This is a genomic window from Microvirga sp. (assembly GCF_014699075.1).
In the GTDB taxonomy this organism is placed as follows: domain Bacteria; phylum Pseudomonadota; class Alphaproteobacteria; order Rhizobiales; family Beijerinckiaceae; genus Microvirga.
The window spans coordinates 113774-171444 of sequence record NZ_JACXAB010000004.1 but is presented as its reverse complement, the minus strand read 5'-3'; the positions used below and the strand labels follow the sequence as shown (position 1 = coordinate 171444).

Annotated in this window: 33 protein-coding genes and 2 pseudogenes (2 of these 35 running past the window's edge); 19 read left to right on the top strand and 16 right to left on the bottom strand. The window is 59.0% G+C overall.

The window, feature by feature from the left end; genetic code table 11:
• On the bottom strand, window positions 1–1359 hold the 5' portion of the coding sequence (locus IC232_RS08385) for an extracellular solute-binding protein (RefSeq protein WP_190844475.1). Its footprint begins 138 nt before the window's first position; the window shows 1359 of its 1497 coding nt (coding positions 1–1359); the start codon lies at window positions 1357–1359; the stop codon falls past the left edge of the window.
• 128 nt (window positions 1360–1487) lie between these two features.
• Between IC232_RS08385 and IC232_RS08380 the strand changes: the two genes are divergently transcribed.
• The 3 genes from IC232_RS08380 to IC232_RS08370 all read left to right on the top strand — a co-directional run bounded on the left by IC232_RS08380 (window position 1488) and on the right by IC232_RS08370 (window position 5402).
• Window positions 1488–2882: a PLP-dependent aminotransferase family protein gene (locus IC232_RS08380; RefSeq protein ID WP_312895128.1), complete on the top strand. Its 1395-nt coding sequence runs from the start codon at window positions 1488–1490 to the stop codon at window positions 2880–2882.
• Window positions 2879–3967, top strand: coding sequence for an SDR family oxidoreductase (locus tag IC232_RS08375; RefSeq protein ID WP_190844473.1), 1089 nt, complete (start codon window positions 2879–2881; stop codon window positions 3965–3967). Before IC232_RS08380 ends, IC232_RS08375 begins: the two co-directional genes overlap by 4 nt.
• Window positions 3968–4247: 280 nt before the next feature.
• Entirely contained in the window at window positions 4248–5402 is a 1155-nt protein-coding gene (locus IC232_RS08370; RefSeq protein ID WP_281413367.1) for an epoxide hydrolase family protein, read from the top strand.
• A gap of 358 nt (window positions 5403–5760) precedes the next feature.
• On the opposite strand, the gene IC232_RS08365 is transcribed toward IC232_RS08370, so the two are convergent.
• A complete protein-coding gene (locus tag IC232_RS08365; RefSeq protein ID WP_190844472.1) occupies window positions 5761–6069 on the bottom strand; it encodes a hypothetical protein in 309 nt (102 codons plus the stop codon).
• A 267-nt stretch (window positions 6070–6336) separates the two neighbouring features.
• On the opposite strand from IC232_RS08365, the gene IC232_RS08360 reads away from it, so the two are divergent.
• Together IC232_RS08360 and IC232_RS08355 are read left to right on the top strand one after the other, a co-directional pair.
• Entirely contained in the window at window positions 6337–7053 is a 717-nt protein-coding gene (locus tag IC232_RS08360; RefSeq protein ID WP_190844471.1) for an IS6 family transposase, read from the top strand.
• Between the two features lie 157 nt (window positions 7054–7210).
• Window positions 7211–7524: pseudogene (locus IC232_RS08355) on the top strand (IS3 family transposase); the annotation flags it as partial.
• A 35-nt stretch (window positions 7525–7559) separates the two neighbouring features.
• Here the strand turns inward: IC232_RS08355 and IC232_RS33070 are convergent.
• On the bottom strand, window positions 7560–12542 hold the full coding sequence (locus IC232_RS33070) for a glycosyltransferase family 4 protein (protein ID WP_190844470.1): 4983 nt from the start codon (window positions 12540–12542) through the stop codon (window positions 7560–7562).
• Between the two features lie 218 nt (window positions 12543–12760).
• Between IC232_RS33070 and IC232_RS08345 the strand changes: the two are divergent.
• Window positions 12761–13775 (top strand): annotated as a pseudogene (locus IC232_RS08345) (transposase); the annotation flags it as partial.
• Window positions 13776–14950: 1175 nt separating this feature from the next.
• Here the strand turns inward: IC232_RS08345 and IC232_RS08335 are convergent.
• From IC232_RS08335 to IC232_RS08325, 3 genes are read right to left on the bottom strand one after another with little or no spacing between them, the layout of a single operon-like run.
• Complete coding sequence (locus tag IC232_RS08335; RefSeq protein WP_190844467.1) at window positions 14951–15328, bottom strand: hypothetical protein; 378 nt, start codon at window positions 15326–15328, stop codon at window positions 14951–14953.
• Window positions 15329–15363: 35 nt separating this feature from the next.
• Entirely contained in the window at window positions 15364–15537 is a 174-nt protein-coding gene (locus IC232_RS08330) for a hypothetical protein (protein WP_190844466.1), read from the bottom strand.
• Between the two features lie 9 nt (window positions 15538–15546).
• Window positions 15547–15744, bottom strand: a complete 198-nt coding sequence (locus IC232_RS08325) for a hypothetical protein (RefSeq protein ID WP_190844465.1) — start codon at window positions 15742–15744, stop codon at window positions 15547–15549.
• An 11-nt stretch (window positions 15745–15755) separates the two neighbouring features.
• Between IC232_RS08325 and IC232_RS08320 the strand changes: the two genes are divergently transcribed.
• From IC232_RS08320 to IC232_RS33245, 5 genes are all read left to right on the top strand, one after another.
• Window positions 15756–16082, top strand: a complete 327-nt coding sequence (locus IC232_RS08320) for a hypothetical protein (RefSeq protein ID WP_190844464.1) — start codon at window positions 15756–15758, stop codon at window positions 16080–16082.
• Window positions 16083–16283: 201 nt separating this feature from the next.
• Entirely contained in the window at window positions 16284–16538 is a 255-nt protein-coding gene (locus IC232_RS08315; protein ID WP_190844463.1) for a hypothetical protein, read from the top strand.
• A gap of 941 nt (window positions 16539–17479) precedes the next feature.
• Window positions 17480–25228, top strand: coding sequence for a SpvB/TcaC N-terminal domain-containing protein (locus IC232_RS08310; RefSeq protein ID WP_190844462.1), 7749 nt, complete (start codon window positions 17480–17482; stop codon window positions 25226–25228).
• Window positions 25229–25285: 57 nt separating this feature from the next.
• Window positions 25286–34873: a neuraminidase-like domain-containing protein gene (locus IC232_RS08305; protein ID WP_190844461.1), complete on the top strand. Its 9588-nt coding sequence runs from the start codon at window positions 25286–25288 to the stop codon at window positions 34871–34873.
• A gap of 823 nt (window positions 34874–35696) precedes the next feature.
• Complete coding sequence (locus tag IC232_RS33245; RefSeq protein WP_409564890.1) at window positions 35697–35945, top strand: integrase core domain-containing protein; 249 nt, start codon at window positions 35697–35699, stop codon at window positions 35943–35945.
• A 33-nt stretch (window positions 35946–35978) separates the two neighbouring features.
• Here IC232_RS33245 and IC232_RS08295 read toward each other — a convergent pair whose 3' ends face one another.
• Complete coding sequence (locus tag IC232_RS08295) at window positions 35979–37649, bottom strand: esterase/lipase family protein (RefSeq protein WP_190844459.1); 1671 nt, start codon at window positions 37647–37649, stop codon at window positions 35979–35981.
• Between the two features lie 256 nt (window positions 37650–37905).
• Here IC232_RS08295 and IC232_RS08290 point away from each other — a divergent pair, with 256 nt between their 5' ends.
• Together IC232_RS08290 and IC232_RS32845 are read left to right on the top strand one after the other, a co-directional pair.
• On the top strand, window positions 37906–38955 hold the full coding sequence (locus IC232_RS08290) for an IS4 family transposase (protein ID WP_246812106.1): 1050 nt from the start codon (window positions 37906–37908) through the stop codon (window positions 38953–38955).
• A 44-nt stretch (window positions 38956–38999) separates the two neighbouring features.
• A complete protein-coding gene (locus tag IC232_RS32845; RefSeq protein WP_281413366.1) occupies window positions 39000–39134 on the top strand; it encodes a hypothetical protein in 135 nt (44 codons plus the stop codon).
• 550 nt (window positions 39135–39684) lie between these two features.
• On the opposite strand, the gene IC232_RS33240 is transcribed toward IC232_RS32845, so the two are convergent.
• The 4 genes from IC232_RS33240 to IC232_RS08265 are packed head-to-tail and all read right to left on the bottom strand — an operon-like array spanning window position 39685 to window position 46630.
• Window positions 39685–43440, bottom strand: a complete 3756-nt coding sequence (locus IC232_RS33240) for an SAV_2336 N-terminal domain-related protein (protein ID WP_409564888.1) — start codon at window positions 43438–43440, stop codon at window positions 39685–39687.
• Window positions 43440–44423: an AAA family ATPase gene (locus IC232_RS08275; RefSeq protein WP_190844456.1), complete on the bottom strand. Its 984-nt coding sequence runs from the start codon at window positions 44421–44423 to the stop codon at window positions 43440–43442. Before IC232_RS08275 ends, IC232_RS33240 begins: the two co-directional genes overlap by 1 nt.
• A gap of 11 nt (window positions 44424–44434) precedes the next feature.
• Entirely contained in the window at window positions 44435–46276 is a 1842-nt protein-coding gene (locus tag IC232_RS08270) for a trypsin-like serine protease (protein ID WP_190844455.1), read from the bottom strand.
• Between the two features lie 6 nt (window positions 46277–46282).
• Window positions 46283–46630: a trypco2 family protein gene (locus IC232_RS08265; protein WP_190844454.1), complete on the bottom strand. Its 348-nt coding sequence runs from the start codon at window positions 46628–46630 to the stop codon at window positions 46283–46285.
• Between the two features lie 195 nt (window positions 46631–46825).
• Between IC232_RS08265 and IC232_RS08260 the strand changes: the two genes are divergently transcribed.
• The 3 genes from IC232_RS08260 (at window position 46826) to IC232_RS08250 (ending at window position 50225) form a co-directional block, all read left to right on the top strand.
• A complete protein-coding gene (locus tag IC232_RS08260; RefSeq protein ID WP_246812105.1) occupies window positions 46826–48040 on the top strand; it encodes a transposase in 1215 nt (404 codons plus the stop codon).
• Between the two features lie 54 nt (window positions 48041–48094).
• A complete protein-coding gene (locus IC232_RS32295) occupies window positions 48095–48433 on the top strand; it encodes a transposase (protein WP_312895134.1) in 339 nt (112 codons plus the stop codon).
• Window positions 48434–49052: 619 nt separating this feature from the next.
• A complete protein-coding gene (locus IC232_RS08250) occupies window positions 49053–50225 on the top strand; it encodes a tyrosine-type recombinase/integrase (protein WP_190844453.1) in 1173 nt (390 codons plus the stop codon).
• Window positions 50226–50371: 146 nt separating this feature from the next.
• Here the strand turns inward: IC232_RS08250 and IC232_RS08245 are convergent, their stop codons facing one another.
• From IC232_RS08245 to IC232_RS08225, 5 genes are all read right to left on the bottom strand, one after another.
• Window positions 50372–50629, bottom strand: a complete 258-nt coding sequence (locus tag IC232_RS08245) for a DUF433 domain-containing protein (protein ID WP_190844452.1) — start codon at window positions 50627–50629, stop codon at window positions 50372–50374.
• The gene (locus tag IC232_RS08240; RefSeq protein ID WP_190844451.1) at window positions 50616–51728 is read right to left on the bottom strand and encodes an HAD family hydrolase; all 1113 of its coding nucleotides are present in this window, start codon (window positions 51726–51728) and stop codon (window positions 50616–50618) included. Before IC232_RS08240 ends, IC232_RS08245 begins: the two co-directional genes overlap by 14 nt.
• A 22-nt stretch (window positions 51729–51750) precedes the next feature.
• Window positions 51751–52041 (bottom strand): hypothetical protein, encoded by a 291-nt coding sequence (locus IC232_RS08235; RefSeq protein ID WP_190844450.1) that lies wholly within the window; start codon window positions 52039–52041, stop codon window positions 51751–51753.
• Window positions 52042–52168: 127 nt separating this feature from the next.
• Window positions 52169–52657 (bottom strand): hypothetical protein, encoded by a 489-nt coding sequence (locus IC232_RS08230; protein ID WP_190844449.1) that lies wholly within the window; start codon window positions 52655–52657, stop codon window positions 52169–52171.
• Between the two features lie 26 nt (window positions 52658–52683).
• On the bottom strand, window positions 52684–53376 hold the full coding sequence (locus IC232_RS08225; protein WP_190844448.1) for a hypothetical protein: 693 nt from the start codon (window positions 53374–53376) through the stop codon (window positions 52684–52686).
• Window positions 53377–53832: 456 nt separating this feature from the next.
• Between IC232_RS08225 and IC232_RS33235 the strand changes: the two genes are divergently transcribed.
• The 3 genes from IC232_RS33235 to IC232_RS33060 all read left to right on the top strand — a co-directional run.
• On the top strand, window positions 53833–54261 hold the full coding sequence (locus IC232_RS33235) for a S24 family peptidase (RefSeq protein ID WP_409564887.1): 429 nt from the start codon (window positions 53833–53835) through the stop codon (window positions 54259–54261).
• A gap of 2180 nt (window positions 54262–56441) precedes the next feature.
• A complete protein-coding gene (locus IC232_RS08220) occupies window positions 56442–57302 on the top strand; it encodes a TnsA endonuclease N-terminal domain-containing protein (protein ID WP_190844447.1) in 861 nt (286 codons plus the stop codon).
• On the top strand, window positions 57299–57671 hold the start of the coding sequence (locus IC232_RS33060; protein WP_190844446.1) for a Mu transposase C-terminal domain-containing protein. Its footprint extends 1805 nt past the window's final position; 373 of the gene's 2178 nt are visible here — the first part of the coding sequence; it begins with the start codon at window positions 57299–57301; its stop codon lies off the right edge, out of view. Before IC232_RS08220 ends, IC232_RS33060 begins: the two co-directional genes overlap by 4 nt.

Sequence of the window (57671 nt, the reverse complement as noted above, 5' to 3'; positions counted from 1 at the left end):
CCCGGTGACGGCGCGCTGAACATGCTGGATCATCGACGCGAGGTAACGGTTCGTGCCCGGGATCGAAATATCCAGGTAGGCTTTCGGGTTTGCGAGAAGCTCCTTGCTGACGGATGCGAAGTTCTCGGCGAAACCGGACTCCGCCTGCAGCGGGAAGGTGCTCTTCGGATTGTCGAACATGCTGGTCCGCCACGGATCCATGAGGGACTGCGAGAAAGTTTCCGCAACCCACCGGTTCGCATTAGCCGATTGCTGCAGCCAAGCGATAGCCTGGAACGCCCCGCGCTTGTTCTTGGAATTCTTGGCGATGCCCATGGCGCGCCCATAGGGCAGAATGGTCACCGGTCCCCAGTTGCGCGCGCATTTGATCTTGCCCGCCACCTTGGAGACAGACGGATCCGCCGCGCCCTTCGGCATGTCGGTCCACCAATTGGCCTGCGCGATGCGGCCCTCGAAGAACACCTGCCGGCCCACATCCCACGGCATGGCCTTGGCCAGATCCGCCGGCATGAAATTCGTCATTTCCTTGTAGCGGCGCAAGGCCTCGATAGCAGTATCATTGACGAGCTTGGGCCTCATCTGCTCATCGAAGAGCTCACCGTAACGCTCGCCCTTCTCGGCTCCCGCCTGGACGAGTTGGTTGATGAAGAACGCGTAGACGAAGAAGCTCGTGACCTCTACGGCGCCATAGAGGCTCTTGTCAGGGCGGGTGAAGAACTCAGCAGTATCCCGATATTCCTTGTAGTTCTTTGCGGGCGCGAGGTCGTAGCCGTATTTCTGCCGGAAAGCCGCCTGCTCCTCTGCGCTCTCGAAGAGGTCAGACCGATAGGTGTTGATAAACATGTCGCCATCGATCATGACGCCGACGATCTTGCCCTCATAGATGTTGAGCTGCTGGAACGGCTTCGCGATATCGCTGAAGTTGAGTTCCTGCAGGGTGCCAACCTCTTCCAGCGGCGTGAGGAACGGACCGAAATCGCCGACGAAGTTGGGCCAGAAGTCGAACGCATCAAACCGTGCTGTTCCCTGCCTCAACGCAAGCAGGTTCTGGTCGTACATGTTGCCAAGCGGATAGGACACGAACTCGACATCGATGCCCGTCGCTTGCTTGAACTCGGGCGTGAAGGTCTTGAGGATCGGCGTGAAGGCGCCGCTGTCCACGCCCACCGTCACCTTGCCTCCGCCGGACTGAGCGGCGGCGCCAAGCACACCGCTGAATGTAGCCAGCGTGGCGGCCGCGCCGAAGATTGAGCTTCGTCTTAACAATTCGCGGCGAGAGATGAGACCCGCCGTATCCATGCTTGCAAGCTGATCGAGAGCGAATTCCTCGGTTTTCGGGCGTTTGGGCAGCCGTACCATGTTTCTTCTCCCTGGTGCGGACCAAGCGTCCGCTTGTTTTAACCCGCATCGCTGAGTGTTATTATATTCACTTGCGACAGATTGTTTTATTTTTGTAGACGCTAACTCGCAGATTGTTTTATGACAATATGGAAAATTGTAGCAAAGATATGATCGAACAACTGATACAATCAGGAACAAAAGCCCGTAGGCAGTCTATCGTCAGCGCTGTGATCGATGGCATCGCGCGCCGCAAGCTTGCCCCTGGGGAGAAGCTGCCGCCTCAACGCGATCTTGCCCATCACCTCGGGGTTGCGGTCGGCACTGTAGGCCGCGCTTACGCGGAGTTGGAGACCCAAGGCTTCGTGATCAGCCACGTGGGCCGCGGCACCTTCATTGCGGACATGAGGACGGCACGTACCCAGAACGCGCTACAATTGTCAGAACCCATCGACATGGCGGTTTATCGGGTGCCCGTACCCCCGCTGGACGATGTCTTTGGCGATACCTTGAAGGCTATGGCTGCGGAGCATCGGCCCGACCAGATCCTCGGCAGCGCACCCGCGGCCGGACGCTTCGAGCATCGGGAGGCCTTCGCTCATTGGCTGAAGCGCTTCGGGGTGTTCGCGACACCGGACCAGATCGTCCTCACCAATGGCGGCCAGCACGCTATGATGTCCGCAATCTCGACGATCACTCATCCCGGTGAGGTCATTGCAACCGAGGAGTTCACCGACCCACGGATGAAGATGGTCGTCAGCCACCTCGACAGGCAACTTGTCGGCATTCCGGTCGATCAGCACGGTCTTTTGCCTGAGGCGCTCGATCAAATCTGCAGAACGCAGACCATCGCGGCCATCTACTGCACCACGCGCAGCCAAAATCCCACCAACATCACCTTGCGCCTTGAGCGACGCCAAGCGATCGCGGAAATCGCCCGCCGTTATGATCTGCCTGTAATCGAAAGCGATGTTTACGGGACGATCATGGCGGATGTCGACCCTCCGATTTTCGCCTTAGCTCCCGAGCGTACGCACTTCATCTCCAGTCTCGGCCGTATCGCTGGCCCAGGGATGAAGATTGGCTGTCTCGTGTCGCCCCCCGACAAGGTCGCTCAGACGCAATCGGGGGTCGGCATGTCAACAGGCGCCGCAACCCTAATCATGGCCGAGCTAGGCTCCCGCTGGATTACAGAAGGCCGGATCGACGAGATGATCCGTTGGCAGCAGGCGGAGATGCTGCGCCGAGTATCGCTCATCGCTACGTTTCCGGTACTCGGGCAAGCTCGCGCCATCCCAACCTCCTCCCATGTCTGGCTCACCCTGCCAGAGCCTTGGCGGGCGGAGGAATTCGTCGCGGCAGCCGCCGCTCACGGGGTCACCATCGCGCCATCGCACAGCTTCGTGGTCGGCCGCCGTTCGGTGCCGCATGCGGTACGGTTGGTCATCGCCTCGCCGCCTTCCATGGACCTTTTAGAGACCGCCTGTGAGCGCCTGGAGCGCCTCCTGAATACCCAACCTCGCATCCATGGAGATACTGCATGACGGAGGGGCGGGACCGAGTCGTTCTGATCGTCGGTGCACTGGGCGTAGTCGGGCGCGCCGCTCTCGACCTCTTTACTCAGACGCCGGGCTGGTCCGTCATAGGTCTGTCGCGTCGAAAGCCTGACTTTGAGACGAGCGCTCGCTGGATCAGCGCTAATCTCAAGGATCTCGTCGGACTGCGGGAGCAACTTGCCCAACAAGGCAAAATATCGCACGTGGTCTATGCCGCGCTTCATGAAGAGCAGAGCCTGGTGAAAGGCTGGAACGCGCAAGAGCAGATCCGGTCCAATGTACTGATGCTGAGCAATTTGCTCACAGCGCTCTCCGATTTGAGCATGGGCTTTTCACATCTCACCCTGATGCAGGGCACGAAGGCCTATGGCGTTCATCATGGGCCCTACAAGATGCCCGCCAAAGAGAGCGATCCGCGCTTCATTGCATCCAACTTCTACTACGACCAGGAGGATCTAGTTCGGGAGAGAAGCGGTCGGGAGGGATGGGCCTTCACCGTACTTAGGCCGCAGATCGTCTGCGGCTTCGCGCTCGGTAATCCTATGAATGCCGTTACAGCTATCGGGGTTTATGCATCCATTTGCCGGGAACTGGGGCAGCCTATGCGGTTTCCCGGTGGCGCCCCATGCTTTCAGGAGGCCGTCGATGCTAACCTCTTGGCGCGAGCCATCCTGTGGGCCGGACAGGAGCCGCTCTGCGCGGGCGAGATCTACAATATCGCCAATGGAGATTGCTTCTCCTGGCCTAATCTCTGGCCACGCTTTGCGAAGCGCTTCGGTGTTGAGCCGGGTCTCGCCCATCCATTTTCGCTGGCCGAGGTGATGCTAGACAAGGCACCCGTTTGGGATCGCATTGTCCAGAAGTACAGCCTAGTTCCGTATAGTTATGGGGAGATCGTCTCATCGTGGCAGTTCATGGATTATTTGCTGCGACATGGTCGCAACTATGCGCACCATTCGCTTGTCTCAACGATCAAGGCACGGAAGCACGGCTTCCATGACTGCATGGACACCGAAGAGATGTTCGATGCCATCTTCACGCGGCTACAAGAGGCTAAGATCCTCCCGTGTTGACCGGTAATGCGGCGGCGGTCATCCCAGGGCTATCGACCATCTGCATCGGATTCCCAGGTTTGGCTTCAAAGCTGCCGCCAAGACCACCCAGCATTAGCATCATACTCGGCAATCGATTTATGGCGGGCCAGAGCCGATTCAATCTATCCCGCTTGGGCGAGGATCACTCTCCTGCTCGTGTAGCGGCCCAGCGCATGCGTCTATGCTGCCACTTGGGAACGGCTCCGTACGAATCGGATCAGGCCATGAGTCTCTGCTTTAATGGAGGTATTTGACGGCAATGAACATCCAGCCACAGCCTTTCAAATTGCAAGTCCCGGATGCAGCCATAATTGATCTGCGGGAGCGCTTGTTACGCTCGCGACTTCCTGACCAAGCACCGGGCGAGCCGTGGGCGTACGGCACTGATGTCGCCTACCTGAGCACCCTCGTCGAGTATTGGCGTGATCGCTTCGACTGGCGCGCCCAGGAGGCAAGGCTCAATGCCTTCCCGCAGTACAAGGTCCAGCTCCATGGCATCGATCTGCACTTCCTTCATGTGCCGGGAAAGGGGCCTGATCCCCACCCCCTCCTCCTCTCTCATGGATGGCCGGGCTCTGTGTTCGAGTTTCTCGAGCTGATCCCACGGCTCACCGATCCAGGGCGGTTCGGAGGCGATCCCGCCGATGCATTCACGGTCATTGCCCCCTCTCTGCCCGGCTACGGCCTCTCCTTCACGCCCAATCAGCCGCGGTTCGGGGTTGAGGCCATCGCGGACTGCTTTGCCGCGCTGATGAGCGAGGTGCTGGGCTATCGCCGCTTTGGAGCTCAGGGAGGCGACTGGGGCTCGTTCGTCACTGCTCGGCTCGGCTACGCCTACCCGGAGCGCCTGTCTGCCATTCATCTCAATATGATGCCGGTCCGGCGGGACCCGAAGACGGTGTCAAACCCCACACCTGAGGAGAGCCGCTTCCTGGATGAGCTTCAACTCTGGCTCAAAGAGGAGACCGGCTATCAGTGGATCCAGGGCACCCGGCCCCAGACGCTGGCCTTTGCCCTGACGGACTCCCCCGCCGGGTTGGCAGCCTGGATCGTGGAGAAGTTCCGGGCGTGGTCGGATTGCGGCGGAGACATCGAGGCCGTTTTCTCCCGGGATCACCTGCTGGCGAACATCAGCCTCTATTGGTTCACGGGTGCGATCGGCTCGTCCTTCTGGCCTTATTATGCTCGGATGCATGGTCCTTGGCCGATCCCGGCAGGAGAGACTGTGACGGTCCCGACTGGCTATTGTGAGTTCCCGCGTGAGATGCTGAGGCCGCCGCGCTCTTTGGCCGAGCGAACGTTTACGAACCTTCAGCGCTGGAGCGTGATGGAGCGTGGCGGTCACTTCGCCGCCATGGAACAGCCAGACGCTCTGGCGCACGAGGTACGCGCCCTGTTCAGGACATTACGCTGAAGCAGACGACTCATACCCAAGTGAAGAAGTTCTGACCCGCAGGATTGGTGGCAGAGATAGGCGCGAGTCTGTCCTTGAAGTCAGAACTTTGATGGATGGGTATCACTCAAGGTATCTCTCTTTCTACAAAAATCTTGATTTTGTAGCCTTCAGGATCCTGCCTCCGGCAGCAATGACTCCCCGGCCGCCGGCTATTGCAGCGTGAATGTGAGGCGCGTCTCAGACCGCCTCGGGCAGGCGGTCGATGAGCTTGTCGAGCGTGAGCGGATAGTCGCGCAGATCGGACATGGGTTTGCTCCACGTAGGCTCAAGCTGCATGCTCAGATGCGGCGAGTGTCAACTGACAAAGCTTGCGTCGTCAGTTTCTCAAGGGCTTTCCGACCTTCAGCATGTGCTCCATTCGGGCACGTGTTGTCGGCAGCGCAGCCAATTTGAGCAATGCATCCCGCTCAAGCTCCATCATGTCGGACTCCGTCACAAACCCGGCCTGTTCGTTCTTGGGAGCTCCTGTCAGGACTGAGGCCAGCATAGCTGCGATTGCCTCATCTACCTTGGTGATGCGACCGGCCTGAGCCGCCGCTGTCACCGGAGCTAAGAGGTCGAGCTGACCAGGTGATCCTTCAACGCGAAGAAGCGCGGGCTCAGGCGGCTTGTAGCCCTCAATCATCAACAAAGCTCGCTCCCTCGCTGCTGGCAAAAGCTACCGACGATGCATCACGATCTCATCGCTTTGCCTCAGAATACCCATTGAGCGCGCCTCGAGAGCCGAATTCGAAACGACGGCTGCCTGGATTGTCGCAAATACCGTTGCGGCAGCTGCCTGAGCGCCCTCGGGTTTTCTCGCCTCGAGAGCTCGAAGGAGAAGCGGTTCTGTTGCAGCTTTGAGGCTTCGCCTACCCCAGCTATGAAGTGAGGGCGTAAAGAGGGGCTGGCAGTGAAGCAAGGAAGCAAGAACCCGTTCAAGGGTCGACAATTCACGGCGGAGATCATTCTGTGGGCGGTCCGCTGGTATCTGCAGTTCCCCATCAGCTACCGCGATCTGGAGCGCATGCTCGCCGATCGTGGCATCACGGTGGATCACACGACCCTCTTTCGTTGGATCCAGGCTTATGCACCCGAGCTGGACAAGCGCATCCGTCTGCATCTCCGGATGACAAATGGATCCTGGAGGGTCGACGAGACATACATCCAGGTGAAAGGCAAATGGGTCTATCTGTACCGTGCCGTCGATGCTTTCGGCCAGACGATTGACTTTCTGCTCTCGCCCAAGCGGGATGCAGCTGCCGCCCGACGGTTCTTCCGGAAGGCTTTAGGGCAGCCACATACGGTCAATCCGCGGTCCATCACGGTCGATAAGAACGCCGCCTATCCAGTTGCCACGAAGGCTATGAAACGTACCGGCGAACTCTGGCGGTTTGCCAAACTCCGCCAGGTGAAATTTCTGAACAACATCGTCGAGCAGGATCACCGGCGCATCAAGCGGCTGGTTCGGCCTGGGCTGGGCTTCAAGAGCTTCATGACGGCCTCCCGAACAATTGCGGGCTACGAGATCATGGCAATGGTCCGCAAGGGTCAAGTGGCGAGCGTACCAGCGAACGACATGAGGGCCCAGAGCGACTTCATCGCTGCTCTGTTCAGCGCTGCCGCCTGATTTGAGGCATCATTTGGCTTCCGATCAACCTACCTCGCGGCGTGCAACAGAACCCAAACTCCAGAATGAACGGTCAAGGGTGCGGTGTCGGAGGTCGCAGAGTTCGTGGACAGCTGCATATTCAAGCGCGGTCTTCGGCTCAAAGATCACTTCCCCGCAAGACAAGCGGCTCAAAGATCTGGAGATGGGGAACGCCCGGCTGCGCCGAGGCGTCTCGGACCTCACCTTGGAGAAGCTGATCCTTAAGGAGGCCGCTTCGCGAAACTACTGAGCCTCGCCCGCCGACGCGCCTGTGTGGATCACGTGATCACCAAGTATGGTGTCTCGGAATGGCTGGCCTGCCGGATCCTGGGCCAGCATCGTTCCCCACAGCGCAAGATCCCCAAACTGCCAGAGAGTGAGGTAGCGCTGACGGCCGACCTCATTGCCCTCGCAACCCGGTTTGGCCGCAACGGCTATCGGCGCATCACCCTGCCCTACAATGCTCAAGCTGATCTTTTTAAACGCTAGTCTTTGCTACCTTGGACTACTTGGGATATGTCCTGCGCCAGTTTTCTGGCGGAAGCGTCCCAGGTCATTACTGATTTCAAGCGCTCACGTATTTGATGAGCACGCGCAAACGCTGCATTTAAATCTGAGAAGATGATTGAAACACGCTCCGCCCATTCCGAACATTGGGGTCCATCAGCATCGCCAACTTCTGCGGTGATAGCTTCAAGTGCGGATCGCCCAATCAAGCCCTCATACTCGACAAGCAATTCGGCAAGTCCGCTTGTTGCAGTAAGTATCACTGGCACGCCTGCTGAGATTGCTTCCAGAGCTGCTAAGCCAAATGCCTCGAACTCTGACGGCATTAGTACTACAGAGGTCTGAGTGATATCTTGCTCAATATCATCAGCATTATCCGTATAGGGTCTGTAAGTCACATGTCTTTCTATACCAGCTGACTCCGCGATCGCCCGGACTTCCTCAGCTCTAGTGGATCGATCCAGGCCTCGTAGTATCAAGGATGGGCGGTTAGCCGCAGCACCGCGCCAACTATCATTGGCCTTGCGGATGATCTCGCAGGCCATGCCAACACCTTTCAGCTTGTAATCTTCCAAGCGTCCGAACAGCAGGCACTGATTGATGCGCGGCCTGCTAAGATCGTGGTTGAAATCTACAAGGCGGGTGCTCAATCCTGGAACAAAACGAGCAACGGTTTTACCAGTGAGAGCAAGACGCATCCCTGCCACTCGCTCAATACGAGGCCCCACAGCGACGACTAGCTCGGATCTTTGACAGAGCCAATCCTGCATTTTTGCCCTATCAGCCCCGCCAAAAACCCCCCGGTCTACTCGGGTCTTGAAGGGCTCTATCTCTTCGGGAAGTGTGTGAAGAAAGTGAATGTAGGGAACCTCATCTAAGACACGACTTGCAATATGACGACCGGCGAAGCCGGTCTTATTGTCGTGCCCGACTACAGCGTCAGGCTCAAGATCCCCAAGAGCGGACTTCGTCACGAGGAGTAAGCGCTCAGTATCACTTCCTATTGGATCGTCTGGTGCCGTAATGAGCGTGACACCCATCTTCTTCGCATCTTTGATGTCGGCATCGGAACATGAAACCAGTAAGCAGAAGACTTGATGCCCAAGCTGGGCAAGAGCATTGCAAAGTTCCCGATTGAGTGTTGAGATCCCGCCGTGGCCCGATCTCCACTCTGTGCCAACGAAAAGCAACTTAAGAGGAGGCAAGTTAGTCGGGTCAGACACCTGTATTGAAAGATCTACCGAGAGTTCGGTCTCGTTAGCGTCACCGTCCTGACCTCTTGACTGAAGGATTGGTGCTTCAGCCTCCGCGACAGCGGCACGAGTTGTCTGAATCTCGCTCCTCAGTCCTGGGTTTACGCCGACTGCGGAAACCATCTGTATTATTTCAGCTGGCGTGCGAGCCTGCCACTGCTTCTCGCTAAGGTTCCTACGGGCAAGATGTGCACTCCACCGTAGACCACCAAGTTTCGGTATATTACTAGCAATTTGCTCGAGAGTTCGGACGGCAGCTAGTGTGCCAGCTTCAGTCAACCGCTTGATGATGGCATTTCTGATATCGTCGATCTCATCAGAAATTGTGTAACTATGAACGAGAGACTCCTCGTCACGCTCTGGCATTGGAAATGATTCGTCCAGATACTTGTAAACCCGACCCAGATCGCTTTCTTCAATATTGAGTAACGCTGCGTGATCGTCACAACCTAGGCTTGCATATCTAGCCCAAACAGCTCGGACAGTTTCCGAGTGCGTGTCCCTTCGTTCCAGCAGTTGCGGGATTACACGCTGAGGATCGGACGTTAGAAGATTCGCTAAGCCGCCAACCCGAGCCTTCTGGCTTGCCTCCGTTGTTTCAGTTTCCTGATCAAGAACACTGAGCGAAGCTTGAACGGCTGGCTCGTAGCCTTTTCGAACTAATAAGCTTACGATCTCGAGTTCAGATTCGGTCGACTTGTCGAGAGAGATCCGACTCCACAACAGGTCACCAAGACGCTGGTCATAGCACTCGTCGACCGCTTCGAGAGTGCGTCGAATGACACTGTCACTCTGGTCAGACGTAATAATGCGTTTAAGAGCCAGGATAACGCGATCTGGCGCGTGTTGGTATGCATCGAGAATAATCTGCTGCCAAATATGGTGCTCCTCGCCCCCGTCATTTGACCGGAAGTTGAGCAATGCGGGAATCCACTTACTCCATACTCGTGGCTCAAGCTCAGCATAGATGTCAGGCGCCTCAGCTCGGAGCAGGCGAAACGCTCGATAGGCAGACTGCGCAGGGCGAAAGATCTCGTTTGCACTCCCGAACCAGGGCCGGGACTTGATGAGCGCTTCCTGCAAAAATCGCTGAGCAGTCTTGATAGTCCGAAGCTTCTGATGATCAGGAAGTGAGTGCCAGGATGCGGTGCTACCCAAATGTCCTACATAATCACGGACCGTCCGGCGATCACCTTCCCATCGCAATAGTAAGGAGTCGAGCTGCCACCAGTCTAACGCTTTTCCGGTCTCTATCTTCTGCAGCAGCTGCTCGATCAGGCTCTCAAGCTTTGGCACCTCTTTGTCGGAGCGCTTGGCCTCTTGTTCAGACGTATATTCGTCTCGCCGCCACCTTGCGATAGGGCTGTCGAGATCGATACTGTGAGCTTTGCGGAGAGCAGACGACAGGTCCCTAGATGAAACTGCAGCTTCCCAGATGTACTCAAATGGATTCAGATCCCCGTTTTGCGTGAGTTTGGCGATGAGCGGCGCAAGGAGTCCCTGAACGGCACCATCGCCTGCTTTCAACTCGTCAATCAACCAAGGCAGATCGTCTTGAGAAACAATGGGCCAGGGGACCATAGCAATCAGTTCGATACTCGAGACTTCGGTATCGCCTCGTATTGCACAATCTAGTATTGCCCGAACTAGAAACGTCCTTTTCTCTTTGTTGGTTTCATTTCTGTACTCCCGAATGAAATCGTTGAGATCCGTTTGGCGAAAAAATGAGTAAGGACTATCGAAACATTTTGCAATTATTTGCACAAACTGTCCGATAGATTTGCTCGTGTCCGCAGAACGCCACGCAGCCAGAAGTAGCTTTGGGGCGACCCGTTCGTACTCGATCGCATCAGCGTTAGTGGAATACCGCAGAAGCCACTCAATGACCGAGCCGATATCCCTTTCACTCAAAGCGCCAGGATCGAATTGAAAAAGAAAGCGCCAATAATTTCCGAAGAAGCTTTGTTTTTTCCGGGGCGTAATATGCGATAAAAGCTCCTTGAAGCTAATGCTGGTTGGCCACAAAGCCTCAAGCACAGCGCCCTTTAGTTCATCCTCTATATCGTTGGATTGCTCTTGGTCCAGTATAGGGCGAAGAGCTACTGCATCCTCAGGCGCACCGATTCTAGCTACGGCCCTGGCTGCGCGGGATCTGATAAAAATCTCTACTTTTGGGTCTAGCGCTAATCTCACGAGAAGCGGAATCAGATCGACCACTGCATTTTCGATCGCAATTTGTATCGCGATCCTTTGTGCGAGGATTGGATTGTCCCTATTCTCAAGAACCGAGCCAAGTTGTTGTGACAATCCTGGATGGTTAAGTCGATCGTAGCGAAGAGGATGCTCGGTATCCTCGTCCAACAGCTCACCGCGGCAAAGTCTGTCTAAAAGTTCCTGAACAAGCCTCAGGCGGTCGGCTGGACCAGCACTTGCGACATCGCTCCGGAGCAAGATCGTTGGATCTTTGTCTAACAGCAGACGAAAAAAGTCGGGGCTAAGAGTTGCTGTCCAGGCAGCTACCTCACGCAGCTGAGGAGGCACAGGGCCGGCAGGATCCGAAAAGAAGAATCGTGCAATTTGTTCGGCAGTTAAACCATGCTCAACTAGATAATAAGCCGCGAGAAACTCGCTGAATGTTTGATGAGTCCAAATATACGTGTCATTTTCAACTGGTGTAAAAATGTGACTTAGAATTACTTCGTATATCTCAGCCTCACCAACATGAAACCGCGAACCAAGCGCGATTTCAGATCCTCCGGTAATCTCTGATAAGACTACTGCCCGCGGAGGAGCTATCTCGGCCTGCAGCCCCGTCCAAACCTGCGTACTGCCAGAGAACACAGTCGAAGCAGCGATACGAGCTGCTATCATCAGCTTTGATTGGTTATCCAGTCGTCCAGTTTGCAGACTGGTTCGGCGCAGCTTGTTTGCCTCTTCAATCGTTGCCAGCAAGCCCTTTCGGTACAAATGGGCTTGGAACTGCGGGAGCTCACCGTCATGAACAAAGATGTTCAGAAGCATTAATAGTGTGATCGGACGCGCCGCCAGTGCCTGCACCTCATATCGGCGGATCTGCTGCAGAAATTCGTCTACGTTCTGGGGAAGCAGAACTCTGGCAGCCTCCTCAACGTCGACCTCTCTCAACGGGGCAAGGAAATAAGTTGCGGTCTCCTCATTCCAAATTTGGCCCAATTGAATCTCTAGCTGCTTAGGCCACTCCGCCGAGCGGCATGAAATTCTAAGCCGCAAGTTCCGTAAATCTGGCACCTCAGTTTGGAGAGCTTTGAGAGCGCCCAAAAGGCTATCTTGGATTTGGCTCTCCCTTGCTAGAGCCTCATCTAGGCCATCGAGGAATATGCTCCAGGGCTGAGCGTTACCTCTCCAAGCCGCATAATTGGGGCTCGAGAGAATTGCAGATGCTAATTCTTCTGCGCTTCGAATTCGGCCGAGAGCAATAAGCTGAGCGTTCTCGTTGCGAGCAGTTGCTCTTTCAGCCGCCCTTCGCAGCTCCTCTGTCTTTCCCATTCCTGGCAAGCCGAGGAGAAACAAACAGGGAAGTTGCGACAGGTCATCCAGTGTTTTAGGAGCCTGTCCAAAGTAGGCAGCCACTTCATTCTCTGGATTATCGAGATATCCGTGTCGGATTATAGGATGGTCACCCTCCCGCACCCAAAAACGTTTGATGTCGAAATCGTTATTCTGTGTCACTCTTGATTCTCTATTCGGGCAGACTGCTAGATATTAGACGGGATTCTAGGGAGAATTCTATGACCCTGACTGCCTTCCCATATACAAGCCTCAGCAATCAGTAAGCAGCTTGTAATTACCCACGCTCTTGTCAGGAGGCGCAATTCCTGAATCCATAAAGCGATCGCACTGATTTGCAGCGCCTGACGAAGGAAGAACTGATCGAGGTGGTGCTGCGGATGCAGCGTCCGCACAAGATCTCGCGCCCGTCCTCAAAGCCGTCCTCGACCGGTCGCAAGGGGCGTCGGGATCAGGCCAGGCTCGGCGGTGCCAAGCCGGGGCATGAAGGCCACAGCCGGATCATCAGCGCCACGCCGGATGAGGTGGTCGAGCACCGTCCTGCCCGGTGCTCGGGCTCTTCGGCTATTCTGAAGGCGGACCTGTCGGGGGAGACGATCAGCCTCCACGAGCAGATCGACCTGCCGCGGGTGGTACCCCGCATCACCCAGCATCGGCGCCTGGCGGTGCACTGCCCCGCCTGCGGCACGCGGGCCGTCGCTCCTGTGCCGGATGCCGCCAAGGGGACGCCGTTCGGACCACGCGTCCATGCCGTGGCTACCTATCTCAAGACCTTCCAGGCTCTGTCCTACGAACGGCTGCAAAGCGCATTCGGCGATCTCTTCGACCTGACGCTCAGCCAGGGTGGCCTGATGAACCTGCTGCGCAGGGCGCAGCGTACCTTCGCGGGCGAGCGCGACAGGGCCATCATGGCGTTGCCCCAGGCCCGGGTCGTCGCCTGCGATGAGACCGGCGTGCGGATCGAGGGCAGCAACGCCTTCACTGGTCTTTCGCTGCGCCGAGGCGGTGGTCCATCACGCCTCGCCGACCCAAGGCGCCATCGTGGTTCGGAGTGTAATGAACGGGCACCGGCCCGAGGTCTGGTGCTCCGACCGCTACAGCGCGCAACAGGGCCATGCCGACGCCCATCAGACCTGCCTGGCTTATCTTGCCCGCAACGTCGCCGATGTCGATGAGGCGAGCGCGGATGTCCTGCCCTCGCGTCTCAAGCTGTGGCTGCACCGGGCCTTCGCCCGGACTGACGGGATTGGGCCCCCCGCCGCCTCGACCCTCGCCCGCAAGCGCCGGGCGCTGGAGCGCAGTCTCGATGCCATCCTGGCCACGCCGACATTATTCGACCTCGCCCGCGCCCTTCAGAGCAAGTTCCGACACGCCCGCGATCAGCTCCTGATCTTCGCCCATTGATAGCGGGGACAAACAGGTTGCTGTCTGGAGCAGATTAAGTCTTCGGCCGTTGATGATGCCGGCCTCCGTCTTGGTTGGGCGGCCAATCCACTACATCAACAAGCCTGGAAACAAAGTTCTACAATGTGGAGATGCGACCGGGACGCCGCCACCCGCAAGTTCCGTATGGTTGTCCACGGCAGTAGCGCACACCCGTTGGTGAGCACCAGCAAGATGGGTCGTAGTTGTTATCTGGGTCGTATCCGGACGGCGGATTGGGGTCGCCATTCCTTCGGGTGAAAGGTTTCATGGAAAACCCGTTGCTTTCGCAGTTTACGAGGACCCCTGGCCTAAGACGTTCAACCCACCTATAGCGGATGCCCCCAGAAGCTGTAGAGCCGCCACTATCCAAGGTCGTGTAAGTGTGAGTGCGCACAGTCGCGCCTGATTTGTCGATATTATAGACTGATATCAATGCGTCGCCGGTTAGCTCCACGGGCTCATAACGGTATCCACAGAACTCCAAGCCAGCACGCGGCGGGTTGAGCCGATAGACTCGATTCTGAACAATCGGCCCACCGAAATCCTTCCAATACCAGTCGTTATCGTTCACATACTGGTAAAGCCATGTGGACAGCGAGTAGCCGCGCCTCCGATCCCTTTCTCGCGCCTGCCGCTCCCTTTCTAGCGCTTGCTGCTTACGATCGGCTTCGACTTGCTGGTCATTCATGGCCAGCACTTCTTCCGTCATGAACAAGGGACGGAGCTTCAATGAACGGTAGTGTGTCCGGCATCGTCCCTCAGAGCTCTTCTGAGTGTAAGTCGCCTTGAACGGCCGGAACATGCGGGAGAGACTGTTACCAAGGTTCTCACGAGGTAGCCTCTGAATCTCGCGCTCCGGTATATTAACAGTCTCGCGAATGATGCCATCCGTGTAATTGACTTCGACACAGGTCCACCGCCTGTCTTGTGCCTGAGCGTCCGAAACGAAAATTGCAAGAAGACATCCTAGAACGGCGGTCCGCATTCGTCTCATCCATCCCGCAGGACTCTATGAAAAGAGGGCTGTACCTGCGATCGAGTGATCAACAGACGTCAATGCAGAATGAAGCCGAGGACGCGGCATTCCAATGACTATTTTGCCGTAACACCATTGATCAGCCTCGTTGTCGCGAGGCTGATCAATCTTACAATCGTCTATAAATTGGGGTCTCAAGCCTGCGCCTTGGCGCGCCCGATGACTTCCAGCGGTCGGCGCTGGAAGTACCGTCCGATGTTGCAAAGACCTTTCGAGATCGACATCCCGAGCAGCCCGCACATGAAGGCGGATGCGTGCTCGAGCTGCGGGTGCTCACGGTGGCGAAGTGCGGCGCCACATAGGCGATCGCGAAGGGTGTCAGGTAAATGGATGTGATGCAGCCGTCCACGGTCGTGTCCGTGCGCTGCAGGATGGAACTGCTTGAAAGCATGGCTGAAACGACGCCCCCAAAAAGGGAAGCCACGACGACCGATGCCTTCACACCGACGATTGCCTGTAACGGATCATTGATGATGGGATCGGCCATCGTTGCCCCCGCTAGTTGATTGCCATTGAAGCCGCTTAGGCGACGCTACCGAAATTGAAGGCCGAAGCCTCCGGCTCGATGGTGAGACGCGCGATGATCTTCTTGAGCTTCTCGGCACCGCCTGCCCAGCGCACCAGCGCCGGAGCGTTGTCGACCGCATACTGCAGAACCTCGGCGATCACCTGATTGGCGAGCTCGATGCTCAGCACCTTATCCCGTTACGCGCCAGCCACCACGTTGAAGCCATCCTCGCTGCCACGCTCCAGGAGTTGCTCCAGCCGTAGGGTCTGCAGCACAGCAAAGAGCGAGAGCGGCAGAGAGTAGAGCACCTTCCGGCAAAGGGCGACCTTCACGGCGATGGCGATCTCCTTCGGGTGCTCGCTGGCCGGCCCCGCGAGCCAGTTGCCCCAGGGCACAGCATGCTCAAATGGCGATGCAATCGGCAGTGTATCTTTTGCTCATGAATACAGCCGTGCTGTTTGGTGTTTTGACGCTTGTGAAGGATCATAAGGATACACCGATAGTTCAGGATATTGGCAAGCAATTAATACATTTACCTGTGAGTTCTATGTTCGCTGTATTAGCATATTTCTTTGAGTGTTTTTGTTCCGCGCCTCTTTCAGTTGTAAAAATTACTCAAAACAATTCAACCATTGGCGACCATTCCGGTTCAGTAAAACTGGCTCCGACGGGGACTTGCGCCTCGGCGCAGTTACTTCACTATTCTCGCAAGGTACACCTTCACCTGACCTAGACTGGCAGACTGGTGAGGAGGCTTCGATAACCGCATCGCTCTTGAGTAGCGAGTTCTGGCTCTGGGTTTGGGATACATACAAAACGATCCGCCCGGATATTGCTCCTTTGCCAACGTTCATCGGAGCGAGCATCTTGGCTTGGGCTGCCCTGAGGCAGGCAAGGAACTCTACCCGTCAGGCTGAAATAGCCACACAGCGCCATGCGGAGCAGATCAAGACCGACCGAGAGCGAGCTGACGCCGACCGGCAGCGGCGCATCCGGCTCGATCAACATCGAGTTGATGTGGGCTGACACCAAGGCAGATCAGGCGGGATTGAGTTGCCTGCTCACGTACGACAGTCCGACGAACGAACCTGAGGAACTGCGCATTGCTGCGCAGAGGTCACTGTCGCTGCTAATTTTCACCTTCAACTATGTTTCTTACGTTCCCTGGAAGAATCCTGGGCTGGAGTAATGGCTGTCGCAGACCGAATGACACTATCGCTTATGAAGAACTTGGCTTGAGCGACATCTCAGGGGAAAATCAGGAAACTGGCTGAGAGCGATCATGAGAACAGTGAGCTGTTCCGTCACGTCCTGGATCGTCTCAATGAGCTTGAAGCCATGAAAGCGACCTTAGAGCGATGGCGCACCCACTTGAATTGGTCCAGTTCTCAGCAGGGTCAAGGCAGTGGCTACATATCGTCAGGTTGTGATGGTCCCCTCCTCCCAGCTTGCCTGTTCCGCGGTCACCTGAAACCAGGCGCGAGAGCTGAGGGCCACTTCATCGCAGAAGTCATCGGCCGCAAGCCAGATTGTGAGTTTCCGCATGAGGCAAAGCAGCGCTAAAGCATGGGCAGTGAAAACTCTGCGAACGCTTATAGAGATGCCTTCCTTCTGAAGGGCAACCCAGCGGTCTAAGCGCATTGGAGGTAGGCCGCGAGAGCTTTCAGATTCGCCTCACTGTGGGTACCGAGAACGAGGTCATATCCGCGGTGCGCGAGGCTGTCCGCACAGACCGCTCCGATGCCAGCAGATGCGCCCGCGATGAGTGCGCTGTCCGTATCCGTCATTTGAGACTGGAAATTTCCTTTGATCGGCATTGCTCGGCCGGAGCGTCACAGCAGATTGCTTTCAGTCCAAGAATGATTTATTCTTGTAAGTAACGAAAAGATTTCTACTCTAATTTTTGTTGGTGTTGTCTGTAGCTATCTAATCCGTTGCGCCGTTTAGTCGAGCGTACCAGCGTTTCTATCCCCCGTAGGCAGAACGCGTATGATCACTTCAAGGGCCGTTGGCGCGGCCGCGTAACCACCTTGCATCACTCAAGACGTCAATGTTCACTAGTTCACGAACAGCCCGTGAATTAAACATCGAAATATCCAAGGTTCTGTCACCAAGCACGGCGGAAATGCGATGCACGAGCCGGTTGCAAGCGTTCAGGCGGTCTTCGTGGGCACGGAGTCCGCACGTGGAGATCGATTGTCGCGAACCGAGAGCGCGCCGATTGCTTTGCCAAAGGGTGGCGGAGCTATCCGCGGCATAGACGAGAAGTTCTCAGTCAGCGCCGTCACCGGCACATCGACCCTCAGCATACCGATCGCCGCTAGCCCTGGGCGCGGCGGGTTCGGGCCAGTCCTTTCGATTTCGTATGACAGCGGCGGCGGCAATGGACCGTTTGGCTTCGGCTGGGCGCTCGGCCTCTCCGCCATCACCCGGAAAACTACCCTGGGGCTGCCGCTCTACCGTGACGCGGAAGAATCCGACGTGTTCATGCTCTCCGGTATTGAGGACTTGGTGCCTGAGTTCGCCGAGAACGCAGCGGGCGACTGGGTTCGATCGGGCGGCTCTTATGCGGTAGTCGATACGCAGCACACCGTCTCGGGGCGCATTTACACTGTCAGGCGCTACCGTCCGCGCGTCGAGCAGCAGTTCGCTCGTATCGAACGCTGGACCCGAGACGACGGCGACACGCACTGGCGCGTGCTTGGTCGTGACAACCTGCTGACGATTTTCGGCGCGGACACCGATTCTCGCATCAGCGCCCCAGGCTGCCCGGAGCGCGTATTCAGCTGGCTGATTTCGGAGACGCGTGACGATCGAGGGAATGCGATCATCTACGGCTATCGTCGGGAAGACGCGACCGGCGTGGCCACCAACCTGCCGCACGAGCGGAACCGCGGCGCGCGCGGCGCAAACCTCTATCCGAAGCGCGTTCGCTACGGTAACCGCTTTCCCTTGTTGGATAGCAGCGGCGAACGTCCACTCCAGATCAGCCAGGCGCAGATCGACGGCGCCGGTTGGATGTTCGAGCTCGTGTTCGACTATGGCGACCATGACCCTTCCGATCCGCGCCCGCGAGACAACGAACTGACCGGGCCCGACGGGCGGCCGAAATACCCATGGGCGCACCGGGCCGACGCATTCTCGAACCACCGCGCTGGGTTCGAAGTGCGCACCAGCCGGCTGTGCCGTCGTACGCTGATGTTCCACCACTTTCCCGGCGAGCCCGGCGTCGGCGCCGATTGCCTGGTTGGATCGACGAGCTTCTCCTACTCGTCCGACGCCCTACCGGCCGATCCGCGCAACGCGACCTACAGCTTCCTGCGCTCGGCGACGCAGACCGGATTTAAAAAACTGCCGGCGGGGAAATACAGCTCCAAATCCCTCCCGCCAGTAACGTTCCAGTACTCCGAGCCTATCGTCCAGGACAAGGTTGAGACCGTCGCGCAATCTAGCCTAGAGAACCTGCCCGCCGGCCTCGACGGCAGCCGGGTCAGGCTTATCGATCTGCATGGAGAGGGCCTGCCGGGCCTCCTCTCGGAACAGGGCCGGGGCTGGTATTACAAGCGCAATCTGAGCCCGCTCCCTGTCGCGGGCGGGCCAGGCACCCAGACTGTAGCGGCGCGCTTCGCTCCGCTGGAGCTGGTGCGGGGCAAGCCAAACGTGATGCTCGCGGACGGCGCGGAACTGCTCGACTTCGGCAGCGACGGCGGCACCGATGTATTGGTCGAACGGCGGGGCGTCGCTGGCGTCTACAGGCATGACAGCCAAGACGGATGGCTTGACTTCGAACCGATAGAACAACGCCTGAACCGTGATCTGCGCGACCCGAACATCCGGTTCCTCGATCTCAACGGAGATGGCTTCGCCGACGTCCTGATCACCGAGGATGATGCGCTGGTGTGGCACCCGTCCCACGGCATGAACGGCTTCGGGCCGGCGGCGCGGGTGAGCCTCCCACGCGACGAGGAGCGGGGTCCGCGCGTCGTCTTCTCCGACGGGACGCAATCGATCTACCTCGCCGACCTTTGCGGCGACGGCCTTCCCGACATTGTGCGAATCCGCAACGGTGAGGTCTGCTACTGGCCCAATCTCGGCTACTGCCAGTTCGGCGCAAAGGTCACGATGGATAACGCGCCTCGTTTCGAGCGTGATGACCAGTTCAGCCATGCGCGCATCCGGTTGGCGGACCTCGACGGCAGCGGGACGACGGACATCGTTTACCTGCATCGTGACGGCGTGCGCCTTTATTTCAACCAGAGCGGGAACAGCTGGAGCGAGCCACATGTGCTGAAGGTGTTCCCTGGATTCAGCGATGTGACGGATATCGTCGTCACGGATCTGCTGGGCAATGGTACCGCCTGCCTAGTGTGGTCGTCCGCGCTGCCGCCGGATGAAAGGCGGCCGATGCGCTACGTGAACCTGATGGGCGATCGCAAGCCGCATCTGATGGTTCGCTCGTTCAACAATTGCGGCGGCGAAACCCGGATCGACTATGCGCCGTCGACGAAATTCTATCTCAGCGACCGCCAGGAAGGCAGGCCATGGGCGACGCGCCTGCCATTCCCCGTGCATGTCGTAGAGAGGGTCGAGACGATTGACCATGTGAGCAGGCGCCGCCTAGTGCGCCGCTATGCGTACCATCACGGCTATTTCGACAAGGCAGAGCGCGAGTTCCGCGGTTTCGGAATGGTCGAGCAGTGGGACACAGAAGCCTTCGAGGACTACGTGTTAGGCGTCGCCGCGATCGGCGGGCTGCAGGACCAAGCGCCGGAGCTCAACCAGCCTCCGGTCACGACACGCACATGGTTCCATACTGGCGCGTACTCCGAGTACGATGCGATCCTCGATCATTATCACCGAGAATATTATGACCAAAAGGCGTTCCTCACCGGCATTTCCCTCCCACCTGGGCTTACCGAGGATGAAGCGCGTGAGTGCCTGCGCGCCTTCAAGGGCTTGCCGCTCCGCGAGGAGGTTTACAGTTTCGATGGATCGCTGGCCGCGGCCCATCCCTATAGCATCGCCGAAAACAGCTATTCGGTACGACTCGTGCAGCCGCGCGGCGGCCAGCGTCATGGCGTCTACCTTCCGATCGGCCACGAATCCCTATCCTTGATCCTCGAACGCGATCCTTCCGATCCACGCATCTCACACTCCTTCGGACTCGAACTCGACGATTACGGCAACCTCAAAAAGAGCTGCGCCGTCGTCTACGGTCGGCGAACCGTTGATGCGAGCCTGCCGCCGGAGGTCAGGGCGGAGCAGGCGAAGACACGGATCACCTATTCCGAAACCGATTTCACCAATGACGTCGCGGTTGGCGCGCCGCTCACGGCCTACAGGCTGCGCGTGCCTTACCAGTCGCGCAGCTACGAGATCACAGGTATCACGCCAAGCGGTGCGCTCTTCAGCTTCACGGAGATCGCGCCTGCCGTGGCAGGCACGACGCCTATCGCCTACGAGGCCGACGCCGACGACGTGACCCCGCAGCGCCGGCTCATCGGCAGCAGCCGTGCGCTCTTTGCCAGCAATAGCTTGGCGCCCCTGCCCGCCGGCCAGCAGGATTCGCTTGGCCTTGGCCATGAGAGCTACGGCTTGGCTATTACCGCCACGCACGCGGCGGCGCACTATGCAAGCCAGATCACAGATGCGGAATTCCTTACGGCAGGCTATGTAAAACTTGATGGCGGATCGGACTGGTGGATCCCGTCCGGCACCGCCACCTACCCGGCCAACCCATCCTCCCACTTCTTCCTGCCGTCCGGCTCGCGCGATGCGCTCGGACTGGAGACACGCGTCGTCCGCGATGCGTACCAGCTTCTGGTCCAGAAGACCGAGACAGTTGGCGCTCCATGGAGCACCATCTCCGCGGTCAACGACTACCGAACGCTGGGTGCGACTTCCACTACCGACCCTAATGGCAACCGCTCGGCCGTCGAGGTCGATGAACTGGGTATGGTGGTCAAGACCGCTGTCATGAGCAAGGCCGGAGCAGGCGAAGGCGACACGCTCTCCGACCCCACGACGCGGCTGGAATACACACTGTTCGAGTGGATGAACAATGGTAAGCCGAACTATGTCCGCAGCTTCGTGCGCGAACAGCACGGCGCCGCCAACCCGCGCTGGCAGGAGAGCTTCGTCTACTTCAACGGCGGCGGCGGCGTTGCGCTCGTCAAGGCGCAGGCACGCGCCGGCAAGGCGCTTGCGGTGGCGCCCGACGGCTCGGTAAGCGAAGTCAACGCCGACCCGCGCTGGGTCGGAAACGGCAGGGTCATCAGCAACAACAAGGGAGCGCCGGTCAAGAGTTACCAGCCGTACTTTAGCAAGACGCACGAGTACGAGGACGAGAAGGTCCTGCGCGAGATTGGCACGACGGCGGTGAGTTTCTACGACCCGCCTGGACGGCTGATGAAGGTCGTTTCACCTGAAGGGATCCTCTCCCGTATCGAGTTCACGCCGTGGCTGCAGCGGCTCTTCGATGGCAACGACACGGTCAAACAAAGCCAGTGGTATATCGATCGGGGCAGCCCCAATCCGTCTGTCGAGCCGGAACCGCTGAACAATCCGCAACGCCGCGCGGCATGGCTCGCCGCCAAGCATGACAACACGCCGGGCGTCGTGCATTCCGACGTATCCGGGCGGCCGATCTACACGGTCACAGACTATGGTGGCGGCAAGCGCGCGACGATGCGCTCGGTGGCCGACCTGACTGGGCGTACCGTCAAGGTATTCGACCAACTCGGGCGGGAGGTGTCCCACAGCGTCACCTCGATCGGCGGCATGTCGGTCGTGGCCGGTAGCGCGGAGAAGGGCCGACGCTGGAGCTTCCACGACGCACTCGGCGCGCTAGTGAAGACCTGGGACGAGCATGGCCGGCAGTTCCGCACGCTCTTCGATCCGCTGCACCGGCCTGTCGCCACGGCGGTCAAGGACGGCGCCCAGGCCGAACGGCTGCTCACCTATGTGGTCTATGGCGACCGAGCGCCGCTCGCCGCGCAACAGAACCTGCTCGGCGCACCGCACCAGATATTCGATCCGGCGGGAATGATCTGTATCCCCGGATACGACTTCAAGGGGAACCCGCTTGCGGTAGAGCGAGTGCTCTTACTGGACTACCGCGCTGACCCTGACTGGTCGGCATTGGCAGCGCAAGAGGACTATGCCGCTGTGCAGGTGGCTGCCGCGCCGTTGCTCGACACCGAGACCTTCACCGCAACGGCGCGCCACGACGCGCTTAATCGTCCGGTGCATGTGACGCTGCCGGATGCCACTGAGCTGACGCCCACCTTCGACGAGGCCAACCAGCTGCAGTCGCTGTCAGCAAAGATCATGGGACAAGGCTCGGCGGTCACGCTGCTCCGGGAGCAGGACTATGACGCAAAGGGCCGACGTCTGTCCGCCCACCACGGCAACGATCTGATCGTCCGTTATCTTTACGATCCAAAGTCCTTCCGCTTGACCAACTATGTGACGTTCAGGACTGGTACGGATCCCGCCACGCAGGCCCTGCGGAACGTCACCTATCACTACGATCCAGTAGGCAACGTCACCGATGCGGAGGACGCGGCGCAGTCGACATTCTTCTTCCGCAATGCGGTCGTACCGCCGGGGAACCGCTATGAATACGACGCACTCTATCAGCTGATCCGTGCGACGGGACGAGAGCTCGCCGGGCTTCCAAACAACGCTGTGCGTACACATGTTGATACGGACGCCATTCCGCAGCTTCCACATGTGAACGCCGCGAACGCGGTGCGAGCCTATACAGAAACCTACGACTACGACTTACTCGGCAACCTGACGGAGCTGCGCCATACATTCCCGGCCCAGCCCGGCGCCGGCAATGGCTGGACACGACGCTATCGCTACGCATTCGACGATGTACCCGGCGACCGGACGAACCGGCTGACCTCCGCTAGCATGCCCGGCGACCCGGACGGCGGCCCGTACTCCGGCACGTATACATACGACGCCTACGGCAACATGACTTCGATGCCGCATCTGCCGACGATGGACTGGAACACGCTCGACATGTTGCAGCGGGTAGACCTCGGCGGAGGCGGAACCGCCTTCTACGTCTATGGCAGTGGCGGCCAGCGCATGCGCAAGGTAATCGAGCGGCCGGGCGACCTCAACCTCGACTGGATCTTCCTCGGCCCCGTGATGATCTTCCGTCGTCGCCGACGCAGTACCGGTGCACGCCGCTTCGAGCGGTGGACGCTGCATGTCGGCGACAAGCACGGCAACATCGCTCAATCCGACACCAAGACCCAGGACGACCTTAACGAAGACGCCGCTAATCCGCTTGGCGTTCCGCTAATCCGCTACCAGTATGAGGACCATCTCGGCTCGTCGGCACTGGAAACCGACGCGGGCGGCAATGTGGTCTCTTACGAGTCCTATCATCCATTCGGCACGACGGCGTACCGCTCGGCGACACCCGGCTACGGCATCAGCTTGAAGCGCTTCCGCTTCAGCGGAACCGAGCGCGACAGCGAAACTGGCCTCCAGTATTTCGGCATGCGCTACATGGCGACTTGGCTAGGGCGCTGGATCAACACCGACCCCGCGGGCTTCGCCAGCGGCACCAACCTCTTCCGCTACTGCGCCAACAATCCGGTGATGCGCGTCGATCCGGACGGCATGTACGATACAACAAGGAGTTTCGGCCTACCGCCAAACATCGCGAATGTACCGGCGAACGCATCGGCGGACGATATCGCGCGCCGCGCCCAGCAGCTGCGGGACTATGTTGCCAACCTCGGGTACGGCTGGAGCCGCGGGGGAGAGGTAAATCCGGCTCCTGTTTATACCGGCGGCAACTGGAATTTCGGCGAGTTCGATCCAGATCAGATACCCGCCAGCGATCCCCTGGGCATTCTCGGTCCAAGAGCTCCCCCAGGCAACGAGAGTTCCAACAGCTCCGGCCCCGAGGGAAGCACGGCCAGTTCCGTCGGTGGCACCGTCATTCGCAACAATCCTGCCGGCAATACGATCACGGTTCCCGACTCGGTCGACGACCAGAAGCTCGCGCGGCTGCGTGAGGGCACGCGCCAGCGCACCGTCGGCCGAAACACAGGACCGGCTAACCCAACCCGGGTACGCCGCGCCCTGCCAGCCCAGCAACGGGCCCTCGCCGATTTCAATGCGCGTTCTCCTCGTCCAACGCCCACGTCCGCCGCGGGCCATCGCATCGACATGCAGTACGATCTAACTGGACGCGTTGGTGAACACTGGCGTGACTACATCTGGGAGAATGGCCCCACCAACACCAATGACGGCTTTGAGGGCTACCGTCGGCTCCGGGGCGAGCCGCAGGGGGTGCCCGCCGGCGGCGTCTCACGCGCCTCGGAGACCGGCCGCTTCACCGACACACCTCGCTTCAGAGGCAGCATGCGCGCCGCAGGCGGTGCGCTCGCCGCAGCCGGCGTAGGGCTGTCGGGATACGGGCTCTACAACGACATCAAGGAAGGCGACGTGCCGATGGGCATCGGCGATGCGCTCGGCGTCGCCGGCGGCGGTCTCGAACTTTACGCGCTCGCGAACTCAGGCACGCTGGTCGGGGGCGCGACCGTCGGCGGGGTCGCGGCCCTGCCGCTGGGCATCGCGCTCAGCGGCGCGGCGCTCGCAATCACCTCCGGCGTGAGCGGCTACCGCGCTTACGAGCGTGGCGACACGGCCGGCGCCGTTGCAGGCGCAGTCGGCGTCGTCGCCGGGACGGCGCTTGCAGCGGGCGGCGGGATTGCGATGGCGAGCGCGGCGGGCGTGGCGATGGCGCCTGCCCTCGTCGCAGCCGCGCCCGTTCTGATAGCCGCCGGGGCGATACTCGCCATCGGCGTCGGCATTTTCCACGTCGGCCGCTACTTCGACTGGTGGTAGGCGCAGCGAAAATGAGACCTAACACAAGAACCGCAAGCTTGGATTGGAGGACAAACTGTGGAAAAGATAGTTTTCCCGCTCACCTCGCAGCAGACCGGCAAGGCGGTGACCGCGCTTCAGGACGCGCTGCTCGCGCTTCTCAAGGATCGTGGCATCACATCGGTTAGCAAGCGCAGGGCCGTTGCGCTGATCGCCTCCCTGAGCGAGGAGCGCGCCGCATCGACCTACGGCAGGGCCACCGCTGAAACGGTCAAGGCCTACCAGAAAGATCGCGGCTTGGCGCAGACCGGGAATGTCGACGAGGCGACCGCCGCTGCCCTGAACGCACCAGCCGACGTCAGTAAAGGTGTGATTGGCGAAGCTAGTCCCCTCGATGAGGGCTCGCAGGGCGACGAGGTGGCACATCTTCAAAAGATCCTTCTTGGCCTAGGCTTCACGCTCGGTGATCGGGAGGCGTCTGAGGCATTTTTCGGCGGCACAACACGGCAGGCACTCATCGCCTTTCAGCGCAGTCGCAAGCTGCCGGACACCGGCGTAGCGGATGCGGAAACGTTGAAGCTCCTCGCGGCCCTGGAGCGGACGATTGCGCGCAGCGTTCGCGGCACCGTGCGGACGAGCGAGGGGAGACACGTGCCCGGCCTGCTGGTTCTCGCGTTCGACCGCGATTTCCGCAACGATCAGGAGCTTGGCGAGGCCGTTACCGACCGCCGCGGCAAGTATCGCATCCGCTACGACGCCGAAATGATGGCACGCGTCGAGAAGGGCTCAGCCGACATCGGCCTTCGAATCTTCGGCAAGGAGCGGGACGCCCCGCTGTTCTACACACCCAGCCGCGACCTGATGATGAATGCGCCTTACGACGCCGTCTTCGACGTCAAAATCACCGTGGTGGACGGTGAGCTGCCGAATGAGTTCGAGGATATCGCTCGAGAACTCCGGCCCCTCATCGGCGACGCTGCGTTCGAGGGAATCGCAATCGGTGAAAACCAGGATGAGGGTGTGTTCCTCGCGCGCGAAAGCGGCATCGAAGTCGGCAAGATAGCGCATTTCCTCGTGGCGCACCGCCTGTGGGCGGAGTCGGAGATTCAGCCTGAGTACTTTTACGCGCTCTTACGGGAGGACGGGCTGTTCGGCATCTCGCCCAACCGTACGCACGTCATTCAGGCACCCGTCGGCTTCACGACCTCGACGCGGCTGGCGCTCTACGAAGCGTCGCTGATGTCCTCCAATGAGGCCGTCGCGGCGGTGCAGCGGGCGGCGGCCAAATTCCTGGTACCGCGCGCTACAGCCAAAGAGGCGAGCGAGAGCTGGAGGATATCACAGTCCTTTCGCGAGGACGCGCAGCAATACGTGAAGAACGAATTGCCGCATACGATATTCGATTTCGTTGAGAAGCTCGTCGAGGACGGTCAGGAAGCCAGCGTGCTTGCCCTGCTGCGTCCGCTCGACCTCAACAATCCCGACGTCATTTTCGCTGCGCTGGACCAAGCCGGAGCCTTCTCCACTGCGACCCGGCCGGCGGCGGCCGCCCGTCTGAAGCTCGGCGCTCTGCTGGGCTTCAACTCCGGCTTGGTCAGGGAAGTGAGTGAGAGCCTCGGCGTGAAGACGCCCGAGGACATACGACGGCTGGCCAAGCTGCAGCGCGCCGAATGGACCAATATCATCACAGGGGGCGACGCGAAAGTGCGGCTTGGCGGCGCGTCGATCTCAAAAGCGATGGCGCACAGGCATGCGTCGATCATAGTACGCCGCTTCGAGAAGGTGTATCCTACGACCGCCTTTGCCGCCCAACTGGCGCGACGCAACCCCAAGGCTTTGTCAAACCGCAAGGACATCGTCAAGTTTTTCGACACGCATCCGGCGCTGGAGCTTCGCGAACATCGGGTGGTGCCGTTTCTCAAGGCTTCCGGCGTCGATCCAAAGAGCATTGCTCCAAATGTCCTACGTGGGGTGGAGAAACTGCAGCGCGTGTTCCGGCTGACCGGCGAATACGCCAAGACCGAAGGCCTGCTGGAGGCGGGCTACGGGTCCGCCGCCGACATCGTCGACACCGGCAAGGAGCGATTTAAGGCCGACGCCATAAAGCGGGCTGGCATGAGCGCGGACGAGGCCGGTAGGGTCTTCGAGCAGGCCCAGAATATCAACTTCGCCACCGTCACAGTCGCCTCGACCCTGCGCACGCTCGCCTGGCCGACCGCGCTCGAAGGGGCCAGCGCAGTCACGTTCCGGAAGCATCTCGCCCAGATCGTCGCGGAACAGCCCAATCTGCAATCGCTTGGTCTCGCGGCCGACGCCTGCACATGCGAGCACTGCCGGTCGATCTATAGTCCTGCCGCCTATCTAGCCGACGTCTGGCAGTTCCTGCGCAACCGGCTGGTCAGGAACACCGTATTGGGGGGACCGAGCACGAAGACCGCGCGGGACGTGCTGCTGGCACGCCGCCCGGACCTCGGCGAGATTGACCTCAACTGCGACAACGCCCTCGTCGAGGTGCCGCATATCGATATCGTGTGCGAGCTTCTGGAGGAGTCGGTGTCGCCCGACGTTGGCGTCGGCTTCACCGGGGTCGTCGTCGCCGGCGCCGCCTCATCGGGCATCCTGGCAGCAGTACGTGCCGCAGGATTCGACGTGGGTGACGACGCGCTTGTCTACGGACCGTACGACTCCGGCCGGTTCATGCTGCGCGACAGGGCCTTCACCATTGCGATCGAAGGGCCCGGGCCAAATTGGACGCTTCGCCGGCTGCGCCAAACACATGGGACCTCCGAGGAGCGCGGAGCGACGCCGGAGTACGTGAACTCCGCCGCCTATGCGTTGCTGAAGAACGGTAAGACCGCCTTCGGACAGCCGTTCGACTTGTTCCACGAGGAAACGCGCGGCTTCCTGAAAGCCGCCAACGTGGACCGCGCCACGTTGATGGAGGCACTGGCGGCCGGCGGGGTTCCGAGCGAAATGGTGATCGCCGGGGAGATCCTAGGGCTTTCGGCGACCGAGCGCGACCTCATTTTCACGGCCTCGGTTGCCGCGCAACCGACGATCTGGGGCGTCGCCGCGCCAGCCGCTAACTCGATGGAGCGACTCGACGTCTTCACACGCAAGACCGAACTCGAATTCGACGGCATAGAAAAGCTCATCGCCGGCAGCTATGTGCGCAAGCAAGTCGACCTATTCATCCGTCACCTAGACAACAGCTGCAATCTGGACGCTAAGATCATCGTCAACCTGGACGACACGATCCTCGACAGGATGCACCGCGTCCTGCGGCTTGCGCGGAGGACCGGCATTGCGACCGCCGACATCGATCGACTCGCATTCGGCTGGAAGCTCGGCGCGGGCGACCTCGCCGACCGCGCGCTGAAGACCCTGGCGATCATCATGCGACTATCAGGCGATCTCGGCTGCCTGCCGGCGCGGCTGATCACCTGGCTCGACGTAATCCCTTGGGAGGGGGAGCGCTCCCAACACGCGCAGCTGTTCGAAACGCCGGCGATCACGGGGCCGCTCAGCCCTGACCTGTCGGTGGCAGCAATCGTCGCCAACGAGGCGGACGAACTGGCGTCACCCGGCAGCGGCGTGAGGCTCGCCGCCTACAAGAGTGACATCGCCACCGCCTTCGGTGTGAAGGCCGCTGACCTCGACATCCTTCTGGCGCGGATCGAGGAGCCGAGCCTGCTCGGTGCGAACCCACCTCTCACCTTCCGCGCGCTCGGTGCGCTGTACGGCCGCGTCGAAGTCGCCCGGATTCTCGGACTGAGAGCGTCGGAGCTCGTCGGGATCGAACGCCTGCTCGGGTTCGATGTGCTGAAATCGGCTGAACGGCTACGAGAGTTCGTTTCTGCGACACGGGCCATCCAGGAGATCGGCGTCAGCGTCGCCGACCTTGAATACCGTCTGGCGCGGCGCGCAAATGACATAGCAAGCTACGATCTGCCCGACGCGACCGCCCAAACGGTGCTATTGACGATCCGCGAGGGATTGATCGCGGCCGCCGCGACGAACGTCTCCGCCTATAACGATGCCCTCGCCGCCAGCGAGCAGATTGCCGCCCTCGAGGCGGCGCTTTCCTCGCAGACGACCGTCGACGCCGCCTCGGCGGTCTTCCTCGTGGATATGATCAGGCTTGCGACGCCGAATGCCGCGGCCGGAACTCGCGCCAATACGGCCGTCGATCAGACGTTGGCCGGGCTGGTCGACGGCGTACCCGTGAAGATCGCGATTGACGCCATCGTCGCCTCACCGGCGGACCTAAATGCGCGCAAGACCTATCTTCGTCTCATCCTGGACGGACTCGCTGCCTCCGGACTGCGCACTGCGAGCTTCGATGTCGCACGAAGCGAGCTCGCTAGGCTTCTGCAACTACCGCTCGAGACGGCCGATTATATGCTTCGCGGACGCGAGCCGCAGTGGCGCGGGGCGCACCTTTCCGTCGGCGGCGTATCAAAGAACCTCGGTGAACTGCTGACGCAAGGCGACATCGCCAATACCGCGATCGCATTGACATTCGCGACGGCGCCAGACCTGTTCCGCGCGCTGCGCCTATCCGTCTGCATGGCAGGTCTGATCGCGCCGTTCGCTCCGGAGCCTGCCACTGTCGCCTTCCTGCTCGAAAGTGCGGGAGATCTGGGCTGGCTGCCGCTCGACGCTGTCCGATACGAGAACTCCGTGCCGCCCATCGCGCTGCCCCGCTGGCTGGAACTGGCGGATGGCTTCGCGCTGATCGCTGAGACCCCGGCGGTAGCCCTGCCAGCAAGTCCGAACGATACGATCTCCGGCACCGACGTTCTAGCGATGACCGTATCGGGCGCGACAACCAAGCCGTCGCTCCTCGATGCGCTCACCCTCGTGTCCAACTGGCCGAGAACGAGGCTGGACGAACTCGACAGTTGGCTTGGATACTCTGTCGCGAGCTACAAGAAGCCCGCCGCTTGGCGGGCGATCGGCCGTGGCGTGGAGTTGCTGAACCTGCTTGGCGTACCTATCGCGGAAGCGGTCGCGTACACGGCGGAATTGCTCGGCGACGCGGACCGTAAGAACGCCCGGCGCATGCTGCGCGCACGCTATGGCGAGGCGGATTGGTTGCCGGCGCTGAGGGCGATCATGGATCCGATTCGCTCCAAAAAACGCGATGCGTTGATGTCCTACGTGCTGGCGAACAATCCTGCCGTCAACTCTAAGGCTGACGTCTACGACTACCTGCTGACAGATACCGAGTGGTCGCCAAAGATGCCCTCATCGCGGATCGTCCACGCACACGGAACGCTGCAACTGTTCATCGAACGCTGCACTGCTGGGCTGGAGCCAGCAGCCACCGCCGATCTCGACGGGGATCCCGACTGGAGCTGGTGGGACTGGATGAGAAACTATCGTGTCTGGGAAGTGAACCGAAAGGTCTTCGTGGAGGCGCAGTACTACATTCGCCCAGAATGGCGGGACGATAAAACTGAACCTTTTGCCGACATGGAAAACATGTTGATGCAGAACGAGCTGAACGAGGAGAATATTGAGGCCGCATTCGAGAACTACCTTGACCAATTGGACCAGATCGCGTTTCTCGATGTTCTCGCCACCTGCTACGACTTCAAAAAGCAAGATATGCACGTCTTTGCTTGCACCAAGGGCGGCGAGCCTCGCACGTATTTCCATCGTGTGTTCCAACGGGAGCGAGTATGGACAGCATGGACGAAGATTGAACTCGACATCACCGGCGAGCACCTCATCGCTTTCTTCCGCAACAACCGCTTGTATCTCGCCTGGGCGACCTTCGTAGAAAAGGGCAATGAGGACCAGAACCCGCCCTATCCGGCGCCGAACACCCAGATGCCGAAGGCCGAGAGGTACTCTGAAATCAGCCTCGCGATCAGCGAGTATACGGGCAAGAAATGGCTGCCGCGCCGCGTCTCCGACGGCGTGGTAACAACACCGCTGACCACGGCGGTGTTCAACACGAAGCAGCTTTTCCTTAGCGTGACACCCGATCCGGAGCGCTTCTCAGTCGACCTCTATTTGAACTATGAAGGCCTGCGCCGCATCGGCTATTTCCTGCTGACTGGCTGCAAGGGCTATCCAGAAGCTGCGCAAGGTAACTCCGCGAGGATCATGGTGCTGCCGCAGTTCAAGGATGCGTGGCTAGTCGGCCAGCGCTTCGTCGAGGCGAACGCCGACGATGACGACGAACTGGCTGTCTCCCTGACAGCGGCAAGCCCCGGATTCCAGACACTCTTCGGTCGCACTCCTGGCACGTTCAGGGTTACCTATCCGTTCCAGGCGTCGGAAATAGATCGCCTTCTCACGCTGTTCTTGAACGGTGCCATCGGGAATTTGTCCCGCGACCGGGTCTTCCTCTTCTTCGGTACACTGATGCCCTACTTCTTCGAGGACAACCAGCGCGGCTACATCCTGATCCCGGGCTTCTACGGTGATCTGGACCCACACACAGGCACGCGGCAGACGTCGAAGACATTCTCTAATGTGCGGCAGTTGTTGATCGACATCGTCGCGCTAGCGGCCAAGTATCTGCAGAAGCTCGCCGCAGCGTCCACCGCAGCTGACAAGCAGGTGGTGATGAACAGCCTCGCGGCCGATGACGAGTACGCGCGCATCCTGGCTGAGATCGACGTCTATCGCGGTACGCAATTCAGCACGGTGGTGCGCAACTTCTATCATCCGATGTCGTGCCGTCTGCGAGAACATTTCTTTGCGGGCGGTATTCCGGAACTCCTCGCTCGATCGACCCAGCGTGAGAAGGGGTCCTTCTTGTTCGAGGATCCAACGGCGGGCTTCGCGCCTACCCCCTTCATCCAGAAGCCTTACCCCGTTCAGGAAATGGAGTTCGGACGGGACAGCGCTTACGGCGTTTACAATTGGGAACTCGCGTTCCACGCGCCGCATATGATCGCAAGCAAACTTATCGACGAGGAGCGATTCGACGAGGCTGAAGCTTGGCTGCGATACATCTTTGATCCGCGCGGCAGTTCCAACGACCCCGCCCCAAAGCGCTTCTGGAATACTAAACCGTTCTACGAGCGCGACACGTCGGAATATGGCGAACAGCTTATCGACTCCATTATGGAGCGGCTGGCCAGCGACCCGGGAGGCGCAATCGAAACGGAACTTGCCGACGCAGTGCTCGACTGGCGGCGCAACCCGTTCAAGCCCTATGTCGTGGCGCGCGCTCGGACGGTCACGTTCCAGTATGCGATTGTCCACCTGACGGCCCGTCTGTATATCGGGCGCGGCGACCAGTATTTCCGCCGCGATTCGTTGGAAGACTTAGTAATGGCCTCGCTCGACTATTCTCGGGCGGAGCGGTTGCTGGGACCGCGACCGAAGATCGTGCCGCCGGCGGTCGAGCCGCCGCCGGAGACGCTAAACCAACTGGACAGCGAACTCGACATCTTCGGCAATGCGCTTCGCTCCATCGAGAACATGCTGCCGGATCTTTCCGTCCTACCGCATGACGGCGCGGAACTGCCTCCACCGCCGCTGAAGCTGGAAAGCCTTTATTTCTGCATTCCACCGAGCGAAAAGCTCTACGAATTGTGGGATACGCTTGAGGAGCGGCAGTTCAACCTACGCAACAGCCGCACGATCGAAGGGGTGGAGCGCTCGCTCTCGATCTTCGCGCCACCGCTTTCGGTAGAGGAATTGATCAAGGCCGCCGCCGCCGGGCTTTCTACCTCTGCACTTCTCGCTGGCCTAAGCGCGCCGCGCCCGCCCTATCGGTTCCGCGTCATGGTGCGCCACGCTATTGAACTGGCAGAGGTCGCGAACAGCTTTTCCGCGACGCTGCGGGCCGCGCTCGCCTCACGCGATACGGAAGCGCTATTCCGGCTGAAGGTAGAGCAGGAAGGCAAGTTGCTTGACGAACAGTTGGAGGCGCTGAAGCAGGAGGTGACCGCGACCGGCCTTGCCATACAATCGGCGAGCAAGGTTAAGCAGCTGCATACCGACCACAAAACCTTCTACGAGAATCGTCCTTACATGAACGCTTGGGAGATATCAGCCACCGCGGCCTATGGCGTTTCCTTCGCCCTGCAGGCTGTGGTCGCCATCGGCTACGCGGCCTCCGGCGGACTGGCGCTCGTACCTGCATTCATGGCAGGAGCCGCTGGCTTTGGCGGCAGCCCAACCGCCAACGTGCAGGTGAGCGGAGAGGGATTTGCCTCAAGCGCGCGTGATTTCGTGGTAGGCGCGGTCGGCGCATCAGCGGCAGCGCTGGATAAGGCGGGAGCCATGTTGGAGCGCCAAGGAAGCTATGAGGTGCGCAAGGCTGACTGGGATCACTCCGCCCAATCGGCACAGACCGAAATGGATCGAGCTGATTTGGAAGTTAGAATCGCTGAAATCCGCCATGCGATTGCCAAAGAACAACTGCGTGTCCATGGTGTGAGGCGACAGCAGACTACTGCGGAAGAGACGTTCCATAAATCGAAGTTCACCAGTCGAGAAATGTTCGAGTGGCAGGCCCAGCAGCTCATTGGCGTAGCTAAGCAGGCCTACCGCCTCGCCAGTGCGGCGGGCGCGGCGGCCGAGCGGTGCTTCAACTTCGAACTCGGGCTGGCGGAAAGCTTCGTGCGGCCCAACAAATGGGACGATTCGAGACGCGGCCTGTTAGCTGCCGAGAACCTGATCCTCGATCTTCGCAAAATGGAGAATGCGTATTACTCCAGGAACAAGCGCGAGTTCGAACTCACCAAGAGCCTCTCGCTCATGCGACTGGATCCACTGGCGCTCATTGAGCTGCGCACATCCGGCCGCTGCACGATTCAGTTTCCGGAAGCGGTGTTCGACTTGGAGCACCCTGGGCACTACTTCCGCCGCATTGTCTCGCTCGGCCTATCGGTCCCATGCGTCGCTGGCCCTTACGGCTCAATACCTGTCAAGGTCACGCAGATCTCGAACCGGGTCCGTGTGGAGACTGCCCGCAAAGTGGGAGCAGCGCCGGATGTCGATGCCTATGCCGAGGACGCCAGTGGCGACCCTCGGTTCCGCTACAATGTCGGCTCCATCCAGACTATAGCGACAAGTACCGGCCAGTCGGACGCGGGCGTCTTCTCTCCGGATGTGTATGATGAGCGCTACTTCCCATTCGAGGGCAGCGGGCTGTGCAGCACATTTGTACTCGAATTGCCGCAGTCACTGCGGCCATTCGACTACGGCACAATCTCAGATATCATCTTCAACATCCGCTATACTGCACGCGACGGCGGTGGCAGCTTCCAGACCATGGTCGCCAACAGCGTACGCGAGATGTTGAACACTATGGTGCTGAAGGTGGGTCGCACCGGCCTTTTCATGGCAATCGACATCCGGCGCGACCGGCCCGATCTCTGGTATCAGCTCACATCCTCCGGATCGGCGCAGTTCACCGTTACGGCGGACGAGTTACCCTATTTCACCGCCGGTCGGGCCGTGGCTTTCTCGGCGTCGCGGGTGCTTGCGCGAGTGGATGGAGTGGCAGGGAGCTATTCGATTAAATCCGACGGCACGTCAATCGTGCTGAACCCACCGGCGGAGGCTGAACTCGGAGGATTGTTATCCAGTTCCGCGCTCAACCTGCAGCTAGACGTTCCTGTGACCCTGGAGACAGCCCTTCCAAATAAGCTGAAGGATCTGATCGTGGTTGTAACTTTTCGGATCACATGATTGATCCGCCCCTATTGAATTGGTCCACCCTGAAGGTTTTCCTGGCGCTCAAGGGAGGTTTCCCCCTTGTTCAAGAAGCATCAAAAGCCCGAAGAGGTTGTTGCTAAGTTACGTCAGGTCAATATGATGGTCTAACAAGACCAGTCCATCTGATGCCGTTCGGGCCGTCGGCGTGACGGAGGTGACGTACTACGGCTGGTGATCCGAGTTCGGCGAGTTCAAATCGGATCAAGTCAAGCGCCTGAGGGATCTGGAAGGGGAGCATGCTCGGCTCCCCCGCGCAGTGGCTGATCGGATATGGGTTAAGCAAGTCCTGAAGGAAGCCGCCTCGGGAAACGTCTGAGCCCCGCCCGTCGCCGTGCTTGCATTGAGCATGTGTAATCTCACCTGAAACTATCCGAACGGCGGGTCCAGCGCGTGCTCCGGCAGCATCGCTCGACGCAAGAGCGTGTCCCACGTAAGAGAGTGGTGAGGAGCGGCTCACCATCGGGATCATTGACCTCGCCCGCCAGTACGTCCGCCATGGTTACCGGAAGATCGCACAACTCCTTCGGTCGCCCCCCGGCCGTATCGTCAACGACGAGCGGGTCGAGCGACGGGAGGGGCTAAGAGTTCCCCAAACAACCCAAAAGAGGGTGTCTGTGGCTTTCTGACGGATCGCGCATTCATCTTCGAGCGAGAGGCCGAACCATGTCGGGAGCTATGACTTTGTCGAGGACCGCACCCAGGACGGGAGAAAGTGCCGGATGCTGGACGAGAACAATGTGTTCACGCATGAATACATGGCCAGAGCCAAAAGCTCAACGCCAATGATGTAAATGATGTGCTCTCGGATCTGTTCATCCTGCGCCAGCACATTTTGTCGTGCTTCGGCGCGCATTTCATTGCCAAAGCCATCACAAAATCGATTACGGCTGCAGGAGCGAAGACGGCATACCTTGTGCCAAGTAAACCCTGGAACAACAGGTTCATCGAGAGCTTCGATGCGCGGCGTAGGGATGAGTTGCTCGACCGGGAGATCTTCCATTCGCTCATCGCCGCTAAGCACGCTCGACCGCAGGCTCAAAGGTAGCAGGAGGTCTGTCTATATTCCTGCTCTGACCCGCTACGTCCCAAGGGAGGCACGGGATGCGGCGTACTCGGCAATTCTTCGCTGCGCTGCATAGTGGTCCTGGAGCGGTCCGCCGAGTGCCGTCTCGATCACTCCGAGGACGAGTTTCAACAGCGTTCCCATCTGCGAGGATATAGTCAGCAATTCCTCCTCGTCGTGCTGTGTTCGCCGACCCTGGGCGATGATTGCCTCGAACTCGGCTTTCAGCTTGTTCATGCCTTCTTGGGACGCTTCGATCGTTCGGCGCTCATCGGCTGGCAGGTTGAGAAGGTCCTCGATCGTAACCTTGTCGGTTTGACCCAAACCTACGAATTCCACAGCGTTGCCCCAGTCAGTGATGCGCTGCGTCACTGCATGCTGATCATTCACCACGGGCGGCTGGCCCAATAGAGTAGCCATCGCGGGCCGCACCTCCTCGAAGGTGTCGAGCACACCGGGCATGGCGCTGAGCGCCCTGCGTGCTTGTTCCAGAATTCCCGGAAGGTCATCGACTTGCTGGCGCATCGCCTCCTGCAGGCGTTGCAGCATGTCGTCGAGTCCTACAGGGAGACGCGCGAAGCGCGAGTCTGCCCACAACCGCTCATCGGCCCAGCCGTGTCCTTTGAGCCAACAGAGCGAAGCTAACTCGGGATCGAATTTTAGAAGTGCGTACCCAGCGTCGTTCCAAAGATGCGAAAGGCGCAGTTCCGCCGCACCGTCGCGATGCACTCCGCGTCGCAGTTCTTTGACGTATTGACGTGTCTCGAAGAGCGCCTGCTGGAGGTTTCCCAGAGCCTCGGGCTTACTTACAACCTTTTCAAGACCTTCCTGCAAGCCCTTTATGGCCCTTAACGCCTTCGAGGTCTCCTCCACCTCGATAGGCAGGAGGGAATCGTTGGTGGACGGATGAATCAACTCAAGGATGAACTTCTTCAACATTAGGTGCTGAATGGCGCCGCTATGCAACGGCTTGACAATGGTAACGTGATCGGAGCCCGGGACCCGAAACGGCTCCGAGCCCGGCTTGTAGAAATACTGAGAAGCCGAAAATGGCTCCACAACCTGCCTCCAGAGGCCGAGCCCCCGTTTGACGGTAATTGGACGATCTTCGATGAGTTCTCGTCCCTCCATGTGAAGTTGGCCGCCTGCCAGCAGCGTCCTGAAATCCCTGTGCAACTCGTCAAGCGATGTGTTCGCTTGCGAAAACCTAAGTACGGCAGCCTGCGTATGCTGAAGTGCGAACGACAAGAGCGACAGCATGTTAGCGTCACGCGAGCCGAGTGAAGGTGACGCGATCAGAAACAGGCCGATTCTCGGTTTAAGATCGATCAGCTCCTTTTGGTTCGCGACCAAAAACCGCCGGACAACTATGCCGCCCATACTGTGGCAGACGAAGACGATGTTCCGCAGCCTTAAGAGATTAGACAGCCGCAAGTGCTCACGAAGGTAATCGGCGATATCAGCGATGCCATATGTACGAGACGTCAAACTGGTCTGGTATGTGAAGACGGATATTCCTACGCTGTTGAGCGCCGGCTCGAAGGAGAGCAAATTTGGCCAGGGCGGCTCGCCCCAGGCTCCGACACCGTCAGAGAGAATGCCATGGACAAAGATGACTACAGTGTCCTCGGTCGGCTGGCGAATGCAGTGCAGGCCGAAGTCTTTGAAGGAAGTCACATTCGGCATCTCCCACTTTCCGCTTGAGACGGTTTGCTGGAGGGGACCGTGCTATTCATGTGAATGCTGACCCTCGGGAAGAAGATATCGAATCTAACCGATGGCACTATCCAATGCAAACGTATTGTACTGGGGGTTAAGTCACATATGACCGTGTTGCATGGGTTGGTGAAAGCACTTTATCCACCCTATTCATTTCTCTTAGGCGATGCGGATGGACTTCGGATGCCCAAGCTCAAGCATGCGATTTTGGGCATGAACTGCAATGAGCTTTTCGGTTGCGACGCCGATCCGTTTCGCGGCAACCGCCAGTCGCGTGGCCGTAACCGATGGGCCGATCCTCATCCTCCATGACACCACCGAGTTCACCTATCATCGTGTCCGGCCCGAGCCGGTCGGTGTGATCGGTCAGTATCCCTGCCGCAGCCCCACTTATGATCGGCGCCAGCTTTTTACCGTCTGCGGGCTTCTGATGCACGCGAGCCTTGGCGTCACCCCGGACGGGCTGCCGCTGGGGCTGTGTGCGATCAAGTTCTGGACGCGCACCCGCTTCAAGGGCACGACTGAGCTCAAGCGGCATATCAACCCGACGCGCGTGCCGATCGAGGACAAGGAGAGCCTCCGCTGGCTCGCGAACATGCGCCAGTCATCGGCTCCGGTTGCTGATCCGGCACGGTGCATCCACATCGGCGATCGCGAGAGCGACATCTATGAGCTGTTCGTCACGGCGCACGAACTCGGCACGCATTTTCTCGTGCGCAGCTTTGTCGACCGGCGAGCGGATGACGGCACCCAGACGATCATCGCAGCCATGGACGCGGTGCCAGGTCAAGGCGAGCACTGGATCGCGGTGCGCGGCGACAAGGGCCAGAGCAGCCGGGCCGACCTTACCATCAAGTACCAGCGCCTTCATGTGTTGCCGCCCTCCGCCAAGCAGAAGCGCTATCCCGCTCTCGATCTCACCGTGATCCGCGCCGATGAGCGAGGGACGCCCCAGAACCGCCAGCCGATCCACTGGCGCCTCATCACCGATCTGCCCGTCACGTGCGTTGATGAGGCAGTCGAGAAGATCGGCTGGTACGCCCTGCGCTGGAAAAATCGAGCTCCTTTACAAGATCCTGAAATCGGGCTGCCGCGCCGAGGATGCGAAACTCCGGTCGGCCGAGCGGCGGGTCAATCTGCTGGCGCTGTTCTGCATCCTAGCGCGGCGGGTGTTCTGGCTGACGATGCTCAACCGGACGGAACCCACAGCATCCCCACGCCTAGTCTTCACCCCGCTCGAGATCCGCCTGCTCGATCAGCTGGTCAAAGATAAGACGTCGTCACCGGCGCTAACGCTGGCACACTATCTGACCAAGATTGCCCGGCTCGGCGGCTATTCTCACGCGCGCCAAGGATCCGCCGCCCGGCAACATGGTCATGTGGCGCGGCCTCTCGCGCCTGCCCGATATCGAACTCGGCGCCTCCCCCGGCATGAGGCTTGTGGGTAAATGAAAGTAATTTGCCCCGCTTACCTCCGCCCGGTAAGCGGGGCAGTTTGGGGGCCAAGCCTTCGGCTCACTGAATGACTAGGGTGGCGAGCGGCGGGATCCTTGGCTGATCCCCATTCAGTCCGAGCCGGTCCCCGAGATACGGGCCGGAACAAGAGTTGCTCTCAATGACACGATTCTATAGAACGGATTGGCAACCCTTCACGACCGGGCTTCAGGACTGAACTGCAATTTGAAGCTAGATGATCCTCACGTCGCACTGGTATCCGTTGAAACTCTTGCGCAATCGGCTTCGGCAAACCTATCCCGACACCTTCATTGTTTCACAGACGATACTTTGGGGAGCAGTACGTTTTCCAATCACGTGTTCGGCTCTGAATGACGGCACAAACACCAAGATCCAAGCTGGATTCAGCCATTCCGCGGGTCTTTTGGTCAGTTTACAGACACACGTTCGTGCTACGTACTGCGTTAGCCTGTGTTTGAGAGCAGATCTTGTTCTGGCCCTTTCTTGAAAACTGGCCACGTGCCAATGATGCTCCTCATCCCATTTCTCAAGAAGGTGCGCCAGTTCTGCCTAGCACCAGCATGCGGGACTCAATCCAAGAGCGCACCGAGAACGGCAATGAGTCCTCCGTCGCCTGCTGCCATGCCGCTTCCAGTATGGGAAATCCCAGCTCCGCCGTCAGACGTGCAAGGTAATCCGGCGCAGGCCCGGCCATGGGATGTGGAAACTTCGGCAGGAACAGCGCAACGCAGCGGATCATCCAGGCGAGCGCTTCCTCTGGCCTGTTGCGTTGCACGGCGAGAACCCCAAGGCGCCCATAGCCGGTCGCCATGTAAGGAAGGTCCTGGAGTTCCTCCCTGATCGCGAGCGCTTTCCTGAACCATTGCTCGGCCTCGTCGAGCCGTCCCCGCTCGGCCTCGACGAGGCCGAGGTGATGGTACGTCAAGGCTGCTCTCCGTGGGTCGGCGCCGGCCTCCTCAATAGAGGCGGCCTTCTCGTACCAGCTTACAGCCTCCTCAAATCGGCCCAGCGCGTGCGTGGTCTGGCCGAGCTCATAATAGGTGGAAGCCAATTGGCCTGGTTCTTGGCGTGGCTCATCGATCTGAAGTATTGCCCGGTACCAGCTCTCGGCCTCCTCGAGGCCGCCACGCTGCCGCGCCACGGTCCCGAGATGGTAGTAGATCAGAGCCAGCCAGGGCTGTTCGTCGGACTGGAGCCCCTCCGAAAACGCGAGCGCCTCCCTGTACCAGTTCTCCGCATCCTCGAGCTCGCCACGACGCTGCGACGTCAAGCCGAGATCAACCATTACCCTTTCCGGATGATCGCCGAGCTTTTTGTACCGGCCCTCTGCTTCCTCGAGTTGGCCACGTTCTCGCGCCAATCGACCAAGTCTACATTCGACGAAGATTGTCCAAGATCGGTCCTCGACCGCCTCGAAGATGGCAAGCGCCCTTTTGTACCAAGCTTCGGCTTCATCAAGTTGCGCCCGCTGCTCGGCAATTTTGCCGAGTTCGTAGTAGGTTCTGGCTACATTGGGTCGGAGACCGAGCGTCTCCTGGATGGTGAGGGCTTCCCCGTACCGCTTCTCCGCCTCGTCAAGCCGCCCTTGCTTCTGCGCTATGTCGGCGAGCCGGCTGTACGTTAAGGCCGTCCACCTCGCATCATGGAGCTTTTCGAAGATGGTGCGACCTCGCTCGTACCACTCCCCGGCCTCTTCGAGACGACCCTGATCAGACGTGACCCAGCCGAGATGGTAGTACGCGCTGGCCATGAGCGGCTGATCGCCAAGTCGCTCAAAAATGTCGGCTGCCGTTTGATACAGCCTCTCTGCCTGGACGAACTGAAGCCGGAGATGCGCGAGCCTCCCTTGCTTGACGTAGATCTTGGCTATACTTCGCTGGTCGCCAAGCGCATTGAAGATTTCGGCCGACGCCGCGTAATGGCGCTCCGCGTCCTCGAGCTTGCCATTTAGCAAGGTGACGTTCCCGAGCTCGAAGTAAACGTTAGCCCGATATGCGCGTCCAATATCGCTAGTCAGAGGCTCTAGTATAGCAGCTAGCTCAAGAAAAGCCGTGCTGAGTTCGTTGTGGCTGGGCAGAAGATCGCGGCGGTGAACAATACTCAGAGCATCCCGTGCGCGTTCCTCAAAGAGGACTAGAAGGGTGGTAGATTCGTCGAGACGGGAGGGATAAATGATCCCCTCGAAATTCTCGGGATGCGTGAAGCAAGCCTCTGCCACCTGCCACGGTAACTCTGAACTAGGCTCTTCGCCCAGCGAAATCGGCACGCCGGAGCGGATCCCCGCCGAACCGCGCAGGTCGGCAACTTTTACCGGCCTAAGTGTCTCAATTTCAACGCAGTCATAATTTGCTAAAGCGGCTTCATCCACGCTAGGCAGCGCCGATCCGACCGGATTTGCAAGGTTGCGAAGGAAGATCTCCTGAAGGCAGCTCCGAAAACTGTCCGCCAAGTATAGGGGCTGCCAACGGGGCCCGTTCCGATCTGACGCAGGATCGCTGAACCGGGAATGCTCGAGCCCTCCCCCCAATGCATCTGAATACCGTTTATGTATGAATCGCCACCAGCGAACGCCAGTCACAATGGTAGCCGAAGCCGGCCCAGAGACGACTCCCTCGCTGTGTTTGGGTAACAGGCCGCCAACCGATCGCGCTTCGTGATCATCACTGGTGCGCAGCTCTGGATTATCGCTACTCAAGAACTGGTCGGCGGCATCGCGATATTTCCCGCCAAGCCGACGCAGCACGGACGCGGTGACAGATGCGAAGGGCCTCGCGCCGGCATCGGTCTTTGCTGCCGCAAGGGCATCCGGATTGGCGATGTAAGCGTTAAAGTCCAGCGCCTGACCAAAGCGCGATGCGATAAACTGAGAAACACGCCGTTGGACTTCAAGATGGCTCGCAAATGTACCCGCATCAAGGAGTGCGTCGCGGACGCCGGGCTGGAAATCAAAGAGCGCGTCTTCAAGATCCTGCCCAGATGTTGAGTCGCGCCGTAAGAGCCCGCTTGAGAATACCTCAGCGAGATGAACCTGGTCAGACTCTGGTAGCATTGAGCGCTGGACAAGTCGCATTACCGGCAGCCGAAGGGGGGCCGCGGCAAGCAGGCACGCGAGTTGGTGTGCGAGCGGAGAAGCGCGCGCCTGAAACTGCTTGACAGCTTCAGTAGCCTCGAGTGGCAGGCTTGGCTGAGGGGTGGGTTCAACCGCGCGGAGATCACCCAATCTGACTGTCGGTCCGACGCTGCCGGCCCGCGCCCCAAGGAATCGTGCCCAAACCCGCACGAACTCGGGCTCGAGTGTCGTGACAGTCACCAGCGGCGCCATTGTCGCCAATTGCCTTGCGCTGTGGCCAAAGCGCGTTTTCCGGCGCAGCATCGGGGCAAGGACATGACTTGGGCTCGCCGCGCGTGGCGCCCGAGCCGGAACGACCGCTGTTGCGCCGAGTGCGGTTTGGGCCCAAAGTCGCTGTGGAAGCATCTGGACGAGAGACACTGGCTGGTGTTGCGCCCAACGCTGTACGAGATTCGGTATGGCTGAGCCCCACCATGCAGGCGAGACACAGTCAGAGACGATGACGACGAGCCGCCGCCCGCTGACGTCGGATACCTCCTCCGCACGGCGCTCGTCGCCGATCTGTGAGGCGGCAAGCAACCTGACGCGCTCCCTCGTTCCGGTATCAATCCGCCACGAGCGGACATCCCGTGCAATGCCCTGGCGCTCAAGCAGACGCCTCAGCTCCTGTGCTGTGGCGCGCCAGATTTGCATTGAGGGACCATCGTCGATGATAATGGCTAAGTCGAGCCATCGCTCGCCTACCGGCCGCAGCACCAAGTCCCAATGTCCCTCTACGGCAGTGTGTTCCGCTGTGGCTTCCTCATCCAAGGTGAATTGGAATTTCGAGGGCACGCGACGCCGGAGCGGCCGTAGGGCTCGGCACAGTGCGAGGCGATGCGGCAAGGCGGCGGCACCGGGCGTCCGCAGCGGCAGCACCCCCTCCGTGGCCGCTGATCCCCTCGTTGCGACGAGCGGAACCGTTTGCTCGGCATCTGCGGCATCGGCCACATTGCTCGAAGGAAAATGAAGCTCTGCCTGCTGCGGTGCTCCGTCGGCGCTTCCCACCAAGGCAGCATCCGACTTCTGTGGCGCATCTGGCCCGATCAGACGGAGCTGTGAGGCCAGCCAGAGGGCGTCAGCTATATGCTCTGGGGCTGGCGGTCCTCCGATCCGTTCCAGGCTCGCAAATGGCTTGAGCCGTTCTAAAGCATCGAGGAGAGCGGAAAGCATCAATTACCTTCGTCCAAGGCGCGCATCACCGCCTCGTGCAGCGTCTCCCGTGCGGTCAGATCGATGCCCTGGACAGTTAGAAAAATCGCGTTGAGGAGTTGATCAGTGGCGAGCATCTTCGATTGTTTGTCACGTTGCTTAACGAACTCGGCAATAAGGCCAGTGACCGCAGCCTCGTACCGTGGTTCAGCGCTTAGATGGCTTCGGACGATGGCTGTTAGTTCTCCCTCCCCGGGTGGATCAATGTCCAGCCGAAGGCACCGCCGCAGAAAGGCTGGAGGAAATTCGCGTTCGCCGTTGCTGGTCAGAAATACCAATGGAAACACATTACAACTTACCTTGCCGCCGACGACTTTTGCCTTAACCCGGTCATGTGTGCTGACCACCGCCTCACGGTTTGCCCCGGCCCGCGCAAGTTCACGGATCTCAAACTCGCCCTCTTCGAATGCATTCAGCAAGTCGTTCGGCAGGTCGACGTCACCTTTGTCAATCTCATCGATGAGGACAACGCGCGGTCGACCAGATTCCCCACCGAGCAGTGCCGTGCCTAGCGGGCCGAGACGGATATAGCTTCCCATGTCGAGGATCGTACCCTCGCCGTCGCGTTCCCTTTGATCTAACCCGCTCTGGACTGAAGCGTCGCGCACTCGCCCGATTGCATCGTAGTCGTATAGGCCCTGCTGGAGAGTTGAGCGGGTATTAATTGGCCAGGTGAGGACCTCACCAAGCTTGAGCTCCCAAGCGACGGCATGGGCTAGCGACGTTTTGCCGACGCCCGGGCGGCCAGTAATAAGGAGCGGTCGCCGGAGGTAGAGGGCGGCGTTCACGAGCTCGACCTCTCGCTTTCCGGCTAGGTACGTCTTGCCCTTGTGGGCGCGCGCATCGCGCCCGAAATCGCGCCAGGGGGGCGGCGGTGGCAAATCGTCGATTTGATCGTGTGGGTTCCCGCTCCCAAGGAAGATACGTCCATCGCTCTGAGACATAGAAACCTTCCTCACTCCATTGATTGAAAGCGCACCTTGGCATCTGGCGGCAAACGGCTTGGATCATCATAGAACAGCGCCACCCCTTCCCACGCAGTCCCAGTGCGTTCCTGGCGTTGGTTCTGGATGCGGTTGGGCAAGCCGTGAACTCCATACCCGCATACCAATGCACGGAGTTCTGCCCGTGTAGCATTCTCGTCTTGGGGGGCGTCCCGAAGCCAGATTGCCACTGGCGCACCCGCTTCTACGAGTATACCTATGCCGTCCGTTCCACCGCACGCAAGCGCCACACATACCAATGGCCGCCCAGATAAGGCATCGAACAGTGGTTCCCCCCATCCATCTGAGTTGACAATCCAATGGAGCGTGCTCTCACCGATTTCCGACGGAAGAGATTTCCAGCTTTGCCTCCAGGCGTACCAACAATTATTTAGCTGTTGATCATAGAGTCTGTCGTAGGACCGCAACGCCAGCGGAAATGTCCGACCGAGCGGCCGATGGAGTGCCCGGGTCACCTTTACCTGCCAGCGCTCGACGTCTTCGCCCAGCAAGTCGAAAGGCAGCGCGAGCTCGACAACCGGCACCGTCGAGGTCGGCAGATAATCGAGGCTGCGCGTGACGAACGTCTGAATCACCTCGGCTAGCTTCGTAAAACTGTGTTTGTGCTCACGGATCGCGGGCCCAGGGTCAATGCGCCGCGCGGGGTCCGGACCATGGAACACCCACGCCTCAACCTCATAACTGCGCTCTCGGGGCGAAGCGGCAATCATGGTCTCGGCCGTGGGCATCACCTTAATCAGAGTGACTGATTCATCATTCGACACGGGAGATGAGTTGGGGCCTACCGGAAGACCCGCCATGTCTGGTTGCTTCGAAACCCATCCATCGATTGCATTGCGGACATTCGGATTGCCCACGACCAAGTGGGTCAGAAACGTCCGCATGGCAGACACGCCGTGAGCGGCCACCTCATCGATAAGACGGGAGCACAGATCTGGCACGTCGCTGTAGGGTGCCGCTGCCGCAAGATGTGAAACCAGATAGGCATCACGTATTGCTCCACTGGTGATGCGTGCTGCGGCGATGATGCGTTTTAATTCAGCCAATCCATCCGGACTGATTGGGCCGGAGGCTTCCGCTTGCGCGTCGAGATATTGGGTGAGGCCATTATAGCGAGGGTCACGCAGAAGCGGAGCCAATGGCTCCGCTTCTAAGTTGCGGTCGACCTTGAACTGCGGCTGCCCGCCACGCATTACACCGACCAACGCATCGCCTCGAAATAGCGGTCCTCCGGACAGCCCGGACCAGTCCTCCTTGCCGCCACGCGACGAGATAATCCTCGAAGTAAAGCTGATCGTAGGCATCGAAAGGGAACGCAAATTGGCCAAGCCGGGGAATGCTCCTTCGTATCTCTTGCCAGGCAGCACACCACCTTCGAGAAGCGCCGGAAAGCCGGTCGCCACGACTTCGGCATCATACAGACCGAGCTCTGCATAAAGTAGCGGGCCAGGGCGACGCGGTGACGGCACCGGCGTACCCTCCGTCACCTTGAACTCCAGCAACGCGATGTCGGGCGGTTCTACGTCTTGGTGAATTTCCGGCTGCCAGATCACCTTCGCGCGATAGCTACGCTCGTTCGGCCGGGCACCATCAAGGCCGAAAAGATCGCGCCAGAGATTCACAGTAATGGTGCTGCGGAGTTGCCACCCATTTTCACTATCAGCTACGCAGTGTAGCGCAGTCAGAACGATACCGGGACCTACGAGCAGCCCAGAGCCAAAAGGATCATCGGTGCGGATTTGCACTAGATCGAGAAATGCCCAGCCATTAGGTCCGAGGGCGCTTCTGGCCATCGCAAATCAGTGTCCGACGTCTTCGTCCAGAACCGGCGCTGGGCCGCGGCCAGAGATGCGGAACGGCTCGGAGTCGCGGCCATCAGCGTGCACTGAAAGCGACAGTGTTACCTTGTGACCAGTGTTCGTGCTGTCGCCGACTTTGCCGCCAAGTTGGACGAACGAGAGGAGCTTGAACCCGCCATTAGCTTCTCGCTCCAAACCAAAGTCGATAGACAATTCGACCTCAACATTTTCAACGTCGAACCGAATGTCTTGGCCTTCGCTCTCCCGACGCGCACGGCTAAGCTCTGCGCGGAGGCCGGCAATCGCGTCTGCGAGGCCAATCTGCTTCGATCTATCGGCATTCGTCATGCAGATCCCTCCCATGAGGCGACATAGACTATACACTGTCTCGCAACCAAGCGAAGCCCGATACTTTCCGGTGCCGGCAAGAATTCTGCTCACTTGCGGGAAGCTGTGGCGCTTCCATTGCGAGTATCTTCCTAACCGGGGCATTTTAGGGGACGAGGGATTCCTCCCTTCGGGCATTCATGATTCAATCCCGGCATGACCTCGCCTGGTGGTTCCAACAAGCCGCTGTCTCAGAAGGCCCTGCGCGAGCTGGTCTCAGATCTGGCCGGCAGGATTGATCGGCTGGAGCAAGAGGTCGAGCGGCTGCGCCTCGAGAACAGCAACCTGCGCATCGACAACCAGGCCCTGAAGGACGAGATCGCCCGGCTCAAGAACCTGCCGCCACGTCCACCGTTCAAACCCTCTGGCATGGAGAAAGCCACCCAGCCGCGGCCCGTGGGTCCGGGCCGGCGTCCTGGACGCGGGGCCAAACAGGATCGGGTCACCCGCGAGGTCACGATCCCGATCGAGGCTCCCCCTGGCTCGCGCTTCAAAGGCTACAAGACGGTGGTGCGCCGAGAACTGGTGCTCACCGCCGAGGTGGTGCGCTACAGGCGGGAACGCTGGGTGACGCCCGAGGGCCAGACCCTCGTCGCGCCGCTGCCGGCGGGGATTGCCGGCGGGTATGGGCCCGGCGTGCGCCGGTTCTGCCTCGCCCTGCACACACAAGGCCAGGTGACCACCGAGCGCCTGACCGATCTGCTTAATGGCATCGGCCTGTCGATCTCCAAGCGGGAGGTGGTGCGCCTGCTCACCACCGATCTGGAGGCATTTGAGCAGGAGGATCGCGCGATCCTGAAAGCAGGCCTCGCCTCTTCGCCGTACATCACCGTCGACGACACCGGTGCGCGCCATGCCCGCCGTCCCGCTGTGACCACGCAGATCGGTGGCGAGCGCTTTTGCGTCTTCCGTACCAGCCGATCCAAATCGCGCCTGAACTTCCTGACGCTGCTGCGGGGTGGCTGCGAGGACTACGTCGTCAACGAGGCTACACTGGACTATTTGCGCCGGCAGCCGGTCGAAGCCGCCGTGATCGCCCGGTTGACGAAGCTCCAGGGCCATGTGTTCCGCTCGGATCTGGACTGGCTGGAGCATCTGGCACGGTGCTCGATCAATATCTTCGACCGGCCCCTGCTCCAGACGCTGAACGAAGCTGCCACCTGGGGTGCGATCCGGCATCACGGGCTGATGGACAACACCGTCGTGGTCTCCGATGATGCCGGCCAGTTCCGCATCGCCCAGCACGCGCTGTGCTGGGTTCATGCCGAGCGCCACCTCGAGAAGCTGATGCCGACCTCTCCGAAGCAGGCCAAAGCGGTGGAGCTGGTCCGCGAGGCGATCTGGTGCTTCTATCGCAGCCTGAAGCTGTGAAAGCAGAGCCCGTCCCCGGGCGGGGAGCGGGTCTTCCGGGGGCAGTTCGACAAGATTTTTGGCCAGCACACGGGCTACAAGGACCTCGACGAACTGCTCGCCCGCCTGGCGCGGAGGAAGAACGAATTGCTGCTGGTGCTCGAGCGTCCCGAGATCCCGCTGCACACCAATGCCTCCGAGAACGACCTGCGCGCCTGCGTGATCAAGCGCAAGGTCTCCGGTGGCACCATGAGTACGGATGGCCGTCTGGCACGCGACGTGATGCTGGGCCTTTCGAAGACCTGCCGCAAGCTCGGGTTGTCGTTCTTCGGCTATCTCGGAGACCGGCTGGGATTGAACACGGGTCAGCCCAAGATCCCACCCCTCGCCATTCTTGTGGCCCGAGCAGCCTGAGGCCCACTGCCCGCAATCTGCCGCTGCTGACGTTCAGGCGTCATCCGCTGATCAGCTTATCAACGAGGCACATCATGCATGAAGACAGTCCCACCACCCGCACCGCGATGGTCCTCATCTTCATGGGGTTGGTGGTTGCCCTAGCCGCCGTGCTGTTTGTGATGATCGCGTACGGGTATGGGGAAACGTCAGGGCCGGGAGGGTTCCCGTCTGCTCAGGTAGAGGGTCGGAACTACCAGTTGGCACGGTCTTCCATAGATTGAATCACGAAGGCCGGTCAGCAGGTATCCCTTGCCCCCTAATCTGCCCCGGTTACTCCGCCCGCAAGGGATTTGAAGCAACTTAACTCTTTGTTATTTTGACCATAACATTAAGTTACCGTATCAAATATACCTATTGGTACTCTGACGTATGAGGCGGCGAGATACCGTTTCTCACTCCCGATAACTATTTATTATCGGGAGTGAGGCTTGGCCGTTGCTGACGTCTGCCCATTCAACGGCCTCCAAGCCGTCAAAATTACCGTTACCTCGTTTCAATATAGATCTCTGGATGGGGGATCGCTCCGCCGAGATTAGGCCATGCTTTGTTGCTGGGGTGTTACCTGGGAGGATTCGCGATGAGGCGATTGGCAACAGAGCGCACCGGTGACCGGCAACTGCACCGCGCGAATGAACTCGACGCACTTACCGGGATCCTGCCGTTGGAGCGGCGCGAAGCCTTGGCGGCCCTGCTCACCGACGAGGACGTCGCCACGCTGAAGCATTTAGCCGAGAAGGGAATGGGCCCCCATACCTTGCGGGCCTTGGCCTCCGATCTGGGCTATCTCGAAGCGTGGACTTTTGCCGCCACCGGCCTCCCCCTCCCCTGGCCTGCCACTGAGGAGCTCGCCCTAAAATTCCTCGCTCACCATCTCTGGGATCCAGCCGAACGGGAGATCAATCCCGGTCACGGCATGCCCAACGCGATAGCCGCGCAACTGAAGACCAGCGGGTATCTCAGGGTGAAGGGGCCGCACGCACCGGCCACCGTCCGCCGCCGGCTTGCGACCTGGGCGACATTGCATCGCTGGCGCGGGCTTGAGCCCAGCTTCGTCACCCCGGCGTTCAAGACCGCGCTTCGGCTGGCGATTCGGGCCAACACCCGGCCCTCCACGCGCAAGAGCCCGCGAGCGGTTACGCGCATCGTGCTCAACCGGCTGTTGGCCACCTGCGCGCCGAGTCGGCTGGTCGACCAGCGCGATCGCGCCCTGTTGCTGACGGCCTTTGCCTCCGGTGGGCGGCGGCGCTCTGAGGTCGCTGCCTTGCGGGTCGATCAGATTGAGACGCTCCCGCCCGTGCCAGTGGACCCGCGCGATCCACACTCCGCAAACCTTCCGTGCATGGCGATCCGCCTCGGCCGCACGAAAAGGAGCAACGCCGATAACGGCACGCGCGTCCTCCTCATCGGGCGCCCAGCCGAAGCCCTGGCGACATGGCTGACCGATGCGAAAATCACCAGCGGAGCGGTGTTTCGGTCCATCGACCGATGGGGCCGGATCGGCCTGGCCGCCATCAGTGGCGATGCTGTGAATGATATCGTGAAGCGGCGTTGCACACGGGCTGGACTCGACCCTGCCCTGTTCAGCGCCCATGGACTTCGCTCGGGCTATCTCACCCAGGCAGCCCGCGACGGCGTATCGCTCCCCGAGGCGATGCAGCAATCGCAGCATCGCTCCGTGCAGCAAGCCGCCACCTATTACAATGACGGGGAGCGGCAGATGGGGAAGGCTGCCCGCCTCGCTTGGCGCTGATGGAAAGACAGTCGGACCGGCGCTACTTAACGCGGAGAGTCTTCAACAAGGTGACCGGCGCTCGGCTCTCGGGGGGCGAAGTGATATGCCCATGATATCGCCCGAAGAAGCGATCGGGATCCCCTCGCTGGCGGAGGGTGCACCGATCACTCTGGGAGCCGGAGATGAACCTGCAGCCGCAATGGATTGGCCCCCGCGTAAGCGACAGCCAGATCCAGATGGTGCTCCTTGATGGTGGGATAGGCCGCCAGAATACGATCCCGCGGGATGCCTGCATTCACGGATGCAGCCCCGTCATAGACCAGGATCCGTGTGCCCTTGATGACCGGCATGCCGCTCAGAATTTCGAGATCCGAGACAATCGTGTTGTCTTGCTTTGCGTTCGTACCCTCACTGGTAGTCATTCACACCTTCCGCAGCCCGAACGACCTCTTCGATGTGCCCTGACCGCAGCCGGTCGATCGGCGCTGCACTATCGGTGTACTGATTGGGCGTAACCAACCACTCCCACGCCTCCTCAGGGAACGGGAAGTACCCCGCAACCCGGTCGATGCCTTCGATCGGTCGGGACTGCTCAAACTGGCGCTCCGGATAGACGAACCCATCGGCGTCCTTGCGGAAGGCAATGGCCTGACCGTCATCCCGCCACCCTTCGAGTGTTGCGACTGATACACCGAGTCTCTCCGCTATGCTGTCGGTTCCGAAGAGTTCGGATGCCGCCCAGTTTGTCGAGTCATCTTCAACAGTGATCTCGGCCAGTCGCGCTCGACCCTCCTCGACACTGATCAATGGCCCGAGGCCCGAGCCTTTGATGACCGGGGCCCTCTTTCCAGTATCACTGGGCGGCATATTCAAAAGGCCGGAGCCGTATCCCGCTCCCTGAATGGAGGCGGGGAAGCCTTCAGAGAGCTTTCCAAGCTCACGAACTTCGCGCCTGGTGTATTCTTCGAACTCTGAGATGAGCATCGCCGGCATGCCGATCGCTTGTGGCCCCTCAACATCGGCGCACGGCGTATCCCCCACGAACAGGATCTCCGCCGGCCGACACCCCAGCCGATCACACACGAGATGAAATATGGCAGGCTGTGGTTTCACCAGCCCCACTTCGTAGGACAGGATCACAGCATCGGGAGGGTCAGGCAGGGTGGAGAGAAGCGGGCCCCCATAAGGAAGCGCCAGGTTCGAACAGACGCCGATCCGCAGACCTCTGGCGCGCAGGGCTTGCCAGATTGTCGCCATTCCGGGCCTAAGACGAATGGAGGCACACTCGGCCTGCAGATCCCTTTCCAGCTCTGTTAACCCGTCCTCCCCGAGCTCTTGGCTGACTCTTGCGGCGACCTCCCGCAGGCTGAGCGGCCGCGTCAGGACCTCGTCAGCCGTGATACCCTTCACGCCTTCCCGCAGCAGAGTTCGAAACGGCTGCCGCTTGTCGGTGATCTCGACCAAGGTTCCGAAAGCATCAAAACAGACTGCTCGAACGTCGCTCATGCTCAGCCAATCCATTAGCTCGACCCTGTCGCTGCCCTCATGGGTATACTCCATGTTCGATCTGGATAAGGAGCAGGAGGGCTAGGTCGGTGTTACCTCGGAGGATCAGGTCCAGAGGAGTAGCCTCTAACACTCGGTTATGCTGGACTAGCCAAAGTACGCCCCGATTACCGAAGACCTCGCTTGTCCTCCCAATGACTGTAGCGATCTCCGGCTCGGCTCCTTGGAGAGACTTGAGCTTCTCAATCTTTTCTTCGAGATGGGTGATCGCGTGGTCAACCAAGGGATCGACCATCTGCGCCGTGTAAGGTCTGAAGATCTCGGTCACTCCCGCACCTTCGTTGATCAGATTCGCGCGGCAAATCGCGTTGTTGAACATCACGAGCGGAGACGACGGCAGTTCTCGCTCGATAGAGTCTCAGAACGCATTCGGCCTAGGAATTGACGCACTCCTTTCACGGCCGAGAAGGTACTCCCGCTTTCCAAGGTATGTAGGAGACATACGAAAAACTCATAAAGAGCAAAGTCAACGTTGCCTGCTTTGCGAGCAGCATCGCGTCTGGTTCACTGGTGTTTATGTCATACGTGAGCAGGCAGCTTTGACCTGTTTGATCGATCTTGGTGTCACTCCACATGAGTTCGATTGCGATCTGGCCAGGGGTGTGCGTAACCACATATCCGCCAATTCTGTGAGAGGTTGGAGTGTTCAGTGCAAAGTGCTTTTCGTACTCTTCGCCTTTAAGTCTAACCTCACCAACCCCAGCTGCATGGCCCTTCAGATGGGGCCCTCGACCACTGATTTTTCCTCGAAATGAAAAGCGAGAATTGGGAGCCACTGGGATTAGTTCGATCAGGCGTCGGGCGTCGTCTCGACAGAACGTCGTTCCCTCGGCCACCAATCGATCAAGAACTGCGTTTGCTTCAAGCCGCCCGTCGGAATCCATGGCTTGCACGATCTACAACCGCTCGCCTATCGCGAATCCTTGGGCGAGTCGTCGCGGTCCGAACCAAGAACGAGACCAAGTCGTTGAGCAGCTCTCCTTTGAGCCTCAGCCTGAGAGCCCGTTGCATTTACGATGGCAGCGAGCCCCTGCACGATCAAGGCTCGCGCATGTTTATAAGCTCGATGCTCGCCCGGCGCCGACCAGTCTCGGCCGAACCGGGGCTCATAAAATGGTGCAATCGCATTCAGTGTCCCCCAGCTGGCATGAAATGCATCGAAATCGGAAAATTCGCGCGCTTGGATTCCCTGTGCAATAATCGCTTCGAATTTTCTGATTAAATCGCCTTGGAATTTGGTGATCACCGAAGCTTGCTCGTGTGACAGGGCACGGTAGACGGCAAACAGCGCTGGATCCTCCCGCTGAAATATGCGGCTCAAGCGAACGAGGGCATTCAGGGCAGCACAAAGGCGTATTTCGGCGGTAGCACCAGTAGCAGCATCAGAGATCGGTGAGAGTTGAGCAAGGATTTGGTCGAGCCTCCTTCCGACGATACCTTCCCTAAGCCTCGGATCTCCAGGTACGTAGAAGCTGAGAATGGCTTTCGGGACCTTCAACTCTTGCGCCACACCTGAGAGCGATATCCAGTCTGGGCCATGCTGGCGAAACGCTCGTTCGGCAACGTCCAGAATGTGGTCACTGATCCGATCATCCTGTTCCATTTTTTAGATCCACAATGTGTGATAACAGATCATTATAAGCCTCTGCTCGAACTAAGATGTTCAAGCCAAGGTAGCGACAGTCAGTTTTGGGGCGGAAAGCCTTGACGCACAGGCGACTTCAGGAAGGATTCGAGAATCACTCCGTAGCGCCAGCCCTTGTCCGCGACACCGGACAATCTGGCACAGAATTGCTGAAGGTCAACTCCTTTGTCCAGATCCCGCGCGCAGGAAAGCCGACTGAGCAAAGACCGCGTCCAAGCGCTCAACGAGCAAATAACAACTCGGATTAGAGCGCTCATTGGAGACTCTGATGTTCGTTCTTTTGCCGCAAAGGTCGGCGTTTCGAAAACTTGGATCTATGACCTCTTAGGCGGCAAGCCAGCCTCACTTGCAATTTTGTCCGCTATCGCGGACAATACGGGCGTCAGTTGGAGGTGGCTTGTCACAGGCGAAGGAATGCCGTCGGTACAGTGGGAGCAAACTACAGCGCTGATTCCTCGGGTGGCAGTATCACGAGCGCCCGGAGTTGCTAGAGACCTGCAGCCAACAGGCCATTATTCTCTGTTTGCAATACAGTTGCTCGACGATCTCGGCCTAACCGCGAGCGACACTGCCGTATTCACGGTACCTGATTCTGATATGGCGCCAGTCATCAATGTATCGGACGATGCGCTAATTCACTTGACGGAAAAGCGCCTCTCACAGGGAAACTTATTTCTGATCGGGGCCGGTGAGCATGTCACCATCCGACGGGCTTTCTCACCGGACGGTGGCGCATCCTGGACGCTGAGCGCCGAACGGCAAACTGCTCCTCAGATCTCAATCTCCGGAGCGTCACAGTGTCAAATCTTCGGACGCGTTAGGTGGATTGGACATAGGCTGTAGGCTGCTTTCAACAATTATTCGCAAAAATTGGGATCCGAAATTCTCCGTAATTTCGGCTAGTCTGAACATCTGGGAATTCCGCGACGGAGAGCGCGAACGACCGTAGAGCAATACGTCCAAACGTCCATTTTCTCTCTTTGGTTCGATCCAGTGCTCTCCTGTGATATGTCCAACTTGGACCTGAAAAAGCCAGGTCCACTTTTCACTGCGGTGTGGTACCGAGCCAGTTGAACAGCACTTCGAAGTCCCTCAGGCTCAGCAGGATTCAGCATCACTTCTCAACGAGAGGCGGCCATCGGAGCCGATAGAATTTCAGTTCAAATCTCCTCAAGCTCCGAACATCTTGCCAAACCAAAAGGGTGACCTTTCACGAAAATTCATAAAGCAGGATCAGCTCATGGCATCTCTCGAAAATTCAGCCTCGTTTTCCGCTTCAATTTCCTGCTCAGAAAAACTCCGAAGCTCGAAGCTTCGTCATCGCGGATCCTGACGTGAAAATGCTTTTTTTTGCTCCACGGACACTTTTCGACGCAGAAAAACTCGCTGCTCAAAAAACTCCGACGAATGGCGACCTGCCTGTTACCAGGGCCAATATCATAGGATGATCGTCTAAAGCGTTGGATTCTCCTCTACAAGCTCTGAATAAGGTTCTACCTTGCACAAATCTTCCTTCCAAGCATCCGCCAATTAAATCCCCCACCTGCACTCCGCAAAAATAATAGCGTCTCATTTTTCGGAATTTTTTCTATCACAAAGTCAACAACTTAGGCGTCATAGCTTTAATGCTCGACAGTCTGCCCAAAAATTCGTATTAATCTTTTTGTTATTTTAGGAACTAAGAATATCCACTTTGGTCTTTGAGAATATCTACTTTATTTACTCGCGACAAGATGTGATCTATATTGCCACTCAACGAAATGTCTTTGCGCGTGCGTAGCTGGCGAACTTCTGACTTGGGAGTGCCGCATGCCTCTGGAACGCTTCGGTGAGTATCTTGAAGTGGACGACAACACTGAGGGTTGCCGCCACATAATCAAGATCCAAGCGATACCTTGGTTGAGCGATGCTGATCAATGCCAGGGCGCAACTCACATCATGGCGTCAGGGCGAACAATTGTCGTAACCTACGGTCCCGATGAGGTGCTGACCGTAATCAACCTACCTCGACATCAGTGCCACGAGCACGCAACCGTCAATGTACTGAGTTTGCGAGAACTCCATTTGCCAAACTGCTGCTCAAGTTTTCGCCGCCGGACCAATGAGCGCAGACCTTGGCATACTGCCAGAGATTTGGCCTCTGTTTCTTGGAGCGCATCATGCACCACCTTACAGCTATTGAGCAGATGACAGACCTTCCAGTTCGCCTGTCAGCCGGCTGTGTCCGAGGAAAGATCGCAACGCAACTTGCCAATCTTGATCAAGCTTCGGCGGATCAACGGCAACAAGAGAACGCATGTCACGCAAGTGGCCATGTGCCAACTCAATGCCCCAACACCGCACAGCTTGTCACAGAACTACCAGAAACACGCCTCGGATCAGCCGCGGGTCACCAGCGTCCCAATCTGCATTCCGCCGCAGAGCCAGTGGATTGCGATCTTACCTCCGGAACCCACGGTGTTTTCGTTCCCCCAAGTGTCAACGCAGTAATTGACCGTTCTACTGGACTGATCGTCGGGTATTGCCTTCCCTTTAGCGTTCCTGACCCGTCGACGGTTAGAGCACTTCAGAAAGCTCTACGAGCTAACACAAAATTTTCCCGAGGCTTTGCTCTTAGGACAGTCAGTCGGGACTTACCCGAGACATCTGGAGGCAACGCCAATCGTAATGAACCTGAGCGGGGAGATTCCGCCAGAATACCGCTTTCATATCGATACTAACTCCCACGGGAGCGAGAGCGCGCAAGAAAGAGACACGGATATTGGCGCGACAGGTTCCACAGCACGGGACATGTCAGACCTCAATCTCGACACACCTGCCGACGAGATCCCAAACCACGCGAAATCGGCGAACGTGGTGCCTACCCACTCGTCATGAGGCTCGCGAATGGAGGTAGATGACAGCCAAAGAAGCCTAACAGCTTATGATGATATTTTCACCGACTGCCGATGGGCTTCACAGTATAGGACTGCGGGTCAGATAATAAGTTCACTGGATCATCAGATACTTGTGGATTGAAGGTGATGTCAACATTGAGCGAAATCAAACACGGCAATTGTCACAGCCCATCTACATACGAAGTTAGGTATCGAAATCACCCCGTTGCCGAAATGAAAACATGGGAACCAGACGAACGTCGCCTCGAAGAAACGCGTTCACGAGAACCAGAAGCGCGTGCCCGACCTACCAAGAAGCCGGAATTGATCCGAGGTTCGGAGAGCCGAAACATTTGCCGCCGTGGTCACCATGGCTACAGGGGTAAGGTACCGTTGCCTCGACTTAAAGGGAAAGTCATCGCGGGTGAGAGTTTGCTAGCGTGCGACTTCGCACTCGTCACAGACGCACAAGATGAAAATATCACCAATATAATTTCCCAACCGTTCTCGCTCGAGATCCTCATCTGTGGGCGGCTTAGCCGGTGGACTCCAGATTATCTTATCGAAAGAAAGGATGGATTACGCGAGCTTGTCGAAGCGAAGCTTCTCGAGGTCGTTCACACGGAAGAGCCAGTTCGAGCGGCAACTATCAGAGCACAACTAGACGCCTATGAAGGCGCAGCCCGAGAGCACGGCTACAAGTTTCGTCTTGTAACTGAGCACGAAATCCGCATCCAGCCGATGCTATACAATGCGAAGCTCATTCATAGGCATTCTGGGCCGTTCGGAGACCGAGGATTACTCCTGAAGGCAATCCTCGCACTCGGAGACCTTCCTTCTACGCCCATCGTGGGCGATATTGGCGCGGCGATTGGGCAACCACGCAATGCCCTCGAACTCGCGATCCGCCTTGATCGACTCGGCCACATTCGACTTGATAGAACTTGTCGTTTCAGCAGAACAACGCCCTTTCGGGTTCAACCATCGAACCAAGGAGATGAAATGTGACGGTCCACACCGCGCCACCACGTCTCGTGTGCGGCTCGAAAGTCCGTGTCCACGGCCGTCTTTACGTCGTTGGAGAAATGACAACGATAGGTCGCATATTCACGGCTGCCGATGATGGCTCCGAGATATCGCTAAGCTTCGGTCGCCAGAACGAGCTTGTTCGAAGCCAAAAGATGGTCTCCGAATCTCAATACGAAGCATTGCCGCCTTCGGTCTTAGCAAATCTGAAAAGAGATTTTGGTAGCTTCTCAACCTCACAGCAGATCATCGCGAAGGCACGCTATGCTTATGTCAGGAAAATCTATGATCTCCCAGCTCAGTGGCGAGACAAGAAGCAATGGGTTGATCCTGCGCTAGCTAGCGCGAGTC

What these genes read in the sequence shown, in the direction of transcription:
- IC232_RS08245 (WP_190844452.1), bottom strand. Translation starts at nt 50,629, where the DNA reads ATGACTACCAGTGAGGGTACGAACGCAAAGCAAGACAACACGATTGTC.
- IC232_RS08250 (WP_190844453.1), top strand. Translation starts at nt 49,053, where the DNA reads ATGAGGCGATTGGCAACAGAGCGCACCGGTGACCGGCAACTGCACCGC.
- IC232_RS08260 (WP_246812105.1), top strand. Translation starts at nt 46,826, where the DNA reads ATGACCTCGCCTGGTGGTTCCAACAAGCCGCTGTCTCAGAAGGCCCTG.
- IC232_RS33235 (WP_409564887.1), top strand. Translation starts at nt 53,833, where the DNA reads ATGCCGTCGGTACAGTGGGAGCAAACTACAGCGCTGATTCCTCGGGTG.
- IC232_RS08380 (WP_312895128.1), top strand. Translation starts at nt 1,488, where the DNA reads ATGGAAAATTGTAGCAAAGATATGATCGAACAACTGATACAATCAGGA.
- IC232_RS08315 (WP_190844463.1), top strand. Translation starts at nt 16,284, where the DNA reads ATGCGGAGCAGATCAAGACCGACCGAGAGCGAGCTGACGCCGACCGGC.
- IC232_RS08220 (WP_190844447.1), top strand. Translation starts at nt 56,442, where the DNA reads ATGTCAACATTGAGCGAAATCAAACACGGCAATTGTCACAGCCCATCT.
- IC232_RS08265 (WP_190844454.1), bottom strand. Translation starts at nt 46,630, where the DNA reads ATGACGAATGCCGATAGATCGAAGCAGATTGGCCTCGCAGACGCGATT.
- IC232_RS08230 (WP_190844449.1), bottom strand. Translation starts at nt 52,657, where the DNA reads ATGGATTCCGACGGGCGGCTTGAAGCAAACGCAGTTCTTGATCGATTG.
- IC232_RS08370 (WP_281413367.1), top strand. Translation starts at nt 4,248, where the DNA reads ATGAACATCCAGCCACAGCCTTTCAAATTGCAAGTCCCGGATGCAGCC.
- IC232_RS08375 (WP_190844473.1), top strand. Translation starts at nt 2,879, where the DNA reads ATGACGGAGGGGCGGGACCGAGTCGTTCTGATCGTCGGTGCACTGGGC.
- IC232_RS08320 (WP_190844464.1), top strand. Translation starts at nt 15,756, where the DNA reads ATGGCGATGCAATCGGCAGTGTATCTTTTGCTCATGAATACAGCCGTG.
- IC232_RS08365 (WP_190844472.1), bottom strand. Translation starts at nt 6,069, where the DNA reads ATGATTGAGGGCTACAAGCCGCCTGAGCCCGCGCTTCTTCGCGTTGAA.
- IC232_RS08225 (WP_190844448.1), bottom strand. Translation starts at nt 53,376, where the DNA reads ATGGAACAGGATGATCGGATCAGTGACCACATTCTGGACGTTGCCGAA.
- IC232_RS08240 (WP_190844451.1), bottom strand. Translation starts at nt 51,728, where the DNA reads ATGGATTGGCTGAGCATGAGCGACGTTCGAGCAGTCTGTTTTGATGCT.
- IC232_RS08270 (WP_190844455.1), bottom strand. Translation starts at nt 46,276, where the DNA reads ATGGCCAGAAGCGCCCTCGGACCTAATGGCTGGGCATTTCTCGATCTA.
- IC232_RS08295 (WP_190844459.1), bottom strand. Translation starts at nt 37,649, where the DNA reads ATGCCGAATGTGACTTCCTTCAAAGACTTCGGCCTGCACTGCATTCGC.
- IC232_RS08275 (WP_190844456.1), bottom strand. Translation starts at nt 44,423, where the DNA reads ATGTCTCAGAGCGATGGACGTATCTTCCTTGGGAGCGGGAACCCACAC.
- IC232_RS08290 (WP_246812106.1), top strand. Translation starts at nt 37,906, where the DNA reads ATGAGCTTTTCGGTTGCGACGCCGATCCGTTTCGCGGCAACCGCCAGT.
- IC232_RS33240 (WP_409564888.1), bottom strand. Translation starts at nt 43,440, where the DNA reads ATGCTTTCCGCTCTCCTCGATGCTTTAGAACGGCTCAAGCCATTTGCG.
- IC232_RS08335 (WP_190844467.1), bottom strand. Translation starts at nt 15,328, where the DNA reads ATGGCCGATCCCATCATCAATGATCCGTTACAGGCAATCGTCGGTGTG.
- IC232_RS08310 (WP_190844462.1), top strand. Translation starts at nt 17,480, where the DNA reads ATGCACGAGCCGGTTGCAAGCGTTCAGGCGGTCTTCGTGGGCACGGAG.